General features: G+C 59.4%; 59 protein-coding genes. 52 read left to right on the top strand and 7 right to left on the bottom strand.

Annotated elements, in window-relative coordinates; translation table 11 throughout:
• Positions 1-893: AAA family ATPase (locus AWB77_RS33275; RefSeq protein WP_061138706.1), on the bottom strand; the 893-nt coding region annotated here is incomplete at its 3' end.
• A gap of 13 nt (positions 894-906) precedes the next feature.
• Positions 907-1,914: a PD-(D/E)XK nuclease-like domain-containing protein gene (locus AWB77_RS33270; RefSeq protein WP_061138705.1), complete on the bottom strand. Its 1,008-nt coding sequence runs from the start codon at positions 1,912-1,914 to the stop codon at positions 907-909.
• 173 nt (positions 1,915-2,087) lie between these two features.
• Between AWB77_RS33270 and AWB77_RS33265 the strand changes: the two genes are divergently transcribed.
• The 52 genes from AWB77_RS33265 (at position 2,088) to AWB77_RS33020 (ending at position 39,505) form a co-directional block, all read left to right on the top strand.
• On the top strand, positions 2,088-3,677 hold the full coding sequence (locus tag AWB77_RS33265; protein ID WP_167354200.1) for a DEAD/DEAH box helicase: 1,590 nt from the start codon (positions 2,088-2,090) through the stop codon (positions 3,675-3,677).
• Positions 3,678-3,733: 56 nt separating this feature from the next.
• Positions 3,734-3,925 (top strand): hypothetical protein, encoded by a 192-nt coding sequence (locus tag AWB77_RS33260; RefSeq protein WP_061138703.1) that lies wholly within the window; start codon positions 3,734-3,736, stop codon positions 3,923-3,925.
• A 303-nt stretch (positions 3,926-4,228) separates the two neighbouring features.
• Positions 4,229-5,197 (top strand): ParB/RepB/Spo0J family partition protein, encoded by a 969-nt coding sequence (locus tag AWB77_RS33255; RefSeq protein WP_061138702.1) that lies wholly within the window; start codon positions 4,229-4,231, stop codon positions 5,195-5,197.
• Positions 5,194-5,571 carry a VRR-NUC domain-containing protein gene (locus tag AWB77_RS33250; RefSeq protein WP_061138701.1) on the top strand — a complete coding sequence of 126 codons (378 nt, stop codon included), beginning with the start codon at positions 5,194-5,196 and terminating at the stop codon, positions 5,569-5,571. Before AWB77_RS33255 ends, AWB77_RS33250 begins: the two co-directional genes overlap by 4 nt.
• A 123-nt stretch (positions 5,572-5,694) precedes the next feature.
• Positions 5,695-6,231: a dUTP diphosphatase gene (gene dut, locus AWB77_RS33245; protein ID WP_244158737.1), complete on the top strand. Its 537-nt coding sequence runs from the start codon at positions 5,695-5,697 to the stop codon at positions 6,229-6,231.
• Positions 6,231-6,590 (top strand): hypothetical protein, encoded by a 360-nt coding sequence (locus AWB77_RS33240; protein ID WP_157694973.1) that lies wholly within the window; start codon positions 6,231-6,233, stop codon positions 6,588-6,590. Before dut ends, AWB77_RS33240 begins: the two co-directional genes overlap by 1 nt.
• A gap of 25 nt (positions 6,591-6,615) precedes the next feature.
• Positions 6,616-6,942: a hypothetical protein gene (locus tag AWB77_RS33235; protein WP_061138699.1), complete on the top strand. Its 327-nt coding sequence runs from the start codon at positions 6,616-6,618 to the stop codon at positions 6,940-6,942.
• 4 nt (positions 6,943-6,946) lie between these two features.
• Entirely contained in the window at positions 6,947-7,255 is a 309-nt protein-coding gene (locus tag AWB77_RS37580; protein ID WP_445343888.1) for an NrdR family transcriptional regulator, read from the top strand.
• A 72-nt stretch (positions 7,256-7,327) separates the two neighbouring features.
• A complete protein-coding gene (locus AWB77_RS36555) occupies positions 7,328-7,576 on the top strand; it encodes a hypothetical protein (RefSeq protein WP_167354199.1) in 249 nt (82 codons plus the stop codon).
• Positions 7,573-9,915, top strand: a complete 2,343-nt coding sequence (locus AWB77_RS33230; protein WP_082852807.1) for a VapE domain-containing protein — start codon at positions 7,573-7,575, stop codon at positions 9,913-9,915. Before AWB77_RS36555 ends, AWB77_RS33230 begins: the two co-directional genes overlap by 4 nt.
• 83 nt (positions 9,916-9,998) lie before the next feature.
• Entirely contained in the window at positions 9,999-10,202 is a 204-nt protein-coding gene (locus tag AWB77_RS36260) for a hypothetical protein (protein WP_157694972.1), read from the top strand.
• A 67-nt stretch (positions 10,203-10,269) separates the two neighbouring features.
• Entirely contained in the window at positions 10,270-10,479 is a 210-nt protein-coding gene (locus tag AWB77_RS33225; RefSeq protein WP_061138697.1) for a hypothetical protein, read from the top strand.
• Positions 10,480-10,544: 65 nt separating this feature from the next.
• Positions 10,545-10,691 carry a hypothetical protein gene (locus AWB77_RS36255; RefSeq protein ID WP_157694971.1) on the top strand — a complete coding sequence of 49 codons (147 nt, stop codon included), beginning with the start codon at positions 10,545-10,547 and terminating at the stop codon, positions 10,689-10,691.
• 82 nt (positions 10,692-10,773) lie between these two features.
• Positions 10,774-11,058 carry a CCDC90 family protein gene (locus AWB77_RS33220; RefSeq protein WP_157694970.1) on the top strand — a complete coding sequence of 95 codons (285 nt, stop codon included), beginning with the start codon at positions 10,774-10,776 and terminating at the stop codon, positions 11,056-11,058.
• A 366-nt stretch (positions 11,059-11,424) separates the two neighbouring features.
• Complete coding sequence (locus AWB77_RS33215) at positions 11,425-11,688, top strand: hypothetical protein (protein WP_061138695.1); 264 nt, start codon at positions 11,425-11,427, stop codon at positions 11,686-11,688.
• Positions 11,689-12,639: 951 nt separating this feature from the next.
• Complete coding sequence (locus AWB77_RS36250) at positions 12,640-13,047, top strand: hypothetical protein (RefSeq protein WP_157694969.1); 408 nt, start codon at positions 12,640-12,642, stop codon at positions 13,045-13,047.
• Positions 13,048-13,120: 73 nt separating this feature from the next.
• The gene (locus AWB77_RS33200) at positions 13,121-13,465 is read left to right on the top strand and encodes a hypothetical protein (RefSeq protein ID WP_061138692.1); all 345 of its coding nucleotides are present in this window, start codon (positions 13,121-13,123) and stop codon (positions 13,463-13,465) included.
• 69 nt (positions 13,466-13,534) lie between these two features.
• Positions 13,535-13,765: a hypothetical protein gene (locus AWB77_RS33195; RefSeq protein WP_061138691.1), complete on the top strand. Its 231-nt coding sequence runs from the start codon at positions 13,535-13,537 to the stop codon at positions 13,763-13,765.
• Positions 13,766-13,770: 5 nt separating this feature from the next.
• A complete protein-coding gene (locus AWB77_RS33190; RefSeq protein WP_061138690.1) occupies positions 13,771-14,460 on the top strand; it encodes a hypothetical protein in 690 nt (229 codons plus the stop codon).
• A 339-nt stretch (positions 14,461-14,799) separates the two neighbouring features.
• Positions 14,800-15,399: a hypothetical protein gene (locus tag AWB77_RS33185; protein ID WP_061138689.1), complete on the top strand. Its 600-nt coding sequence runs from the start codon at positions 14,800-14,802 to the stop codon at positions 15,397-15,399.
• 209 nt (positions 15,400-15,608) lie between these two features.
• Positions 15,609-16,073, top strand: coding sequence for a hypothetical protein (locus tag AWB77_RS36245; RefSeq protein WP_157694968.1), 465 nt, complete (start codon positions 15,609-15,611; stop codon positions 16,071-16,073).
• Entirely contained in the window at positions 16,066-16,386 is a 321-nt protein-coding gene (locus AWB77_RS33175) for a hypothetical protein (RefSeq protein WP_061138687.1), read from the top strand. The genes AWB77_RS36245 and AWB77_RS33175 overlap by 8 nt, the downstream gene beginning before the upstream one ends.
• Entirely contained in the window at positions 16,383-16,640 is a 258-nt protein-coding gene (locus AWB77_RS33170) for a hypothetical protein (RefSeq protein ID WP_061138686.1), read from the top strand. The genes AWB77_RS33175 and AWB77_RS33170 overlap by 4 nt, the downstream gene beginning before the upstream one ends.
• Entirely contained in the window at positions 16,631-17,104 is a 474-nt protein-coding gene (locus AWB77_RS33165; RefSeq protein WP_208601596.1) for a lysozyme, read from the top strand. The genes AWB77_RS33170 and AWB77_RS33165 overlap by 10 nt, the downstream gene beginning before the upstream one ends.
• Positions 17,104-17,343 carry a hypothetical protein gene (locus AWB77_RS33160; protein ID WP_061138685.1) on the top strand — a complete coding sequence of 80 codons (240 nt, stop codon included), beginning with the start codon at positions 17,104-17,106 and terminating at the stop codon, positions 17,341-17,343. The genes AWB77_RS33165 and AWB77_RS33160 overlap by 1 nt, the downstream gene beginning before the upstream one ends.
• Before the next feature lie 32 nt (positions 17,344-17,375).
• A complete protein-coding gene (locus tag AWB77_RS33155; protein WP_061138684.1) occupies positions 17,376-17,561 on the top strand; it encodes a hypothetical protein in 186 nt (61 codons plus the stop codon).
• The gene (locus tag AWB77_RS33150) at positions 17,561-18,028 is read left to right on the top strand and encodes a hypothetical protein (protein ID WP_061138683.1); all 468 of its coding nucleotides are present in this window, start codon (positions 17,561-17,563) and stop codon (positions 18,026-18,028) included. The genes AWB77_RS33155 and AWB77_RS33150 overlap by 1 nt, the downstream gene beginning before the upstream one ends.
• Positions 18,029-18,610: 582 nt before the next feature.
• A complete protein-coding gene (locus tag AWB77_RS33145; RefSeq protein WP_061138682.1) occupies positions 18,611-19,129 on the top strand; it encodes a DUF1441 family protein in 519 nt (172 codons plus the stop codon).
• Positions 19,126-19,395 (top strand): hypothetical protein, encoded by a 270-nt coding sequence (locus tag AWB77_RS33140; RefSeq protein ID WP_061138681.1) that lies wholly within the window; start codon positions 19,126-19,128, stop codon positions 19,393-19,395. Before AWB77_RS33145 ends, AWB77_RS33140 begins: the two co-directional genes overlap by 4 nt.
• The gene (locus tag AWB77_RS33135) at positions 19,392-19,610 is read left to right on the top strand and encodes a hypothetical protein (RefSeq protein ID WP_061138680.1); all 219 of its coding nucleotides are present in this window, start codon (positions 19,392-19,394) and stop codon (positions 19,608-19,610) included. The genes AWB77_RS33140 and AWB77_RS33135 overlap by 4 nt, the downstream gene beginning before the upstream one ends.
• A 1-nt stretch (position 19,611) precedes the next feature.
• Positions 19,612-20,259 (top strand): hypothetical protein, encoded by a 648-nt coding sequence (locus AWB77_RS35255; protein ID WP_061138679.1) that lies wholly within the window; start codon positions 19,612-19,614, stop codon positions 20,257-20,259.
• Positions 20,260-20,272: 13 nt separating this feature from the next.
• Positions 20,273-22,327, top strand: a complete 2,055-nt coding sequence (locus AWB77_RS33125) for a phage terminase large subunit family protein (protein WP_061138678.1) — start codon at positions 20,273-20,275, stop codon at positions 22,325-22,327.
• A 2-nt stretch (positions 22,328-22,329) separates the two neighbouring features.
• A complete protein-coding gene (locus AWB77_RS33120) occupies positions 22,330-22,860 on the top strand; it encodes a hypothetical protein (protein ID WP_061138677.1) in 531 nt (176 codons plus the stop codon).
• Positions 22,861-24,420 (top strand): phage portal protein, encoded by a 1,560-nt coding sequence (locus AWB77_RS33115; protein ID WP_061138676.1) that lies wholly within the window; start codon positions 22,861-22,863, stop codon positions 24,418-24,420.
• Between the two features lie 6 nt (positions 24,421-24,426).
• On the top strand, positions 24,427-26,346 hold the full coding sequence (locus AWB77_RS33110) for a phage major capsid protein (RefSeq protein ID WP_061138675.1): 1,920 nt from the start codon (positions 24,427-24,429) through the stop codon (positions 26,344-26,346).
• Between the two features lie 83 nt (positions 26,347-26,429).
• The gene (locus tag AWB77_RS33105) at positions 26,430-26,615 is read left to right on the top strand and encodes a hypothetical protein (RefSeq protein WP_157694967.1); all 186 of its coding nucleotides are present in this window, start codon (positions 26,430-26,432) and stop codon (positions 26,613-26,615) included.
• Complete coding sequence (locus tag AWB77_RS33100; protein ID WP_061138673.1) at positions 26,615-26,947, top strand: head-tail joining protein; 333 nt, start codon at positions 26,615-26,617, stop codon at positions 26,945-26,947. The genes AWB77_RS33105 and AWB77_RS33100 overlap by 1 nt, the downstream gene beginning before the upstream one ends.
• The gene (locus AWB77_RS33095) at positions 26,928-27,494 is read left to right on the top strand and encodes a hypothetical protein (protein ID WP_061138672.1); all 567 of its coding nucleotides are present in this window, start codon (positions 26,928-26,930) and stop codon (positions 27,492-27,494) included. Before AWB77_RS33100 ends, AWB77_RS33095 begins: the two co-directional genes overlap by 20 nt.
• Positions 27,476-28,024: a hypothetical protein gene (locus AWB77_RS33090; protein WP_061138671.1), complete on the top strand. Its 549-nt coding sequence runs from the start codon at positions 27,476-27,478 to the stop codon at positions 28,022-28,024. Before AWB77_RS33095 ends, AWB77_RS33090 begins: the two co-directional genes overlap by 19 nt.
• Positions 28,025-28,029: 5 nt before the next feature.
• Complete coding sequence (locus AWB77_RS33085) at positions 28,030-28,707, top strand: phage baseplate assembly protein V (RefSeq protein ID WP_061138670.1); 678 nt, start codon at positions 28,030-28,032, stop codon at positions 28,705-28,707.
• 44 nt (positions 28,708-28,751) lie between these two features.
• Positions 28,752-29,090: a GPW/gp25 family protein gene (locus tag AWB77_RS33080; RefSeq protein WP_061138669.1), complete on the top strand. Its 339-nt coding sequence runs from the start codon at positions 28,752-28,754 to the stop codon at positions 29,088-29,090.
• Positions 29,090-29,992, top strand: coding sequence for a baseplate assembly protein (locus AWB77_RS33075; RefSeq protein ID WP_061138668.1), 903 nt, complete (start codon positions 29,090-29,092; stop codon positions 29,990-29,992). The genes AWB77_RS33080 and AWB77_RS33075 overlap by 1 nt, the downstream gene beginning before the upstream one ends.
• Positions 29,993-30,568 carry a phage tail protein I gene (locus AWB77_RS33070; RefSeq protein ID WP_061138667.1) on the top strand — a complete coding sequence of 192 codons (576 nt, stop codon included), beginning with the start codon at positions 29,993-29,995 and terminating at the stop codon, positions 30,566-30,568.
• Positions 30,569-31,873: a gp53-like domain-containing protein gene (locus AWB77_RS33065; RefSeq protein ID WP_061138666.1), complete on the top strand. Its 1,305-nt coding sequence runs from the start codon at positions 30,569-30,571 to the stop codon at positions 31,871-31,873.
• Between the two features lie 4 nt (positions 31,874-31,877).
• On the top strand, positions 31,878-32,450 hold the full coding sequence (locus AWB77_RS33060) for a DUF4376 domain-containing protein (protein WP_244158736.1): 573 nt from the start codon (positions 31,878-31,880) through the stop codon (positions 32,448-32,450).
• 355 nt (positions 32,451-32,805) lie between these two features.
• Entirely contained in the window at positions 32,806-34,257 is a 1,452-nt protein-coding gene (locus AWB77_RS33050; protein ID WP_061138664.1) for a phage tail sheath subtilisin-like domain-containing protein, read from the top strand.
• 3 nt (positions 34,258-34,260) lie between these two features.
• On the top strand, positions 34,261-34,767 hold the full coding sequence (locus AWB77_RS33045) for a phage major tail tube protein (RefSeq protein ID WP_061138663.1): 507 nt from the start codon (positions 34,261-34,263) through the stop codon (positions 34,765-34,767).
• Positions 34,768-34,836: 69 nt separating this feature from the next.
• A complete protein-coding gene (locus AWB77_RS33040) occupies positions 34,837-35,139 on the top strand; it encodes a phage tail assembly protein (protein WP_061138662.1) in 303 nt (100 codons plus the stop codon).
• 130 nt (positions 35,140-35,269) lie between these two features.
• The gene (locus AWB77_RS33035) at positions 35,270-37,288 is read left to right on the top strand and encodes a phage tail tape measure protein (protein ID WP_061138661.1); all 2,019 of its coding nucleotides are present in this window, start codon (positions 35,270-35,272) and stop codon (positions 37,286-37,288) included.
• A gap of 2 nt (positions 37,289-37,290) precedes the next feature.
• Positions 37,291-38,238 (top strand): phage tail protein, encoded by a 948-nt coding sequence (locus tag AWB77_RS33030; RefSeq protein WP_061138660.1) that lies wholly within the window; start codon positions 37,291-37,293, stop codon positions 38,236-38,238.
• A complete protein-coding gene (locus AWB77_RS33025; protein ID WP_061138659.1) occupies positions 38,235-38,456 on the top strand; it encodes a tail protein X in 222 nt (73 codons plus the stop codon). Before AWB77_RS33030 ends, AWB77_RS33025 begins: the two co-directional genes overlap by 4 nt.
• Positions 38,447-39,505, top strand: coding sequence for a contractile injection system protein, VgrG/Pvc8 family (locus AWB77_RS33020; RefSeq protein ID WP_244158735.1), 1,059 nt, complete (start codon positions 38,447-38,449; stop codon positions 39,503-39,505). Before AWB77_RS33025 ends, AWB77_RS33020 begins: the two co-directional genes overlap by 10 nt.
• A 330-nt stretch (positions 39,506-39,835) precedes the next feature.
• On the opposite strand, the gene AWB77_RS33015 is transcribed toward AWB77_RS33020, so the two are convergent.
• From AWB77_RS33015 to AWB77_RS32995, 5 genes are all read right to left on the bottom strand, one after another.
• Positions 39,836-40,507 carry a SprT family zinc-dependent metalloprotease gene (locus AWB77_RS33015; RefSeq protein ID WP_061138658.1) on the bottom strand — a complete coding sequence of 224 codons (672 nt, stop codon included), beginning with the start codon at positions 40,505-40,507 and terminating at the stop codon, positions 39,836-39,838.
• Between the two features lie 132 nt (positions 40,508-40,639).
• The gene (gene ssb, locus AWB77_RS33010) at positions 40,640-41,101 is read right to left on the bottom strand and encodes a single-stranded DNA-binding protein (protein ID WP_061138657.1); all 462 of its coding nucleotides are present in this window, start codon (positions 41,099-41,101) and stop codon (positions 40,640-40,642) included.
• Between the two features lie 31 nt (positions 41,102-41,132).
• Positions 41,133-41,411, bottom strand: a complete 279-nt coding sequence (locus AWB77_RS33005; protein WP_061138656.1) for an Acb2/Tad1 domain-containing protein — start codon at positions 41,409-41,411, stop codon at positions 41,133-41,135.
• Between the two features lie 60 nt (positions 41,412-41,471).
• A complete protein-coding gene (locus AWB77_RS33000; protein WP_061138655.1) occupies positions 41,472-41,684 on the bottom strand; it encodes a hypothetical protein in 213 nt (70 codons plus the stop codon).
• The gene (locus AWB77_RS32995) at positions 41,677-42,261 is read right to left on the bottom strand and encodes a hypothetical protein (RefSeq protein ID WP_061138654.1); all 585 of its coding nucleotides are present in this window, start codon (positions 42,259-42,261) and stop codon (positions 41,677-41,679) included. The genes AWB77_RS33000 and AWB77_RS32995 overlap by 8 nt, the downstream gene beginning before the upstream one ends.
• Positions 42,262-42,413 lie beyond the last annotated feature (152 nt).

Raw genomic sequence — 42,413 nt, 5'->3', positions numbered from 1 at the left:
GCCGCGCTATTCTTCAGACTTTCGGGACATTTGCCGTCCGCATTGATGGCCTTGCGGATTTTCGCGGGGAGCGCCAGCCATGCTTTCTGAAGTTCGGCCAGCCCTTTTTCCGTGACCATTTGCAGGCTGTCGCGGGCGCGCTGCGCTTCTGCATCCACCTGGCTGCCGCCGTCGATCCATTCGCGGATAGCCGCGCCGTGTTCATAGCCCAGGAAGCCTTTGTGCCAGCCGACCGTGCCCACGATGGCTTCCAGATCAGGATGGCTTTTCAGCACTTCGCGCTGCTTGCCGCCGTCGTGCATCATGATGGAAACCGTCAGTTCGAACGGGAAGTTCTTTTCGCAAATCGGCTGGATGCCTTGCGGCACGTATTCCGTTTTCCCGTTGACGCGCTCCATCTTCGTTTTCTCGCGAGCACGCATGCAGGCGATGATGTGCATGGGCGACGAAAGCAGGGCGTTCATGAACCGCTTATGTTCGGCCTTCGCGTCGTTCCACTTCGAAATCTTCAGGTTCGAACCGGGCGGGTTCGCGATTTCTTCGCATCCGCCCGTGCCTTCCCATTCGTGCGAAATGCTGTCGATAATCAGCACTTCGAACCCGGCATTGGCCGCGCCTTCGATCACGTCGATATATCGCTGCGGCGAGAACGGCGCATATAAATCGTGAATGAAAAACTTTTTCACGTTGCCGTCCGCATCTTTCAGCACGCGGGCGAACAGGCGGCCACGGCGGTTTTCCGTGCAGACGAAGCCGATTTTCGACGTGTCGCCACGGACCAGCCCGTGGCCGAGTTCCAGGCCCGTGCGCGTTTTCCCGCTGCCACTCACGCCAGCCAGGCCGATGACGATGCGCGCGCCTTCGCGTTCCGCCAGTTCAAATTTGATAGCCACTTTTTAGGAGTCCTTATGCTGCAAGCTGTTGTGCGCGGCTGTTCAGATACCAGCCAGGCAATGCCAAATGTTCGATGCGTTCGCTATAGGCGGGATACTGTCCCGATGCCAAGCATTCCGCATATACCGCCAAATCCCTGCTGTACTGCATCCGTCCGAGTTCCACCGCCGCCGCATCGAGCACGTACACGCCGACCGCATATGGCGCTTTCTTTTCGCATGCGATGAACACAAACGCGCGGGGCTTCCTGCCTACTGCCGTCAAGCCATCCCAATAAAACGGATGCTGGACGTGATAGCGATAGTTCGCCACTGACTTCGCAAATTCTTCCGGGCTGGCGTCTTCCGTTGACTTCAGATCGATTAAGTAATCGTCATCGGTCAAGTAGTCCGGCCTGCATCGGCACAGCACGCCAGTAACGGCATCGTGCCAGTACACAGATTGTTCCGCCTTGCCTGGCTTCGAAAGCAGCGCCGCCGCCTTCGGGTGAGCCATCACCGCATCACGCATCGCGTGGAGTTGGTCCCATTCTTCCGCGCTCAACACGGTGCGGTGGCCATTGTTGCGTTCCCATTCGGCCTTCAAATCGCGCCACAGCGTAACGGGCTTACCGTTCGCGCGGAGCGTTTCCGCAAGCTGTTCCGTGCTGCCGCTGACTGATAGGAGTCCTGTACGTTCCTTGTTCAGCGTTTCAATCAAATTCTTTAGTTCCGCGCCCTTCATTTCGTCCAGGTTTTCCGGATTCGCCCAGTTTGCCGCCGCCCGAATTCGTTCAATCTGTTCCTGCTTGCTGCCCGTGGTGGCCAGCTTCGGCTGCCGCGTGGCGTTCAGTGCGGCGACCATGCCCACCAGAACTTCCTTATCGTCCACCGCTTCGGGATAGTCCGACCGCCGCAGGCCCAGGGTGTATTCCTTCGCGAACACGCCAGGTTCCAAAACCAGCGCATGGAAGGCCGTTCCTATGGCCTGCGCTGCCGTTGGCGTTCGTTCTTCGGGCGGGCGATCCAGCGCGGCTTTCATGTGGGCGGGGCTTCGCGCGATCAAATCCAGCAGGGATTTGGAAACGCCAGGGCCGCCATGATATTCCGCGTTTGTCAAGCCATCTTTGATTCCAGGCCGCATTTTGATGTTTCACCAGAATGTGGCGCCCGGTAAAAAATTCTGTGTGAATCGTTTAGCGGATGCCTAATTGTGTGATTTATGTTTCCATAGGTCAACACCCGCAAAACATTTTTTTACAAGTTGCGACTTTACAACGAGCATTCCTGACCTATTCGGTAATTATGACCGAACTTGTGGAAATCGGTCATAATTACTTCAGTTCGTTGTTTAGGGGCAACACGGTGGCGGTTCAGCTTCGCGATTATCAGGAAGTGCTAGTGCAGCGCGCGCGTGATGCGCTGCGCACGCATCGGCGCGTGCTGATCCAATCGGCCACGGGTTCCGGTAAGACGGCGTTAGCCACTTTCATCGCGGACGCCACGCAGCAGCGCGGCGGAACGGTCAATTTCATATGCCACCGCGCGGAACTGGTGGAAGGCACGTCGAAGACGTTTCATAAGTTCGGCGTACATCACGGGTTCGTGGCCAGCGGCATGCCGATGAACGGCAATGCGCTGGTGAATGTGTGCAGCATCGACACATTGAAGACGCGCCTAATGGTCGTGAAAGAACCGAAAGTGGCTATCTGGGATGAATGCCACCACATGGGCGCGAAGGGCTGGCAGCTTGTGCAGGCCGCCTGGCCGAACGCCAAGCATATTGGCCTAAGCGCGACGCCCTGGCGCCTGGACGGCACCGGCCTGGGCGATTTCTTCGATGTGATGGTAATGGGGCCATCTGTCGCCTGGCTGATCGAAAACGGCTTTCTGTCGCAGTACCGCGTTTATGCGCCGCATGCGCCCGATATGAAGGGCGCGAAAAAATCGATGGGCGATTTCGCCAAGGGCGATGCCGAAGCCCGTATGGATAAGCCTAAGCTGACTGGCGACGCCATCGCGCACTGGCGCAGGCACGCGAACGGCATGCGGACGGTGGTTTTTGCCGTGACCATCGCGCACAGCAAACACATCGCGGACCAGTTCAACCTGGCGGGCATCGCGGCGGCGCACCTGGACGGAGGCACGCCGAAGGGCGAGCGGAAAAGAATCATCCAGGACTATGCAGCGGGGCGAATCCTGGTCCTGTGCAATGTGGACCTGTTTGGGGAAGGTTTCGACCTGGCATCCATCGCGGGCTGCGATGTGACGATTGATTGCGTGATGCTGATGCGACCCACGCAAAGCCTTTCCCTGTTCCTGCAAATGGTGGGCCGCGCCCTGCGCCCTGCGCTGGCGAAAATCGCCATCATCCTAGACCACGCGGGCAACACGTCGCGCCACGGCTTCCCTGATGACGAGCGGGAATGGAGCCTGGAAGGCCGCGAGAAAGGCAAGGGCGGGAAGAAACCGGAAGGCCCGCCACCGCCCATTACGTGCGACCACTGTTTCATGCAAATCCGCCGCCCGCTTCCAGAACAATGCCCGTCCTGCGGTAAGCGCCTGTTCGCTGAAGCGCGCTTACCCGATGCCGACGATGGCGAATTGCAGGAAGTCACGGAAGCCGATAAGCGCCGCATCCGCGCCGAACTGAAGCGCGAGGAAGCCGAAGCGAAAGACCTGGGCGCACTTATCGCGCTGGGTTCAAAGCGCGGCTATAAAAACCCGGTCGGCTGGGCGCACAAAAAATTCTCAAATAGCCCGTGGCGTAAGGCTTTGGGTGGGAAACAACAGGCTGCTACATAAACTGCTTGTGTTTGCTTTTGGAAACAGTTAATATAACGAATGGCTAGGGGGATTTCATGATTTTCCACGTGCTGCTGGGCTGTTTACTTGCCGCGCTGGCGTGCTTCGCCCTGGCCATCTTCGAACCGCAAACGCATCGGGGGATGCTAAAAATGTTTAAGAAAGTGGCTTTCGAATGGATTGGCGGCTGCGTGCTGGGGTTGATTCTGTGCAGTGGCCCCATTCTGGATTTCGTGCTTCACCGCTAATATGGCGCGCTTCCATGTCCGATGCAGGCATTGCGAAAAACGGCGGGTTTTACGCAAGCGCCCTGGGGAGTATGAAACCCAGCCCGCCTGCGAATCCTGCGGAACACGCAATTACCGCATCGATGCGTGGATGCAAAAACGGAACACGCGCGCGATGGCCTGCACTTGTTCCGGTTACCACTTTTGGCATCGCCAGGGCAGTTACTACTGTTGGAAGCGTCCAGACGGTTCCGGCAGATACCCAGGCGATGCAGATTTTCGCGACCGATGGGCCGAAGCGGCCTAACACTAGGAGAACTAACGATGGCAACGAAGCAAAAAAGTTACCGTGATTTGCTCGCTGAAGGCACGGCGGCACGCGTCAACGCATACCGCATCAAGCTGGACGAAATTCACGAACAGCCTGGTTTCAACCTGCGCGACGAAAACGCCATCGATGAAAACGGTGAGACTTTCCAGGAAGGCATCGAGCGCCTGGCGTCATACATTGCCAGCGGCGGCATGTATCCGCCCATCGAAGTTCGCATCCGCGACGAAGGCGGGGTGTGGATCGTAGACGGCCACCGCCGCACGCGTGCGGTAAAGCGCGCCGTGGAAATGGGTGCGCCGCTGCAAGACAAGGAAGGCGAAGTGTGGGTGGACGTTATCACCTTCACCGGAAACGATGTGGACCGCTTGACGCGCATCATGACTTCGAACGAGTCGCGCAAGCTGACCGATTTGGAGCGCGCGGAAGGCTATAAGCGCCTGGCTGCCTTCGGCCTGAAGCCCGCCGAAATCGCGGAAAAAATCGGCCGCAGCCGTCCGCACGTGGAACAAATGCTGATTCTGGCGAACGCGAATCACGACGTTCAACAGATGGTCCGTGAAGGCAAGGTGAGCGCCACGGCAGCCATCGAAATTGTCCGCAAGCACGGCGAGAAAGCAGGCGCCGAAATCGCGGGCAAGGTGAAGGCCGCAGGCGGTGGCCGCGTGAAAGAAGGCGACCTGAAGCCCAAAGCGCTGCCGCGCACGGTCGTGGACGAAGTGGAACAGTGCGTTTCGTTCGTTTCCAGTTCGCTGACGAAGGCCCAGCGCGCCGTCCTGGCCCGCGCAGAGAAAGACCCAGCCCAGCACGCTGGCGACAAAATCGAAATCGACGCGGGCACGATGCTGGAAGTGTTGAAGGCCGCCGAACTGATCCGCAACGAGCGCGCCCGCCAGGCCGAAAAGGCCGCAGCGAAAGCCCAGGCAGCCAGCCAGGGCGAACTTAGCGAGGAAAGCGCAGCGTGACTGAGCACGGCATCCAGAACAGCATCCGCAACGAACTGGCAGGCCATTGCCTGCTGTTCCGCGCGAACGTTGGTCGCGGCTGGACTGGTGATATCCACCGCCTGCCCGATGGTTCGATTCTGATTCGCAACCCGCGCCCGTTCGATACGGGCCTTCCGCCTGGGTTCTCCGACCTGTTCGGCGGCGAGTTCGTGACCATCACGCCCGAAATGGTGGGCCAGCAGTTCCTGCGCTTCCTGGCTGGCGAGTGCAAGACGAAAGACGGGCGGGTTTCGAAGCAGCAGCGGGCCTTTCTGGATGCCATCAACCGCCACGGCGGAAAAGCCGATGTGTGGCGCAGCGTAGCAGATGCGAAGCGGACGTTAGGGCTATGAAACGCAATCGCGCGCAGCGACCCGCTGCCGACTTCGGGCCGACGCCCACCAGGCTGGTAAGCGGTAACGTGCAGCGCGATGCGGAATATGTCCTGGCGCTGCCGACGAAGCCACGGCGCCACCATGAACTATGGCGCCTGGGGCATATACACGGGTTCGAACATAAAAGCGCCGTTGAAAAACGGGTTCTGGAAATTTGGGATAGCAAACGAAATGATGCGAGTGAAAATCAAAAAGCTGCATGATGCAGCGGTGGTTCCGAAGCTGGCCAGCGCAGGCGCTGCGTGCTTTGATTTGTGCGCTGTCGATGCCGACAAATTCAAACCGCATCCGACAGACAGGCACGCCGCTATTTTTCGAACCGGCCTGGCGTTCGAAGTTCCGGAAGGCTTCGCGCTGATGGTGTACAGCCGAAGCGGGCATGGGTTTAAAGACGCCATCCGTCTATCGAATTGTGTTGGCATCATCGATAGTGACTATCGGGGAGAACTAATGGTGAGCCTGCGGGCTGACGGCGAGCCGCGCGCGAACTACATTCGAACCGGCGACCGCATCGCCCAGGCCATGATTCTGCCCGTGCCTGCCGTCCAATTCGTCCTGGCTGACGAACTGACGGAAACGGCACGCGGGGCTGGTGGCTTCGGTTCCACGGGGGCGTGATGCAATCCACGCGCGACTACCTTATGGAATTGCTGCGCTGCGGCGACAGCACGGCGGGCGATATGGCCGATGAACAGCGCATGCACCGCAACACGGTGGACTATCACCTGAAGCGCGCCCATAAGGAAGGCCGCGCGCATATCGCTGGCTGGAAGCGCCATTTCGAAATCAAGGGCAAGTGGGCGCCCGTGTTCCGCTTCGGTCCTGGCGAGGATAAGCCAGAACCGAAGCGCACGAAGGCGGACAAATCGAAGGACAGCAAACGCTATTACGCGCGGAATCGCCTGCTGGTGCGGGCACGGCATAACGCGAAGAATGGCAAGCCAGTCAATCCGTATTACCAATTAATGCAGCACTGAAAACCACTTTCATAAGGCGGCCATAATGAATGCGGCGCAATTCTCAAGGGCAAGGCAGCGCATCGAGCGCGAAGCGAAGGACCGCAAGGGCTTTGGCCCGAAGGCGATGCGCAAGCTGATCCGCGAATCGCGTGCCGTGACCGTCATATGGGGCCAGCGCATCGTGGGCTGGCGCATGCGCGATGGTTCGATGGTTTGCAAGAAAGACCGCTATGCGACGCGAGAACAGGCGGTGGCCGTGATGCTGGGCATTCAGGCCGAATATGGGAAGCAGGGCAAGCCGCGCCGTGCCTACCAGTGCGAGTTCTGCGGCGGCCACCATCTAACCAGCAAGATACCCGTAAGCGAGTGAAAAAATGCTTTGTCCGAAATGTGGGATTAAAACGCGAGTGCTGGACAGTCGAGACTATGGCCAGCGGCGCCGCCGCCAGTGCATGAACAGCGCCTGCGGCCATCGATTTGCCACCACTGAAATTGTGGTTTCTGAGAAGGCGGAAGGGAAAGCCCATTACGTCTGCGCCGTCAAACGCGATCCGCCGCCGCCAGCGAGCGCGCCAGAACCAGACAAAAGTGCGACTGTTCCGACCAAACAGAAAACCACTTTCCCCGCGTTTTCGTTCGCACTTACAATGCCACCTGGCGCAGCCGTCAGACTAAACAGGTAAAAACTGTTTCCTTTTGCAAACACTAGCTGTTAGAATTGCGGCTAGTGTTTTTCCTATTTGGCCACTATAAAAATGATCCGCAAAGATAGCGCAAGACCAGTTCCACCAAAACACGAACGCACTGTTCGGCTTCTGGAAATCATGCGGACGCGCCGACTTAAAAGCCCTGATGTGGCCAAGATGCTGGACCGTTCCAGCCAAACAATCCGCATGTGGCGCTGCGAATCTAAAATAATCCCTGACCACGCGCTAACAGCTTTGGAAGTAGCGGTGGCCGAACTTGACAAGCGACGCGCTGACGAAGCGAAAAAACGCGCATGATTGATTTCCGAAAAGTTAATGCGGCGCTGAGTGCGGAGCTTGTTGTTCCGGACTGGCTGCCAAACGGAACCAGGCGTGGCGCTGAGTGGGTAACGACGAACCCAACGCGCAACGACAAGAACGCGGGTTCATTTAGCGTGAAACTCACCACGGGCCAGTGGTGCGATTTCGTGACTAAGGAAAGCGGCGGCGACCTGGTGGGCCTTTACGCATACATCAAGGGACTAACGCAAGTCGAAGCAGCCCGCGCGCTGATCCAGCAGCACGCCATAACGGACTACCAGCAAGGCACTGGACAGCAGCCCGCCGAACAGGCGCAAAGCAAAAACGTGCTGCCGATTGACGAGAACAAACCGCAGCCCGTTTTCCCCGTTCCTGACGATGCACCACCGCTTGAGAACTTCAAGCACTGGAAATTTGGCGAAGCGTCCCGCGTGTGGCAATACTTCACGAAGGAAGGGAAGCTGCTGTGCCATATCGCGCGCTATGACGTGCAGCCGCGCAAGCAGATTGTTCCCTGGTCCTGGGCGTTCGATCCGAAGCAGAAGAAACATCGCTGGGCCAATGTCGGCTTTTCTGGTTCGAAGCCGCGTCCGCTTTATGGCCTGCAAAAGCTGAACGATTTTCCAGATCACGACATTCTGATTGTGGAAGGCGAAAAGGCCGCCGATGCCGCCCAAGAAATCATGGGCGATTCGTGCCTGGTGCTGTCCTGGATGGGCGGCACGGCTGCCGCCGATAAAGTGAAGCTGGACGCGCTGAAGGGCCGCCGCCGCGTGTTCCTGTGGCCTGACTTCGATTCGCAGCGCGAGAAAACCGCCGAAGGCGAAGGCCCGCTGCTGCCGATCCACAAGCAGCCTGGCGCCGCCGCCATGCTCGCCATTTCCGCACGCCTGCGCGGCCTGGTAGACGATGCGGGCATTCGCGTGGTGAATTACCGCCTGGGCGAAAAACAGGATGGCTGGGATTTGGCGGATGGCCAGGCCGAAGGCATCACGCGGAATGAAGTGCTGGAAATGCTTGCGCAGCGCTCGCAAGACCCGCGCGCCTTCGCGATGGGCGAAGCGCCTGCGCAGGACGAAGGCCAGGAGGATGGCAGCCAGGAAAGTGATGCCGTTCCGCTGAACGTGGCGGTTAATCCGTTCGGCTTCCCTGACCGTGGCGAGAAGGGGCCGCAGGATACCATCGAGAACATGGCCTATATGCTGAGTGAATACGGCATTCAGGCACGATACAACGTGATTGCGAAGGATATCGAAATATCGATTCCTGGCAAGCGGTTCAGTCAAGACAACCACACGGAAAACTGCTTTTCTACTATCGAAAGCCTGTGCGCCCGTAACAGCATGTCACGCGCGAACGTGCGCGGCTATATCATCGCCCTGGCTGACGATAACTCATACAACCCGGCAGCCGAATGGATCGATTCGAAGCCCTGGGATGGCGTGGACCGCATCACGGCGCTGGCCGCGAGCACGGACGCGCGCCATCCTGAACTGGCGCTGTCGCTGCTGCGCAAATGGATGGTGGGCGCGGTGGCCTGCGTGTATGAACACGAAGGGTTTGCGATGCAGGGCGCCATCGTGCTGCAAGGCGCGCAAGGGCTGGGCAAGACCACGTGGATTATGAGCCTTGCTAACGATAACCGCGCGCTGATTAAGGAAGGCGCGGAAATCAACACGGACAAACAGGACACCATCAAACAGGCCGTTTCTTACTGGCTGGTGGAACTTGGCGAACTGGAAGCCACTTTCTCGAAATCGGATATCGGCACGCTGCGGAACTTCATCACGCGCAAGGTGGACGAAATGCGCCTTCCGTATGCCAAGGCCGCCAGCAAGTTCCCACGGCGCACAGCGTTCGCGGCGAGCGTGAATGACAAGGCGTATCTGCGCGACGAACAGGGAAACCGCCGATACTGGACGATTGAATGCGGCGATGGCTTCCAGGCGTTCCACGGCGTCGATATGCAGCAAGCCTGGGCGCAGGCGAAGCAGCTTTACCTGGCGGGCGAACAGCACTCGCTGACGCGCGAGGAAAACGCGGCGCTGGCGGAACACAATCTGGCCTTTACGGAACAGAACCCGATTGATGAACTGATCGGCGGCCATTTCGATTGGGCGGCGCCTGGCCAGTATCGCCACACGGCCACGGAAGTGGCGGTGATGATTGGTTATACGAAACCCACGCAGAAGGAAACGAAGGCGGCGGCGGCATCGCTGCGCAAGTACACGGGGAAAGACCCCTACAAGTACGGCGGGCGCCTTGTGTTTGAAGTGCCACCGACCAGTCACAAATCGACACAAAATTACAACGATAACGACGACCGCCCGATTTGATTTTCGCTTATACTCGCAGACAAGAGCCAGCGTTTTGGCTTTTGTCAACGTGTGGGTTTAAGAAAATTATATCAGGGGTAGCCATGAAATCGGTAAACGTTACAAAAACGCAACCACCTGCGCTTACTGGTTTCGGGGCGCCTGTCGAAGACGTGCGCGAAGCGGAACTGCGCGGAATGCAGCGGATGCTGTCGCTGGTGGCAAACAGCGATAGAAAGGACTTTCCGACTATCATCGGACGGATGCGCCGCGTCTTGGAAGCCGCTCAGGAAGAAGTGGCGCACTGACGCGAAGGATTTACGGGGATTGGAAAGCCACCGCAGGGTGGCTTTTTTTATGCGCGGAGGGGTTCACATGCCATTACTCGGGCTTTCCGAAATCGAGCGCCTTTACGTTACCAGGGCGAACACAGCGCCAAGCGGCGCGATCACTCCGAAGGGCAGCCACCAGATTAGCGTTTGCGAACGCCTGGTGGAAAAGGGTGAATTTGTGAGGCTTGCTGACGGCGCGTACACCACGCCATCTGTGGCGCAGGAGCTTGGTTTGCGTTCAGCAGACAAATAATGCTTGTGTTTGCTTTTGGAAATGGTCAATAATTCGGCCTGTAGCAATTCACTACGGGGTGAGTGATGGAAATAATTATCGTGCTTCTGCTGTTCTTTCTGATGCTGGCCGTCTTCTTCGGTGCCGTGTGGTTCCTGGTTATGTCCGTGGGCCTGCTGCGCGCCGCTAACCAGCTTGAACGCCAGGTTAAGGCTTCGCGGGGTGGGCGATGACTTTTGCTTGTGTGGGCGCTGGCATCGCGCTGCTGGCGGTGGTGGGTCTGATCCGCAACACGGCAAACGATTGGAGGGAAGCGTGACAACAGCGGCATTTGATAGCCACGCGCACTATAAGCGCATGACAGACGGCGGCATACCGCCCGACCAGGCGGAAGCCACGCTGGCCGTCATCCAGGACGCCATCGCATCGCAGGACGCGCGCCTAGCCACGAAATCGGACGTGGACCTGGCGAAAGAATCGATGCTGCGCGCAGTGTCGGACCTGAAGGCGCATATCGTCTGGTACATGCTCGCGTTCAGTTTGGGCCAGGTGGCGCTTATCGTCGGGCTGGTGAAGGCGTTCGGGAGGGTGGGCGCGTGAGTGCAGAAACGTATCCGTGGACGCTGGTTTGCAGGACGTGCGGCGGGCCAGCCATCCACATGAAGCGCATTCCGCTGCCGTGCGATCCGGTAAGCCCGGTAATCGCTGAACACATCGACGGAAGGCCAGTGCAGCCCAGCGATCCGATGGTTTGCGATTCGTGCGGCCATTCTCTTCATGAGTACGGGCCTGGCGGTTTCGCCTGGATGACGAACCCAGCGCACTGGCGAAGGCGGGAAGCCTGAAAGCCACTATCGAGTAAGCCACCTTCGTGTGGCTTTTTTTGCGTTTAAACGCAGTTAGTGCTTGTGTTTGCTTTTGGAGACACTTATAGTTACTCCATCGACAACGCAACGGGGTAACGAAATGGAATTCATCAAGGGCGCACGTTACAAAGTTATCGGCACTTCGGACTATCCGGTCTGCGACTGCTGCGGCAAAACGAACCTGACGCGCGCTATTCGCCTGGCCAGTGACCACGGCGATGATTTCAATGTGGGCGTTATCTGCGCTTCGAAGCTGCTGCGCCAGAACTACATGGGCAAGACCTACCCGGCATCGTCGGCGGCCATCATTTCGATGGGCAAGCACGCAAAGCAGGGCGAAACGATTTACCTTACCGCGAAGTAATCACCGCGCCCGCTTCGGCGGGCATCGGTAGGGCAGACCGTTCGTTGCGTTTTTAAACGCATCTAACCGTCTGCCGTTCTCACATCCACGAATAGGAGTGCTAAGAGTGCAGCAGGAAATCATTTCGCGGGCAGATTCGATTGCGCGGGGGTTGAAACGGTATTTCACGGGGAAGCCGTGTAAGCGCGGGCATGTTTCGGAAAGAAACGTGGCCGCGCTTACATGCATTCAATGCTCAAACGAAAAAAGCGCCGCACGCTACCAATCGGACCCGGACCGCTTCCGATCTGAAGCGCGCGAAAGGATGGCAAAGAAAAGACCGGAGCCGATCAAACGGGCTAAAGCTGCTGTGCCAGCAGAACAGTTATGCATTTTGTTGCATGTATTGGACCGTAGAACGGCACTTGATCGCGGGCTTAGGCATTACTTCACTGGCTGCCAATGCGTGAATGGCCATCTTTGCGAACGAATCACTTCTGATCGACAGTGCATCCAGTGCAAAAGGGCGAGGACGCGGAAATGGGTGGTCGATAACCGAGAGTCCGTGAATGCTAGGCAGAGGGATAAACAATTGAGTCGATACAGAAGCAGAAGCGCAGAGGAAAAGAAGGCAGACCGCGCGAAACGAAGGACATGGATTTCCTCCTACATGGCGCAATACATGCGCGACAACAAAGAAAGGTACGTTCATTACGCTACAAGGAGACGCGCAGCAAAGCTCAGGGCCATCCCGGCCTGGTATGGCGAGTTAGACGAATTCGTGATGGAAGAGGCCGCGCTGCTTTGTAGGATTAGACGCGAGCTAACAGGGGTAATCTGGCATGTAGACCATATGATCCCGCTGCGGGCGAAGGATGCGTGCGGGCTGCACTGGTCGGCAAACGTACAATTGTTGCCTGGCGCCATAAATGCGAGCAAGTCTAACCGAATGATACTGACTGAGCCGCGCGAATGGATACTCCATCTATAGACGCCATGCCTGGATGCCACCACGAAAGCCGCTTTCAGTTCGAAGCGGCTTTTTTAATAAAGTGCTTGTGTTTGCAAAAGGAAACACTTTATAATCGAGCCATCGATAACGAACAAGCGAGGCAGACCATGAAGACCCTTCACGCAGTCATCCACAACGGAGCCCACGTCGCAAACCAATTGGCTGGCACGGAAGAACGCGCTGGTTTCCTGGCATGCAAAAAACTTGGCCTTACGTACAGCCGTGAAAATACGCGCGCCGTGAATTACTCAGCTTGCGCGGATTGGAAACGCGCCATTGATGTGGCGTGCATGGAAACGGTGCGCGGCGAAGACTTCGAGCCGTGCGAGGAAACCCCGCTGGCTGATTTATTGATCCGCAAGAACTGAACGAACGAAGCCCGCCGCGTGCGGGCTTAAGCACTGAAATGGTAGGACTACTTAAAACGCTATCGGGGGATAGATGAAAACACTAACGAAGGCCAGTTTGATCGCGGACACGAAAACCATTATCGAGCGGAGCCAGGCCGCGCTGGCGTCGCTGGGCGATGTGGGCCGTGAATCGCATGTGGTCGCGATGGGCGGCATGTTCATGGCGTACAGCGTGGACGGCACGGGGCGCTATATCGACCCGCGCCCGGTGGCCGTGGCGAACGCCACGCGCATGCCTCAGGCCGTGGCCATCGGCATGGCTAACTGCACGAAAAACGGCGCAGGCCAGCGTGGTGAAGCCCTGCACGTGCGCGATGCGATGCGGAGGAACCTGGACAACCTGCTGGGCGTGCTGGCGGATTTGCGGGGCGTTTGACATAAACGTTTTAATCGAAGTTTGTTTGGCAGCCAGGCAGGTGCTTGGCTGAATTCATCGGGGGATGATATGCAGGTGTTTAAACGAAGTTCGGCTGGACGTATCGGCAAACCGCAGCCCGTGGCCGTGGTTATCATGGGCGTTTCGTCGTTCGATGGGTCCGTTATGATCCAGGCGGGCAATACCATGATGCGCGTGGAGCGCGGCGAGATTCAGCGGATTGCGGGCGCGGCTGGGATGGTGGACAGCTACACGATTTTGACGAACCTTCGCAGCCTGGCTGCGAGTTTGGCGGGGTGATTAAGATGACGGAAGAACAGAAAACCGCAGTGGAAGGCGCGCTGCGCGAACTGCACACGGCGCTGTGTGGCGTGCGCCAGGTGGGCGATATCGACGGCCACGGCGTTATCCGCCGCGAATCGGTCCTGGACCTGGTGAGCCAGCGGATTTTCAGCGTGACGAATGCGCAGGCGTCGGCAGACACAGAGTACGCGCTACGCGAGAGAATCAGATATCTGGAAAAGCGCATCAACGATTACCAGTCCCCAGCGTGCGCCCCGGCCATCGCCGACACAGCGAAGCCGTCGCTGAAGGATCACGCGCGCCGCTTCGTTACCGACTTCTCGCGCGATGTGGGTTTCGTGATGAGCGACGCGCAACAAGAGATCATGCTCAACCTATTCCTGAAGCACGCTGCAAGTGCGCAAGGCATCGCCGACACAGCGGGGGCGAAGCCGGTGGCGGTCATAACAGAATCTCACTTCGTGAGCGGGGGCATTGCCGTCAAGCTCTTGAAGCAAGACCTTCCTGTCGGAACAGAACTCTACGCTTCCGGTGCTATCGACGCAGCGGGGGCGAGTTCGGATGATGTGCTGGTGGACGAAAACGAACAGTTCGAAGCCGCGTACATAGAAGCGAACGGGTTTCTGTCATTCGATAACAAGCAGAACGTGGCCTGGCAGATTTGGCAGGCTGCGCGCAAGGCTGGCAAATGAGCCGCCAGCGCCTTGAACAATTCGCAGCGGTGGCCGCCCTGCTTTGCCTGGCTGCCGCGATTTCGTGGGTTCAATACAGATGATCTAGCCACCCACTACCACCCTCACATACACAGCCACCCATTGGGTGGCTTTTTTGTTGCTTGAAAACAACGCTAGAACATTGGGCATGCCCATATTGCGCTACCCGTATGGGAGCCAACGGGAAGAAACAAACCGCGAAAAACAGGTTCCTTTAGTGCCATTGCTTCCCATATGTGTATCCGCTATTATCTACATACCCTCTGATACTCAACGTTCTAGGGCGGATTGTTCATCAACAAATCACGTACACAACACATGCGCACAATCGAAGACCTGATTATTGAAGCCAACAGCCTGCTATATCGCGATGACGTGATGGTGGGCGCCGTTACGGCGGATGGCATCCTGGCTGCCTTGGCCATTCTGGAAGCCGCCAAGCGCGCACCGCAGCCCACCGCGCGCCGTTCGCGTGAGCCATACCAGCCCGTCAATCCTGATCGCGTCCTGGAGCATTTCACGACCGAAGGCAGCCAGGTGGAGCTAACCACGGCGCCAGAGGCTTACGCGGCCATCTACGGGCGCGACGCCAACACCGCCGAACTGCGCACGATGGCGGCGGCGCTGCGGGCTGCTGGCTGGGTTGCTTACCGCTCCAATGGCCGCACCATGTTCCGGCGCCGCAACCCCGCCACGGACGGTTACCTGGGCCTGGAAAACAGCGCGGAAATCTACAACCGCGTGCGGGCGTGGGCGGCGGACCAGGAAAAAGTCTTCGCCACCGCATCCGAAGTGTTCCGCCACATTTTCGAGCGCGAACCCAGCGGGACCGAGGCGCGCGCGGTGGGCACGGTGCTGCGTGAAGCGGGGTTCGTTTCGAAGAAATACGGCGGGCGATTGATTTTCACGGTTCGCTGATTTGGGTAGGGTTTGGAACGACTTGGCAGCACTAAAAAACGACGCTCCCCAACTCCAAACCCTTATCCTATATAGGTTCTCTACTACTCTGGAAGGATGTGGAGGATTAATAGGAAAGTAGATAGAAAATAGGATGACTAGGGTATAAGTAGATTATCGATAATAACCACTATATCCACTAAAACAAAAGTCTAGGTTTGGCGCTCCCCGTGCCACCCAAAACGGTAATTTCGACCGAAGCGGGCGTACAATACCCACACGCGGAAAAAATTACCGAATTGGGGTACGGCATGAATCTACCGGGGACGCTGCGGGACGTGGCGGACGTGATTGGCGAGGAACGAGCCTTGTATTTGGTTCGTAACTGGCCTACCGCTTATCGGGCTGGGAAGCCTGGCCGCCAATCCATCCGCATTTCGGTCTATGTGCCTAAGCGGTTCCGTGGCGGCCATGCGCTTATCGACGTGCTGGGCCAGGAAGAAGCCCAGCGGATGGTGGATGCGTTCGGCGGCGAATGCCTGCATCTGCCGAACTGCACGGGAAACCGTGGTGGGCGTCCGCCGAGAAACCCACACGGGGAATCTATCGCGGAACACGCCGACAATCTGGCCACCATTCCACATGGGGCCATGAGCATGCCTAACAAATCGCGCGGGGCTGCCGCGTATGTATGACTTCCTGCACAAGCACTTCCCTGGGTTCGAGTGGGCCGCTGCTGCCCTTGTCGGCGCCCTGGTCGCTGTGCCATTCCACGACGAACTGAAGACGCGACGCGGTTTCGCTGTGTTCGTGCTTACGGGCGTGGCCTGCGGTTACTTCCTTACGGGAATGGCAGCGCGCTATTTCCACATCGAGCCGGAATCAGCCGGTGGCGTGGGCTTCCTGCTTGGCGCGTTCGGCGGTTCGATGCTGTCGGCAATCCAGCGGGCTATCCGCGATGCCGATTTGTGGAGCCTGGTGAAAGCCCGTTTCGGGGGTGACAAGTGACCACAGCCGCAATCAACGTGTGCGCCGCATCCATCCTGATCGTGTGGGCCGTGTGGTGCGGTATGTCCCGAAGTGTAAATGACGGCGTGATCGGCAAAGCCATTTATGCCGTCATCGCGATGGCCAGTTTTTCCGTGGCGAAACAGCCCAGCGATAACCAGGCGGCCTTTACGGTCCTGCTGGTGACGTTCGCAATGCTGGGGATTCGCCATTACTTCCTGCGTAAGTTCAAGGGGAAATTCAAGTGGCTGTAAATAACCTGATCGCAAGCCAATCCTGCGTGGACCGCATCAAGGCCACGGAAGAACTGCGTTTGGTGGGCTATCTGTGCCCTGCTGGCGTTCCTACCGATGGCTGGGGCCATACGGGTCCGGAAGTTCGTGTGGGCCGCCAAATCACGCTGGCGACAGCGCAGGCGAACTTCGATGGCGACCTGTACCGAAAGGCCGAACAGCCGATTCTTAACAGCGTGAAAGTCCCGCTGAACCAGAACCAGTTCGATGCGCTGGTTTCCCTGGTCTTCAATATCGGCGCTGGCAATTTCGCTTCCAGCACTCTGCTGCAAAAGCTGAATAACCGCGACTATGCGGGCGCTGCTGGCCAGTTCCTTGTCTGGAACAAGGTGCGCGATCCGCATACGAAACAGCTTGTGGTTTCCAATGGCCTGTCTGCGCGACGTGCTGCTGAGAAAGCCACTTTCGAAACGGCGGTGGCGTGATGCGCTTATTCATTTCGAAGGAAGCCGCGAAGCTGACCGGCGCAACCCATGAAGGCACGATTTGCGGCGTGCCTGTTTGGATGGGTGTTCAGGACGATGAAACGGTTTTCGCGTGCGCGAAGTTCGTTCCGTTCGAACTGTGGCTGGGCTTCTGCTGCTGGGCGTTCGATGCGCTTCTGGCGTTCGTGCCGGAAGACCAGGTGGTGGAGTTTCCGATTGTTCAGGGTGAGGCTATCTAGCCTGCCCATTTTCATAACCATAAAGGCTGACTGTGAAAAAACTTCTGAAGACGCTTCTTGATATCGCCGCCCTTCCCGTCGTTTATTTCGGCGGGTTTTCGGACGCAACCAATCACCGAAGCCCCTACCTGTTTCCGTGCCTTTACGTGGGCGTGGCTATTGTCGTTGCGGCTGTCCTGGCAGTGAAGGAAGCGCGCAAGGCTAAGGCGGCAGCGTAATGAGCATTTACGCGAAGGGCGTGGCGGTCCTGCTGGCCATCCTGGCGCTGGTGGCGTTCGGATGGCGCGAGCATCACCAGGGCTATGTGGCGGGCCAGGCTGAAGTCCAGGCGAGATGGGATAAGCAGACGGCGGCCATCGATACGGCGGCCACGGCTGCCATTCAACAGGCGGCAAGCGATGCGCTGGCCAATACGCGGGCTGCATCGGTGGCAGCGGATACGGCAGCACAACACCAGGCCGAACAGGCCGATTTCAAGAAAGCCATTATCAAACGGGTGAGCGAGTATGCGGAACGACAAACTACCGAAGGCAGCGCGGCTGCTGGGGCTGCTGGCGCTTCTGGCGTTTGCCAGCTTGACGCTGATGGGCTGCGCATCTGGAACGATGCAAACGCAGGCCGTGCAGGTGGTGCAGCCGCAGGCGCATCCGACGATTCGGGCAAGTCTGCTGGTGCCGTGCAGTGATGCTGGCCCCGCTACTTCTGGCCGCCTGGCTGATCTGCTTTCCAATCACGTGGACGTGGCGCTGGCATTGGCGGATTGCAGGCAGCGCCAGGCTGATTTGTCCGCAGCGGTGCGTGGGCAGAAAGGTATTGACGTGCTGCCGTAGCCTGCCATCCCGGTATGCGTACTGGCATGGCTATGCGGCAGGCATGACGGACGCAGCGCCGACCATTCCATACAGGCGCAGCAGGATGCTGGGCCATACGTGGGAAGCGTGGACGGCTGGCTGGTGGGCGGGCAGCGAAGGATTGACATTGCGCGGGGTGGCGTGGTATGCGCGGATGTGTTATCCACAGCCTTCGCACGATGGTGGTGCAGATGCGTGAGTTATCCACAGCCTCGTTTCGCATCGTGAGATATCCACAGATTGTCCACAGCCTTGTAAAATTTACGGGTCCTTCCTGGGGCCAGTGCCCTGCGGGGGCCAAGCACTCGCGTTTTAAAAAATCTGCGTGGCTTTTTGAAACTCAAACTATGACTATTGGCCGCTTGTCAAGTGTTTGAGCGTTAACGATAAAAAGAATTTACAGAAATAGTTTACGTATGCAAACACCAGCGAAAGGAACCACGGTAAATCGCGCTGGCCTGGCCGATGTTTTCGGCGTGGCGCTGACCACGATTGACACCTGGGTCCGCTCTGGCTGCCCGGTTGTTCAGAAGGGCGGGCGCGGCCAGGAATGGAAATTCAATACCGCCGCCGTCGCGCGCTGGCGTGAAGAAACCGCCGCCGCAGCCGCTGCGGGCGACGCGCCCGACGATATCGAAAAGCTGGACCTGCGAAAAGCCGCCGCCGAAACCCAAATGGCGGAACTGAAGCTGGCCCAGGCCCGCGCAGAGGTGGCGCCCGTGGCTGAGTTTGAGAAGGCCACCGCACGGTTAATGGCGACCATCCGCGCGAACATAACCAACGTGCCCGCACGCGCCGTGCTGCGCCTGCTTGGCGAAAAGGATTCCGCAACGTTTAAACGCATTCTGAAAGAAGAATTGACGCTTGCGCTTGAGCAGTCCGCCGAAGCGGACTTGGCGCTGGACGATGACGAAGACGGGGAAAACGACGAATGAGCGACAAGGAAATGCGCGCCGAGTATGACGCGCAGCATAACGAATGGCCTGGCCTGGATTGGTTCACTTGGCAATTAGCGTGGCATGCAGCGCGCCCTTCGGCGGCGCCCGCCATCCCTGAAGGCTTCGCCCTGGTCCCGATTCGTCCAAATCAAGACATGTGCTACGCGGGGCAGATTAAGGCCCGCGAGTGGCCGAAATTCCCGCTGCGCATCGCGCCGATTTACCAGGCCATGCTGGCCGCCGCGCCGAAGGCGGGCGAATGACCGCCAAATTCGATCGCCACCGCGCTGCGCGCCTTGCCGATGAACTGGCCGCCGAACTGGCGAAGCTGCAACCCATGCCCATGAGTTTGCAGAAGGCTGGCGACGTTATGACAACGGTCAAATTCTGCATGGAACCGCTGGCGCGTAACCTTCGCGGCGGCCTTTATGAATGCCTGGAACCCGGCCAGGAAATCCCTGCATGGATGAAGGACTGACATGGATAAGCCGGTAGGCATTCTCACGCGCGACGAAGCGAAGGCGCTGGGGCTTCAGCGCTATTTCACGGGAAGGCCGTGCAAGCATGGCCACATCGCATGGCGTGCGGTTTCTAACCATACGTGCTGGGGTTGCATTTCAATCGCAAAGCGCGATGAATACGCAGCAAACCCAGATAAGTCGAAGCAGCGCCGCGCCCGCTATTACTCGAAAAATCGCGAAGCGGAGATTGCATCGATGCGCGCTTATAACGAGAAAAACAAAGAATCGGCAGCCGCAAAAAGCAAAATCCGATATACGGAAAACAGAGATACGAAGCGGGCGAAGGCGCGCGAATGGGCGAAGCTGAATCCAGGGAAGCGCCGCGCGCAGCATATCGAGCGGAAGGCGCGGAAAAAATCCGCTACTCCACCGTGGTATGGGGAGTGGGACATTTTTGTTATGCAGGAAGCGGGCGATTTGTGCGTAAGGCGCGGCGAAGTAACGGGGCGCGAATGGCATATTGACCACATGATTCCGCTTCGCGCCAGGAACGCCAGCGGCCTTCATTGCGCGTCGAATGTCCAGGTTATCCCCGCCGCTTTGAACATGGCGAAGAAAAACAAGATGATTCTTACGCAGCCGCTTGAATGGCTGAAGCACATTTAAGAAAGCCACTTTCATGAATCACCCATTCAGCAACCTGGCTGCCGTCCAAGAAGCGGCGACGCGCGCCGTGCAAAATCTTATCCCGCCTGCGGATATGCTGCCCAGCGAGTGGGCCAGCAAAAATATCCAAATTCCAATCGGTAATGCCGTGCCTGGGCCAATTAATTTCGACAATGCCCCATATCAGCGCGGCATGGTTAATTCTGTGGTTGAGCCAGGAATAAAGCGCGTTACGTTTATGACGGGCGCCCAATTGGGAAAGACCACGACGCAACAGGTTATCACTGGATTTTTCGTGGATCACGACCCGCGATCACAGATTTTTGTGATGCCGACGCAAAATGACGTCCACACTTTTCAGGAAACGAAACTAAAGCCAATGCTCGAAGCCAATCCGCGAATCACGCGGAAAATGGCGAAATCGCGCGGGCGCGATGGCGTGAATAACAGCAGAATGATTTCGTTTGTCGGCGGATTTTTGCTTTTTAGTTGGGCGGGCAGCCCGCGCACTCTGCGAGGACGTTCTGCGCCAATCACCCAGGCCGATGAAATAGACGGCATGGAAATGCTTGAAGGTGAAGGCGACCCGCTTGAACTGCTTGACCAGCGGGCATCGACTTTCGGAGACCTGGCGGTAAATACCGCATCGAGCACGCCGACTGTTAAGGGCCACTCGCGCATCGAAAAGCGGTTCGAAGACGGCGACCAGCGGCGCTATTACGTGCCCTGCCCTGACTGCGGCGAAGGCCAGTATCTGAAATGGTCGCAGGTTTCCTGGGAAGGCCGCGACAACCCGGAAGGCGAGCAAGACCCGGATAGCGCGCGGTATATCTGCGAGCACTGCGGCAGCGCTTGGTCTGACGGCGACAGAATCGCGGCAATCCGTGGCGCCGAAGCAAAGGGATTCGGCTGGAAGGCCGCCAAGCCGTTCAAAGGCCACGCCAGCTTCCATGCGCCAGAAATGCTTTCGACGTTCAGGCGCCTGCGGGATATCGTGCAAAGTTATTTAAACAAGCTTTCCGCAGGTGACTTGCAATCGTTCGTTAATGTCTCGCTTGGCGAAACCTTTGAGGAGACGGCAGAGAAAGCCGACCCTGACAGCCTGTACGCTCGCCGCGAGGAATATACGCATCCCGTGCCGATGCGTGGCCTGTACCTTACCGCTGGCGTGGATATGCAGCCCGACCGCCTGGAAGTCGAAATCGTGGCCTGGGGGTTGTTCGAAGAATCGTTCAGCGTGGCTTATCGCGTGCTGTATGGCGACCCTGATGGCTCGGACGTGTGGAACGACCTGGACGACCTGCTGGCCGAAGAATTCGACCACGAAAGCGGCGCCGCGCTGTCCATTCAGGCCACCTGCCTGGACACTGGCGGCACGGGTGGAAACACGCAGAGCGCCTATGAATACATTCGCGCCCGCCGTGGCCGCAAAATCTTCGCCATCAAGGGCGTGGGCGGATGGGGGCGGCAGATTGTGGAAAAGCCGCAGCGCAAGCAGTCCGGCAAGCACAGCCGGAAAGTGGACCTGTACCTAGTCGGATCGGACGAAGCCAAGCTGGTGGTGATGCGCCGCCTGGCGCTGCAAAAAGTCGGGCCTGGCTACTGCCACTTCCCCGCCGACGACGAGCACGGCCAGGAATACTTCAAGCAGATAACCGCTGAAAAGCTGGTAACGCGCTATGTGAAGGGCTTCCCCGTGCGCGAGTGGCACAAGCCCGAAAAGGCGCGGAATGAAGCCCTGGATTGCCGCGTTTATGCGCTGGCAGCCCTAAAAATCATGAATCCATCGTTTAAACAGCTTGCAAAACGGCTGATTTTGGACGAAAAAACGCCGGAAATCGCCCGAAAACAGCCCGAATCACGCGAGGAATGGGCCGAAAAAACGGCGGAAAGGGCGCTGCTCATAAAGGATGCGCTGGAGAAAGTCCGCGCCGCAACAGCCGAAAAACGGCCAGAAACTAACCCACACGTGGAACCTGAAGCCCCAAAAACAGAGACTAGGCCCATTAAGCGGGCGAAATCTCTAAGTGGCGGGCGCCGTCGCGGAGGATTCGCCACCAACTGGTGACGATGAAAGGCCAATTTCCTGCCAGCCTTCGCGCTGGCGTGACGTTCGATTGCACGCTGAAGCTGAACCGATACCAGGCGCCCGATTGGGCGCTTTCGGTGCTTCTGCGCGGGCCTGCCGCCATCGATATTTCGAGTCAGGCCGATGGCCAGGACCACCATCTGGTGGCCGATGCCGCGACCACCGCCGAATGGATCGCGGGCGATTACGTTTATGCGATTCACGCCATCAATGGCGGCACTGTCCTGGAAATCGAAGGCGGCCAAATCGCCATCCTTCCCAGCCTGGCTGCCATCGCGCCTGGCACTGACGTGCGGACGCATGCGCAGATTGCGCTGGCGAACATCGAAGCCGTTCTGGCTAAGCGTTCCACGCAGGACCAGGAACGCTACACCATCAATAACCGCGAATTGTGGCGCACGCCGCTGGGCGACCTGCTGAAGCTGCGCGATTACTACCGCGCCGAAGTTCGCCGCGAAAAGCAAGCACAGCGCGGCGCCCTGTTCGGTCGGCAAGTAAAGGCGGTTTTCTAAATGGCACTTTTCGATTTCATCCGCTCGCGCGCTGGCCTGCCCGTGGCCGCTCGCGCGCCTGCGCCCGATGCGCGCCCTGCCCGCGCCATGCGCGCCGCAGCCCGCGCCATCCGTTCCGCGTTCTCTTTCAATGCCGCATCCAGCGACCGCCTGAACGGCACGATTCCGGCCGCCCTGCCCGCCGATTGGGTTATCACGCGCAACTACCGCCCGCTGGTGGCACGTTCGCGCGAACAGGCGATGAACAACGACTATGCGAAGGCGTTTCTGCGCATGTGTCGCCAAAACATCGTCGGGCCTAACGGCATCGTGATGAAAGCCGCTTTCAAAAAGGCGGACAACACGCTGGACGCCGACGTTAATGCGGCGCTGAAAGACGCGTTCGAAGAATGGGGCCACAAGCTGAACGCGGACGTTTCGGGCGGCCAGTCCTGGCGTTCGATGCAGGGCGCGGCAGCCGTTAGCGCGGGCCAGGACGGTGAATTTTTCTTCCGCATCGTGACCGGAAAGGATGCTGGCCCGTGGGGTTTCGCGCTGCAAGTCATCGACCCGCTGCGGGTTCCGATTGACTACAACGTGGACAACTACAACCAGAAAAACTTCATTCGCCACGGAATCGAGTTCAACCGCTACGGGCGCCCGCTGAATTACCACCTGACCACGGTGGACGATGGCGAAGCCGAGTATCAGTATGCGGGCGTCGGCTATATCACGGTCCCGGCCAGCGAAATGATTCACGGCTTTCGCCGCGACCTGGTGGGCCAAAAGCGCGGCCTGCCGTGGATGGCCACCGCCCTATTCCGCCTGCGCCACATCATCGGATTCGAAGACGCGGCCATTGTAAATGCGCGTGTTGGCGCATCGAAAATGGGCTTCATCCAGTGGAAGGAAGGCCAGGGGCCGCAAGATGACGAGGCAGACCCGGATATGGAAATCGACGCAGAGCCGGGCGCGTTTCCTGTCCTGCCTGACGGCGCCGAAGTTTCCCCGTGGCTGCCGCAGTATCCCAGCGGCGAATTCCTGCCCGTGTTCAAAACGCTTCTGCGCGGTGCCACCGCTGGCATGGGCGTGGCCTACAACAACTTGGCGAACGACCTGGAAGGCGTGAACTTCAGTTCGATTCGCCAGGGCACGCTGGACGAGCGCGAGCACTGGAAAGAGCTTCAGGAATGGCTAACGGAAGACCTGGTGCAGCCAGTCTTCGAAGCATGGCTGAAATACAGCCTGCTGGCTGGCCGAATCAAGGTAAAGGGAAAGCCGCTTTCACCTGTCCTGTTTGCCGATCTCAAAAAGGCGGTTTCGTGGCAGCCGCGCCGCTGGCAGTGGATCGATCCTAGCGCCGACGTTGCGGCAGCCGTTGATTCGAAAAACAACCTGCTGACAACGCCGAGCCGAATCATCCGCGAGTGGGGCGGCGACCCTAACGAAGTGTTCGCGGAATACGCGGCGGATATCAAGGCGATGGAAGCCGCAGGCATCGACGAAAAATATATTTTGGCCGCCATGAACCAAAAGCTTGTTCAGCCAGTGAATAGCCAAGGTTCCCACCCTAACAGCTAAACGATTATGCCGACGACAAACAAACAACCCGTTTCGCTGCGGGACATTCAGGCCCGTGACAAGGGCATCACCTGGCGCCAGGCCGAGGTGGGCGCCATCGACGCCGAAGCCCGCACGGTGGAACTGGCGTTCAGTTCGGAAGCCGAAGTGGCGCGCTGGTGGGGCATCGAAGTGCTGTCGCACGAACCCGATGCGGTGGACCTGTCGCGCATGAACGATGGCGGCGCCCTGCTGATGGACCACAACCCGCGCGACCAGGTGGGCGTGGTGGAAACGGCCAGCATCGACGCCGACAAACGCGGGCGCGCGAAGGTTCGTTTTGGCCGCAGCGTGCGTGCCAGCGAAGTGTTCCAGGACGTTATCGACGGCATCCGCAAACACATTTCCGTGGGCTATGCCATCAACGCGATGCAGCTTACGGAAGAACGCGAAAACGGCGACCTGGTTTATACGATCACGTCCTGGCTGCCCTGCGAAATTTCGTTCGTGAGCATTCCTGCGGATACGTCCGTGGGCGTGGGCCGCGCACTGGAAAACCCACACGTGGAACCGGAACGCGCTGCGCCCGAAAATTCCAACGTGCATCAAAACATCCCCGTTTCCACACAGGAAAACCGAAGCATGACCGACAAAACGCAGGAAGCGCCGACCATCGACGCCAACGCAGAGCGCCGCGCAGGTGGCGATGCCGAACGCGCCCGCGTTCGGGACATCATCGAAATGGGCGACCAGTACGGCGCAGCCGACCTGGCGCGCGAGTTCGTGAAAGACGGCAAGACCGCTGGCGAGTTCCAGCGCGCCCTGCTTCAGCACGTCGAGCAGCGCCAATCGCGCCCGCTGTCCGAGCAAACGGCGGACGCCGCCGTGGGCCTGACGGACAAGGAAATCGCAGGCTATCGCTTCATGAACGTGGTTCGCGCACTCGCGAATCCGACCGACAAGAAAGCGCAGAACGCCGCCGCATTCGAAATCGAAGCGGGCCGCGCAGCAGCCGACAAGGCAGGCAAGGAAGCCCAGGGCATCATGGTCCCGGCTGAAGTCCTGTCGCGCAACGTGTTCGGCCAGCGTTCGTTCAACGCGGGCACGAACGGCCAAACCGGCGCAGGCAGCACGGGCGGCGCATCGATCGCCACGGAACTGATGGCGTCCGCGTTCGTGGACATGCTGCGCAACAGCACGACCATCATGCAGCTTGGCCGCACGCTTGGCGGCCTGGTCGGCAACGTCGATATCCCGAAGAAAACGGCGCGTTCGCAAGGCTACTGGCTGGGCGAAGGCGACGACGCGACCGAAGGCGAAATCGACCTGGGCCAAATCGCCCTGTCGCCCAAGACGGTGGCCGCGTATTCCGATATCACGCGCAAACTGATGATGCAGTCCAGCCTGGACGTGGAAGCCCTGGTGCGCGCCGACTTGGCCGAAGCCCTGGGTCTGGCCATCGACTACGCGGGCTACTACGGCAGCGGTTCGGCGCACCAGCCGAAGGGGCTTTCGAACTACAACGGCGTGAATGCTGTTGCGTTCGCGGCGGCGAATCCGACCTATGCGGAAATCGTGGCGATGGAAACGGCCATCGCAGCGAAAAACGCGGCGGTTTCGAACATGGCCTATGTGGTCAACGCGACCACGAAGGGCGCAGCGAAGACCACGCAGAAATTCCCGGCAACGCCGACCGGCGCAACGCTGTGGGCCGACGACAACACCATGAACGGCTACCAGACGCGCGTTACGAACCAGCTTGCTGGTGACGACGTGTTTTTCGGCAACTTCGCGGATTTGATTATCGCGCTGTGGGGCGGGCTTGACCTGACGGTGGACACGTCCAGCCTGTCGAAGTCGGGCGGAACGCGCATCGTAGTGTTCCAGGATTGCGATTTCGCAGCCCGCCGCGTTGAGTCGTTTTGCGTGGGCCGCCACACGTCCTAATCGACGGCGGAACAGCGAAGCAGTGAAGTAAGAACGGGCCGCGAAAGCGGCCTGTTTCACACTCAAACATGGGAGTTCTGAAAGTGGCTTTCGAACGCGGTGAAATTCTCGAAGTTATCAGCCCGTTCATGGTGGACGGCGAAATGGTCCTGGCGGGCGACCTGATCGAAGTTCCGACCCGCGACGCGGCGGACCTGAAGGCGCGGAAGAAGGCGCGCACGCCGCAGGACAAGGGCGCGAAGGCAGCCAGTAAAGCGAAGGCCGCCTGATGCCGACGAAGCCCGCCTGGGACGAATTAGACACGTTCCTGGACCCTGACGATTTCGGCAGCGTGGCCACCATCACGCTGAAGGATGGCACGGTGCTAACGGCTGTCGGGCTGCTGGATGAACCTGGCCTGGCTGCCGCATTGGGCACGTTCCAGCAGGACACGACGCGCCCTGTTTTCACCTGCAAATACGCGGACGTTTCCCGCGTGCGCCGTGGCGATTTGTTCCTGATCGAAGGCAAGGAATACGACGCCCATAAATCGCCGCACCAAGACGGCCACGGTTTAGCCGCCATCGAACTGGAGCCGCATCTTGCCATTCCTGGAAATTGACGAGCGCGGCAGCCTAGAGCAAGTTGCGCACGATCTGGCCGCCACGCAGAAGGAAATCGACAAGGCGCTGGCGTCCACGCTATCGAAAATGGCGACCTGGCTTCGCGCCAAGTCTGTGCGCGAACTTGCCAAGCATCTGAAACTTCCGCCGAAGGAAGTAAAGCGCCGTCTGAAGACTTTCCGTCTGCGCCGGAACGCGCGCGGTAAGTCCGTGACCGTCTGGTATGGCCTGGACCCGATGGGCGTTATTCACCTGGGCGCCTGGGAAGAAAGGGCGATGGCGGGCGGGGTTCATGCGTTTGGCGAGCGGTTTTACCAGGGCGCGTTCATCGCGAACGGGCGCGCGGGGAATGGCGGCGCAGCCGCTTCGAACAAGCAGGTATTCCAGCGCGTCGGAAAGTCGCGCCTGAAAATCAAAAAGGTAACCGCGGACCTGGGCGACGAAGCGCAGAAATATATCGAAGACCACCTGCTGGGCGGGTTTGCCTTCGAACAGCGGTTTTACATGGTGTTTGAACGGGAATTGAAATGGCGCCAATCGAAGTAACCATAGCGGGCTACCAGGGCGCCATCTGCGCGCAGCTTCAGGCCGCCTTCCCTGACTTCAAGCTGGTGGAATTCGACCGCGAGGAAGACGACCGCGACGAACTGGAAGCGGAAGACTTGCCCGCCCTGCTGCTGGATTTCACCGAGTTCGAAACGGCGGAAGAACACGAAGACAGGGGAACGGGCCAGCTTCCCATCCGCTGCCGCCTGGAAGCGCGCCTGGTGCTGCCGTACAGGGCCGCCAGGGCGAAGACCTACGCGCGAACGATGGCCGCTGCTATCGCCGCCTGGCTGCGAGCGAAACGCTTTACCGCCGATGGCGTCCGCACGGAACCCGCCCACCCTATCGGCGCCTGGCGCGACGATTTCGCGGGCCAGGATCGTTACGTGGTTTGGCGCATCGAGTGGACGCAGGTTATTCAAATCGGCACGAACATTTATGCGGATGAAGTCCTGCCCGTGCCATGCGTGCGCTTCAGCTTCGCGCCGGATATCGGCATCGAGAACAAACAAAAATACCGGCCCGTTTAAACGCTATGAGCGCACAAGACATAGGCGAATTGCAGCGCCAGATTTCCCAGCTTCTGCGCATCGGCACGGTGGTGCAGGTGGTGGCTGGAACCGATACGGCCATTGTTGAAATCGGCGGGGTTCAGTCCGATCCGATGCAATGGGCTGTCCAGCGCGCTGGGCCGGATGCGTCTTGGTGGGCGCCGGAACCTGGGGAACAGGTGGTGATTTTCGCGCCATACGGCGACCCGGCGCAGGCCATCATCCTGTTTTCGCTCTATCAGGATTTGTATGCGGCGCCGTCCACGAATCCGAACGTGCGGCGCACGACCTATAAGGACGGCGCGGTGGAGCAGTACGACCGCAGCGCGCATGCCTATCTGTTGTCGATTCCCAGCGGCGGCAGCTTCACGGTGCAGGTGGGCGGTTCCTCTATGGTGCTGACGGACGGAAAGCTAACGCTGAATGTCTCGCAGCTTGAGCATGTGGGCGACGCGGCCACATTCGACGGAACGGCCACCATCAAAAAGCTGCTGTCGTGGCTGTCTGGTGTGGCTGGCAACGCGGGCGGAAGCGGCGGGAATAACGCCATCGTGGGCGGGGTGAATGTCACGGGCGGAGATGTGGTTGTGGACGGCATCGGCACGAAATCCCACCACCATAACGAGCACGACGGACCGCCGACAAGCGCAGCCCAGGCATAACCCACACGTGGAACCGGGGGCTGGCAAACGCCAGAATCCCTGGCATGAACGGGACAAGTGCCACCACTGGAAAGCCACTTTCAGGAATCGACCACCTGCGGCAATCCATCGCTGACATTCTCACGACGCCGATAGGCAGCCGTGTGATGCGCCGCGACTACGGCAGCGACTTGCCCAAGCTGATTGACGCGCCCATGAACCTGTCCACGCTGTCGCGCATCTATGCCGCGACCGCCAGGGCACTTGCGAAGTGGGAACCGCGCTTCAAGACCACAAAAATTTCCGTTTCGAGCGCCGCGCCTGGCCAAATCGTCTTCGATCTTACGGGCATTTACCTGCCTGATGGCCAGCGCGTGACCATCGACGGCATACGGGTTTCCTAATGGCGAATGCTTATGTAACGGTGGACCTATCCACCCTGGCGGCGCCGGAAATCATCGAATCGCTGGATTACGAAACCATCCTGGCTGACATGCTGGTGGACCTGATCGCACGAGATTCGACATATACCGCGCTGGTGGAATCCGACCCGGTTTATAAGGCGCTGGAAGTCGCTGCGTATCGTGAATACATGCTGCGCCAGCGCGTGAATGAAGCGGCTAAGGCGCTGCTGCTGGCGTTCGCCCAGGACACTGACTTGGACCAAATCGGCGCGGGCATGGATATGCAGCGCCTGACGCTGACGCCCGCCGACGATACGACCGTTCCGCCCACGGCTGCCGTGATGGAGTCGGACGACGACTATCGCGCCCGTATTCAAATGTCGCCAGAAGGCTACACGAACGCGGGCAGCATCGGCGCCTATACGTTTTTCGCGCTGTCCGCTGACGGCATGGTGCTGGACGTAAGCGTGACCGTTCCGCAGCCTGGCACGGTGATGGTTTCTGTGCTGTCGCGCGATGGCGATGGCACGGCTGCGCAGCCGCTGATCGACACGGTAACGGCTGCGCTGAACGATGAAAAGGTTCGCCCGCTGTGCGATACGGTACTGGTCCAGTCTGCCGCCATTCTGAACTACAGCATCAACGCCACGCTTGAAATCTACGCGAGCGTGGACAAAGACGCGGTGCTGGCCATCGCGCAGGCGAATGCGCAGGACTACGCGAATTCCGTCCACAAGTGCGGCCAGGCGCCGACCCTGGCAGGCGTCTATGCGGCGCTGTTCGTGACTGGCGTTCAAAACGTGACTCTGAACGCGCCAGGCATCCAGGCGGATATGGTGGCGGGCGACACGCAGGCATCGTACTGCACGGGCATTTTGCTTGCCACGCAGGTGGTTTCGTAAGTGGCTGATATCACCCTTCTGCCGCCGAACGCCACAGCGCAGGAAGTCGCGCTGGAAGGCGCTATGGCGCGAATCAGCGATGTGCCAGTCCCGCTGCGCACGCTGAACAACGAAAACACGCTTGCGCTGAATCTGCTTCCCTGGCTGGCATGGGCGCGCGCCGTTAATGAGTGGGATTCGAAATGGTCCGAATCGACTAAGCGGGCGGTGATTGCAGCAAGCATCCCGCTGCATCGTCTGAAAGGCACTATCTATTCCATCAAATTGGCGCTGTCTTCGGCTGGCTATCCGGACGCGCAAATCATCGAAGGCACATCGCGAAACACCTATAACGGCGCGATTCAGCACGATGGAACGACCACATACGGCCAGCCCAGCACGACAAGCTGGGCATATTACCGCGTCATTTTGGGCCATCCAATTTCGAACGCGCAGGCCGCCCAGGTGCAGCGAATTCTGCGCAACACGGCGCCCGCGCGCTGCGTTCTCGCGTCCCTGGAATTCAGCAAGGTGGCGGCGACCTATGACGGAACGCTGACTTACAACGGCGCATTTAATTACGGGATTGTTTCCTAAATGGCAAATCAACCAGAAGCAGACCAGTACGATGCTGGCGTTTATCAGCTTGAGCAGACAGACCCTGTTCTGGCTGGCCTGGGCGGGATCACGAATAAGCCGCTGCTGAACCTGGCGAACCGCACGAAATACCTTTATCAGCGCATCCAGGAAATTCTGGGCGTGAATAAAGGCTATTCGGTCGCGGGCGGCACGGCTAACGCCATCACTGCGATTTACACGCCCGCCATCACCACGGTGGTGGACGGCATGGTGTTGCGCTTCAAGGGCACGGCGGCAAATACTGGCCCTGCCACCTTCACGCCGAACAGCGCGACAATCGCAGCACAAGCGATTTACGGCATGGACCATGCGCCGCTGCTGGGCGGCGAAATCGTGGTGAATGGCGAATGTGAAGTGCAGTTCGATGCAGCACTGAACAGCGGCGCTGGCGCCTGGGTTCTGGTTCGCAACAGCGGCGGCAGCCGGAACGGCATCACGGCGGCAATCAGCGACTACACGAACCGTTACGCCACCACTAAGTTTGTGCTGAATCAGGCTTCGTCAAACCTGCCGCAGAGCATGACGGCTGCGGGCGCTGTTGGTACGTCCGCGAGTTTCTCGCGCGAGGATCACGTCCACCCGCAAGTGGGCGTTACGCCCGCGCTGGGCGACAACAGCTTGAGCCTGGCAACCACAGAATTTGTGCAGCGCCTGGCGGGGAATTTTCAGGCGTGCCAAAGCATCACGGGCAGCATAACGCTGGCGCTCGCGCAGTCCGGAATGTTCTTCGAACTTGCGGCGGGCACATACACGGTGACGCTTCCCGCGCCGACAACGAAAAACCTTCGTTACACCCTGTACGGCGCTGCTTCGGGCGTGGCCGCCACTTTGGCGACGCCTTCGGGCAGCATCTACTGCGCAGGCGTGGCGCGTTCCTCAATGGCGCTGGGCGGGTTCGTGGTGCTTGACCTGATTTCCGATGGCGGCAATTGGGTGGCGTTCAACGCTGGCCCGACTGTATCGCTATCCAATTCTGGTTATCAAAAGCTGCCATCGGGGCTGATTATCCAGTGGGCGCAGGCTGCCTGCGCTGCTGGCGCGACCACCACCACAGCATTTCCCATCGCCTTCCCAACAGCGTGCCTGAACGTCGCGGGGAGTGGTTACCAGGCGGCTGGCAATCAGCAGGCGTATGCCGTTGTCAACGGGAAGACGGCGGCCAATTTCACCTGGAACGCGTTTCTTGCGGCCGGAGGATCGGCGCCGACACTGGCCGCCACTGGTGGCGCCGTTCAAATGTGGTATATCGCAATCGGGTATTGATATCATGCGCCAAAAACAAGCAGCATACGACAGCAGCGGCGCGATTTTCGCGTTCTACGACACCATCGACAGCCCTGCGCCGGAAGGCGTGGACACTATCGATATTTCGGAAGCCGAATGGCAGGCCGCCATCGAGTCGCAGCGTTACACGGTGGTTAATGGCGTGTTGACGCCGCCCGCCGCGCCCACCGCCGCAGAACTTCTGGCCGCCGCGCAAAGCGCCAAGGTGGCAGAACTGTCCGCCGCCTGCAAGGCCGCCATCTATGCGGGCTTCACGTCCAAGGCGCTGGGCGCGTCCTACAGCTACCCGGCGAAGGACACGGACCAGCAGAACCTGGCTTCGAGCGTTATCGATTCGCTGCTGAACGCATCAAACGCAGAATGGGCCACGCCGTTCTGGTGCGCGGATGCATCGGGCGCCTGGGCATTCCGCATGCACACGGCTGCGCAAATCCAGCAGGTTGGCAAGGAAGGGAAGGCCGCCATTCTGTCCGCGATGGCCCGCAATCAGTCCCTGGCTGCCGCTGTTATGGCTGCCGCCACGGTGGATGAAGTAGACGCCATCGCCTGGGCCTAACCGATGCTGTCTAGATGGTTCTGGAACGTCCTTATCGCCATCGACCAACTAGGCAACGCGCTAACCCTTGGCGACCCTGACGAAACCATTTCGAGCAGGGCAGCCAAGGCCCAGGCAAAAGGCCGCCGATGGGGTTGCATCCTATGCCGCGCGCTGAACCTGATTCAGCGCGACCACTGCCAAAGATCACTGGAACCAGACGAAGGCGCCCGCGCCATCATTCCAGACTGAAAGCCACTTTCAGCAGCGCCAGTTTGGCCACCTTCGGGTGGCCTTTTTTGTTGAAACCCACACGTGGAACCAAGGGCCGCGCAAACGGATGATTACGGCAATATCCCGGAGGCTTTAGCCAATAATGAGCACAGACTTTTTGCATGGCGTCGAGTACCAGGACATTGACGACGGTTCGCGCACTATCAGCATCGCGTCGAGTTCTGTTATCGGCATCATCGGCACGGCGCCGAATGCCGATCCGGCGGCATTCCCGCTGAACACGCCCGTACTTATCGCGGGTTCGCGCGTGGATGCTGCCAAGCTGGTGGCCCTGACCACTTCCGTGGACAACGGAACGTTGCCTGACGCCATCGATACGATTCTGGACCAGTCCAGCGCCGTTATTATCGTGGTGCGCGTGGACGTGGCCCAGGACGCAGCGGCGCAGCGTGCGCTGGTTATCGGCGGCACGGACGCAAACGGCAATTACCTTGGCATCCAGGCGTTTCTGGCCGCCGAGCATTTGACCGGTTCGAAGCCGCGCATTCTGCTGGCGCCTGGCTTCACGCATCAACGCATCGCCAATGGCGTTTCCACGCTGACCGTGGGCAACCAGGGCGCAGGCTACACGGACGGCAGCTATCCGGTGACGTTCTCGGGTGGCGGTGGCGGCACGGGCGCGGCGGCCACGGCGACCGTGAGCGGCGGCAAGGTGGCGAGCGTTCAAGTTACCAAGGGCGGCAGCGGCTATACCGCCGCGCCCACGGCAGCGCTTCCCGCTGGCGCAGGCACGCCGACCACCGCCGCGACGCTTACCGCCACGGTGGGCATCGTCGCCAATGCTGTGGTGGCCGAAATGATCGGACCGGCAACGATGCTGCGCGCCGTCATCATCGCGGACGGTCCGAGCACGACCGATGCGGACGCCATCGCCTATGCGGGCGACTTCGGCAGCGAGCGCATTTACCTGGTTGACCCGACCGTAACGAAGACGGACGACAGCGGCAACAACGTTATCGCCTATTCCAGCCCGGTGGCCGCTGGCCTGCTGGCGCAATCGGACAACGCGCGGGGCTTCTGGTGGTCGCCTTCGAACCTGGCCATTAACGGCATCACGGGCACGGGCCGCGCCATCGATTTCCGCATGGGTGACACCACCTGTCGCGCAAACCTGCTGAACGCCGCGAACGTTGCGACGATCATTCGCCAGGACGGTTTCCGCCTGTGGGGCAATCGCACGCTGGCCAGCGATCAAAAATGGCAGTTCCTGTGCGTGGTCCGCACTCGCGACATTATCGCGGATTCGCTGATGGCGGCGCATCTGTGGGCGGTGGACCGTGGCATCACGAAAAACTACATCAATGATGTGGTGGAAGGCGTGAATGCGTTCCTGCGCAACCTGACGGCGCGCGGCGCAATCCTGGGCGGTAACTGCTGGGTGGACGCATCGCTGAACACGCCCGACCAAATCGCGGATGGCCACGTGTATTTCGATTTCGATTTCACGCCCACCTATCCGTCCGAGCGCGTAACGTTCCGTGGCCATATGACGAACGGCTACATCACCAGCATCTTTTCGACTTCGGGAAACTAAGCCGTGGCCATCCAAGACATTCGCAAGTATTTCAATGCCTTCGTGGACGGTCGCGGATACGCGGGCAAGTTCGAAGAAGTCAACCCGCCGAAAATCACGGCAAAGATGGACGAATTCACGGGCGGCGGCATGTTCGCGCCTGCGGAAATCATCATGGGCATGGAAAAGCTGGAAGCAGACGTGACCAGCCGCGCCTATGACAAAAACCTGTTGGGTTCGTTCGGCGTGACCGAAGGATCGGAAATCACGATTTCCCTTCGCGAAGCCCTGGAAGACCAGGACGGCACGGAAACGGGCGTGGTGCATACGATGCGCGGCAAGGTTAAGGAACTGGACCAGGGCACGGTCCAGCCTGGCCAGGCCGCCAAACTGAAGGTTTCGTTTGCGCTGACCTATTACAAGCTGGTCCACGGCGGCACCACGGTGCTGGAAATCGACACCATTAACATGGTGTTTAAGCAGAACGGCACGGACAAGCTGGCGAACATTCGCAACCTGCTGGGCATCTAAGAACCGCGAACGGCCAGGGCTTCGGTCCTGGCTGAAAGTGGCTTTCAAAAATACAAAGGAATTCGAATCATGGCTGGCAGCCGCAAAAACACGGAACAGAAACCGGAAGACTTCGTGCAGCATCACGATGGCCACGCATCCATCACGCTGTCGCGCCCTATGAACGTCGGCGGCGCACCTGTCACGGCGCTGAAAATGCGGGAACCGCTGCTGCGCGACCAGGTGGCGATGCAGGAACAGAAGGGCACGGACCTGGAACGCGAAATTTTCCTGTTCGCGAATCTCTGCGAAATCACGCCCGACCAATTGAAGGCGCTGCCGGTGCGCGACTATAACCGCATCGTGGCGGCCTACGTGGGTTTTCCTTCCTAGCGCCCGAATTCATCCGACGCGGAGCGCTTACCCTGGCCAGCCATACCGGCTGGGGTGAATCGGAAATCATGGCCATGCCGTCTTCGCGGTTCGTGTGGTGGCTGGACGGGCTAAAGGAACTGCAAGGGTAATGTCTAACAAGCGGCTGAACGCTTCAATCATCATAGGCGGTTCGATCACCAGCGGCCTGAAAGGCGCTTTCGGTTCGACCACGACCGCCCTTCGCGAAATCGGAAAGGAAATTCGCGAAGTAGCAGCCCGCCAGCGCCTGCTGGGAAAGTCCATTTCTACCCTGCGCGACGCAGGCAAAGACGTGGACAGCCTGCGTTCCAAATACGCGCAGACCGTTACCACCATCGACCGCCTGCGCGCGGCGCAGGACAAGTTAAACCGCTCGCAGGAACGCTATGAAAAAATGCGTTCCGTGGGCGGCAAACTCGCTGGTGCGGGCGTGGCTGCTGGCGCCACTGGCCTGGCGATGGGCGGGGCGCTGTCGAAGGGCATCCATGCCGCCATCGAGCGCGAAAACGTGGTGGCTGTTATCCGCAATTCGGGCGTTTCTAAGCATGATGCTGATGAAATGATCGGCGCTGCGGAGCGTTCCAAACAGTTTGGCGTTTCTGTCACGAAGGCCACGGATACCGTTAGCGAACTGCGCACGGCGCTTGGCGATGCCCACCACGCCATCGAAGCGCTGCCGACCGCGCTAAAGGCCATTTCAGGGCTGAAGCTATACGACCGCTTGCACCACACGGACCTGGCTTCCGGTGATTCGGCCTACCAAATGGCGAAGGTGGCGGAAGAACGCGGCGGCGCTGCCGACCCTGCGGCCATGCGTGAAAAATACAATTGGGGCTTTAAGGCGCTGACCGGTTCCAATGGCAAGGTGACAGTTAGCGACCTGCTGACCGCATCGCGAACAGGTAAGGCCGCAGCGCAGGCCATGAGCGACGAAGCATTCTATGGCGATACGTTCCTTCAGCAGATGATGGGCGCCGACCGTTACGGCACGTCAGGCAGCACGCTGGTTAATTCATGGATCGGCGGCCACCAGACGCATGGCGCCTTCGATCACATGATGCAGCTTGGTCTGTTGAATCGGTCGGGCGTGAAGTTCGACAAAACCGGCAAGGTGAAAACCGTTTCGCCTGACGCGCTGATCGATGCGCAGACGTTCCTAAAAGACCCACAAACCTGGGTTGACCGGCATTTGATTCCGCTGGCGAAAAAGCGTGGCGTGGATACAAGCGACCCGGCGCAGGTGTTGGCTTTCGTTAATGCCATCGCGTCGAATACTAACGCCGCCAGCATGCTGGTTAATCGCGTGCTTTTCAGTTCGAACATTTGGAAGGACCGTCGAAACGTCCTGCAAGCCGCAGGCTATGAAGAATCCGACCAGGCTAACCAGAAGTCCACGGCGGGCAAAATCGATAACGCGCATGCACGCCTGGACGATGCCCAGGAACGTGTGGGGCGCGTGCTGACGCCTGCACTTGCCAGCGCAATGGAGCGCGTAGCATCGGCGCTCGAGTCCGTGAATCACTTCGCGGACGAAAACCCGCGATTCATGAAGGCTGTTGTTATCGGCATCGGCGGGCTTACGGTGGGCGCCATTGCGGCGGCGCCCGTGCTGACGGCAGCGGGCGGGGCGCTTACGCTGATGGCGGGCATCAAACTGGCGCGCACCGTCGCATCCCTTAAGGAACTGGAAGGTGCGGCCAATGGCGTAAGCGGCGCGGCTGGCGGTGCGGCTAAGGGCGTGCTGGGCTTCGTCGGCAAGCTGGGCCTGGCTGCCGGTCTTGCTGGCATTGCGCTGGAAGCCGCGAAGGCTGCGGGCCTGCCCGATGTGGACGAAGACCAGGGCAAAAAAGATATGGCGAAGGGCGACTGGCTGGCCGCATCGTTCCACATGCCCGCTGGCCAGTTCCTTAAGGCGCGTTTCAGGAACCTGATGGGCTGGGATAAGGACGAAATGCCCGCGCCCGCAGCGAAGACGGCAGGCGGCACAACGCAGGATAACCGCCAATACAACATCAATTTCCACCAGCAGCCTGGCCAGTCCGGTAAGGACGCGGCGCTGGAAGTTAGCAGGATGCTAGGCGTTCCGCAGCCGCGCCTGGGTTCTGGCCTTTACGACAGCGGATTCTAAGCATGGCGAACGATAGCGGTAACAGCCCCGTTTTGATGGTGCTGGATGACTTCCAGTTTTCGCTAAACACCATTGTGTTTCAGGAATGGCAGCGCACCACGGGCTGGAAGTGGCCAGCGCAAGAACGCTTCGGCCAAATGGACGCGCTGCAATTCACGGGACCGGAAAACGACACGCTGGTTTTGCCTGGCGTGCTGTATCCGAACTGGAAGGGCGATATCGAAAGCCTGGACGCGCTGCGGCAAATGGCCGACCAGGGCAGCCCTTACCAGCTTGTCGATAGCATGGGCTTTGTGCAGGGCCGCTGGGTTATCGAAAAGCTGGACGAAAAGCAGGCGGCGCACGACACCAGCGGCACGCCGCGCAAAGTGGAGTTCTCGCTGTCACTGAAGAAATTCGATGATGGCGAAACCGCCAGCGATGCCAGCGATATCCTGGATAACGCATCGAGCGCGGCGGGCGCGGTGACCGGCGCCACATCATCGACCGCCAGCGCGCTGTCTGGTTTTTCCGGCATGGTGAAGTCCGTTCAATCGACGGCGGCCACGGCGCTGGGCAGCCTGAAAAGCGCGGCGGCGCAGGTAACGGCTGCCGTGGCGCCGGTGATGGCCGAAGCGGCCAGCGCAGTGGGCGCGCTGAACCGATCCATCGATGTGGTGAATGACCTACGCGCGACCGCCGCAGACGTGGCCGCACAAGTTAAATCCATCGGCACGGTGGCGGGCGCATTGAGCGGCACGAAAACGCTGATGGATAAAGTTGGTGCGCTGGGTTCTCACGCGGCATCGGCCACGCGCGTGGTGGATAACATCAAGCTGATGGCGAGCGGGATTCCGGCGAGCGCCACCAGCGCGCTTGACGCGGCATCGACGGCAACCACGGGCGTTTCTTCTCTGCTGGCGAGCACGGAAAGCGCCGCAAACTCGCTGCTTAAAAAGCTGACTTCATGAGCCTGACTTACATTACCCGCGATGGCGACACGCTGGACTATATCGCCTGGAAGCAATACGGCGCGGCCACCACCGCAATCGTGAATGCCCTGCTGGCCGCTAATTTCGGCCTGGCTGACCTGGGGCCGGTTCTGTCGGCTGGCGTTTCCGTGGTGCTGCCGACCATCGACGCCGACACGAAGAAAGCGACCACGCAGGAGGTAACGCTGTGGACGTGAATGTGCTTCCCGCTTATACCGTGACCGCGAACGATTCGGACATTACGGCCATCATCGCGGAACGGTTCGTTTCGCTGGACCTGGTGGACGAATCGGGCGAGAACGCCGACAAGCTGGAAATCGTCCTGGCGGACAGCGACCCGCAAAAGCCCATCGCGCTGCCGCCCACGGGCGCCGAACTGGCGCTATCGCTGGGATACGCGGGCGCCCTGCAAGCGAAAGGCATTTTCGTCTGTGACGATGTGAGCATTCAAGGCTGGCCGCAGCAGCTTGTTATTGGCGCGAACGCTGCGCCGTGGGATCAAACGCCGAAAGGCAAAGTGGATTTTCAGAGCCATAAGACGCGCGCCTGGAAGGTGGGAACCACCATTGGCGCGATGGTCCAAAAGATGGCCAGCGAACACGGCATGGATGCGCTGGTTTCCGGCGACCTGGCCAGCGTGAATCTGCCGCATATTGACCAGTCCGAAGAATCGGATATGAATTTGCTGCTGCGAGTGGCGAAGAAATACGACGCCATAGCGAAGCCTGCGGGCGGCAAGCTGATTTTCACGAAGCGGGGCGCGGCCACGACCGCGAGCGGCGCAGCGCTGCCCACAATCTCCATCACGGCGGATATGTGCGGGGCGTTCAGCATGCGACGATCAACGCGCGAATCGGCTGGTACGGTGGTGGCGTATTACCACGCCAAGCGAGCGGCAAGGCGCCACGAAGTAACGGCTGGCACTGGCGAACCAGTTAAGCGCTTGAAGCAGTATTTTCCCACGCAGGAAATGGCGCTGGCCGCCGCCAAGGCCGAACTGGCGCGGCGGGCGCGCGGAGCGTTCAGCCTGTCCATCAACACGCCAGGCGATCCGCGCATCACGGCGGAATGTCTGCTGGAACTGTCCGGATTCCGAAAGGACGTGAATGGCACCTGGCTGGTGAAGCGCGTTCGCCACTCGCTTTCGAAGGCTGGCTATCGATGCGTTATCGATTGTGAACTGCCGAACAGTGATGGCGAAGTGGAAGACGTGATGAACGGGACCGTTTCGGACAACGCAGAATAATAAGCACTTGCGCAGCCCAATTTCCGCAGGTAAAATTTACTTTCTTGCTGTGAATCCTTCCCGGTGTAGCAGCTTGCTGGCGCATCCCCCGGTGTAGCCAATCAGCCGATACAGTGGAAACCGCTGTGGCTGCGGAGCGCGCAGAAACTGCCGTTCAAGTCTCCGACGAAAAACCCGCCGCGTGCGGGTTTTTTCACGTCTGCGCTATCCAGAAGAACGAAACACCATCGCGCGACCGCGCCACGCGCCCGTGGCGCCGCTGGCGGGCTGTCGCTGGCGCCAGACTATCCAGAAGGACAAAGCAGGCCGCTGGCGCGGCCTGCTGGTGGCTTACTCTGTTTCTTCCGGTTCATCCGCCGCATCGGTTTCCATCGCGCCGTGGTCGGGGCAGTGGGGCGGGCCGACTTCGAGCCAGCGCGCGGTAACGCGCACGGTGTAGCCACATTCGGCGCAGCAGGCTTTAATCAGCCGCGTTTTCTGCTTTTTCTTCTGGTTAGAACTGGCCTTCCCGGCATCCAGGCCAGAACCTTCGCCGCCTTCTTCGCCGCCGTCGCCACTGCCGCCCGCCGTGGGCCACGACAGCTTCGCATGCGGGATCGGGCCAAGTTCAGAGATGAACGGCGCGACCCAGGCGGAAAACACGGGGCTGGGCATGCTGTGCGTAACGGGGCGTTCCAGGCCGATGGCCAGCGCCATTTTCAGGAAATCGCCCTTGTGGCCGCACTCGAACCCCACCGCCGCGTGGATCAATTCGTGTGCGAGCGTGGCCGCGATACGGTCGGATTCTTCGCTGCCACGGATGGGCGAAATCAGGATTTCGAAACGGTTATCTGCGCTGGTGCTGCTGTGCCAGCATTCGCCGCTTACCTGCATCGACTTGCCCGAAGACGTGAAACCCACCGCGACGCGGAAGGGCGGCACCTTCATGCCCAATTCTTCGAAGCGCGGCAGCATTTTTGCGGCCATCGCGTTAAGCCAGGTTTCCCGGTTCATGGTCTGCATGTGAAAGCCCCTTTCTTTTGTTTGTGATAGCGTTTAAACGCAGTGAGCACAGTATATGTGTTTGCTTTTGGAAACACAAGTGGGCGCAAAAAAGCCCGCGCTGGGCGGGCTTCTGCCGGGCTGGGTAACCGCTCAAAACGGGATATCATCGTCCATTTCATCGAACCCGCCGCCGCTGGGCTTCGATGCGGGCGGGCGCTGCTGGCCGCTGGATGCGGGGCGCGCGCTTCGCTCGCCACCTTCCTGGCTGCCGCCTTCACGGCGACCGCCAAGCATCAGCATTTTGTCCGCGCGAATTTCGGTGCTGTACCGTTCCACGCCTTGCTGGTCCGTCCACTTGCGGGTTTGCAGGCTGCCTTCGATGTACACCTGCGCGCCCTTGCGCAGATATTCATTCATGATTTCGGCCAGCTTGCCGAACGCACTAACGCGATGCCATTCCGTGCGTTCCTTCCGTTCGCCGCTTTCTTTGTCCTTCCAGCTTTCTGAAGTCGCGATGCGAAGCGACGTTACTGCATCGCCGCTGGGCAGATATCGGCTTTCAGGATCGGCGCCAAGGTGGCCGATCAATTCGACTTTATTAAGGGATGCCATGTAGTTTTCGATTCTGTGGGGCGTGCTGCGGTTAGGCGAACGTGGACGGCTGCGCTACAGCGCGCGTCAATTGCATGAAGCCCAGGCGCAGGAATCGAATGCCTTCCTCTTCCCAGCCCATCGCTTCGATGGCGACCGCCTGCAATTCTTCGTCGCCCTTCGCTGCGGTGTACTGCTTCGCTGTGCGGCGCTGAACTTCATCCACCAGCTTTTTCGTTTCTTCCCCGTGCGCCTTGATTCGGTTAATCAAGTCGATATCGGCCTGGTCAAGTTCGCGATACCCGCTGATTTGTTTGTGCTGATTATCCATTTTTATGCCTGTTTTCCCGGTGTAAAAACCGCCAGAAGGCCATCTGGCGGTAAGCCTAAATTATCGCTTAAATCTGTCGAATTCGCGAGCACAATTAGGACCACAAAACAGTCTTTCATTGTCGCCCGCAAACTCTTCCCCGCACTTCGGGTTATGACAAAAACCCGAAGGTACAACCAGCGCCGATGCCTTGGCGCGTTCCCTTTGAACCTGCATGGCCTGGGCCAGATCGATTTCGATTCTGTCCTGCGCCGCGTCGAGCAAATCAGGCATGGTGAGCGCGTTCCATTGCGATGACTGCGCCAGCCAGGTACACGATGGAACCAAGCAATTCGCGGATCGCAGCATCATGCTGAAGGCGCTGCGATTCTTCGGATTTCTTGAACGCCTGAAACAGCAGGGCGCCGACGCCGAACCGCTTTGCGCCTTCCTGCATAACCTGCGAATCGAACGGTTCGCCATCCTGCGCGTGGCGTTCCTTTCCCTTTCCGTGCGCGGCCTGCGCGAACGCGCGCGCCAGCACTCGGGCCAGGCTTTGATAGCCAGGCGCGTCCAGAATCACGGCATCGTCCCGAATGTCAAAAACCTTCGCCATATCCTGCTGGACCGCTTCGCGCGTGATGCCCAGGGCGGTGGCCGTCGCATCGAATTCGTCGGGCAGCTTCACGGCTTCCACCATCACCACCAGATCAATGTCCGATTCGTGCAAATGCCACGTGCGCGACATTTCGGATTCGTTGCCGTCCAGCATCACTACGATGGACGATCCTTTGACGTTCAGGACCGTGCCTTGGCGGCCTGCAACGGGGCTAACTTTCGCGACTACGCGATCACCTTGTTCGAACTTCATGCGCCCACCTGTGCATTCAAATCTGCCAGTTCCTTCCCACCAGCTTGCGCTGCCGTGCGCTGCCGATCGAATTCAGCCGCGCTATTCTTCAGACTTTCGGGACATTTGCCGTCCGCATTGATGGCCTTGCGGATTTTCGCGGGGAGCGCCAG

This window comes from Caballeronia fortuita, assembly GCF_001544835.2.
GTDB lineage: Bacteria > Pseudomonadota > Gammaproteobacteria > Burkholderiales > Burkholderiaceae > Caballeronia > Caballeronia fortuita.
The sequence above is the reverse complement of the archived record's forward strand: the minus strand, read 5'-3'. Positions and strand labels throughout refer to the sequence as shown.

Coding starts and splice junctions, on each gene's coding strand:
- AWB77_RS33035 (WP_061138661.1), top strand. CDS start 35,270: ATGTCTAACAAGCGGCTGAACGCTTCAATCATCATAGGCGGTTCGATC.
- AWB77_RS33230 (WP_082852807.1), top strand. CDS start 7,573: ATGATTGATTTCCGAAAAGTTAATGCGGCGCTGAGTGCGGAGCTTGTT.
- AWB77_RS33235 (WP_061138699.1), top strand. CDS start 6,616: ATGAATGCGGCGCAATTCTCAAGGGCAAGGCAGCGCATCGAGCGCGAA.
- AWB77_RS37580 (WP_445343888.1), top strand. CDS start 6,947: ATGCTTTGTCCGAAATGTGGGATTAAAACGCGAGTGCTGGACAGTCGA.
- AWB77_RS33050 (WP_061138664.1), top strand. CDS start 32,806: ATGAGCACAGACTTTTTGCATGGCGTCGAGTACCAGGACATTGACGAC.
- AWB77_RS35255 (WP_061138679.1), top strand. CDS start 19,612: ATGGATAAGCCGGTAGGCATTCTCACGCGCGACGAAGCGAAGGCGCTG.
- AWB77_RS33100 (WP_061138673.1), top strand. CDS start 26,615: ATGCCGACGAAGCCCGCCTGGGACGAATTAGACACGTTCCTGGACCCT.
- AWB77_RS33030 (WP_061138660.1), top strand. CDS start 37,291: ATGGCGAACGATAGCGGTAACAGCCCCGTTTTGATGGTGCTGGATGAC.
- AWB77_RS33200 (WP_061138692.1), top strand. CDS start 13,121: ATGAAAACACTAACGAAGGCCAGTTTGATCGCGGACACGAAAACCATT.
- AWB77_RS36250 (WP_157694969.1), top strand. CDS start 12,640: ATGGATACTCCATCTATAGACGCCATGCCTGGATGCCACCACGAAAGC.
- AWB77_RS33115 (WP_061138676.1), top strand. CDS start 22,861: ATGGCACTTTTCGATTTCATCCGCTCGCGCGCTGGCCTGCCCGTGGCC.
- AWB77_RS33225 (WP_061138697.1), top strand. CDS start 10,270: ATGCCATTACTCGGGCTTTCCGAAATCGAGCGCCTTTACGTTACCAGG.
- AWB77_RS36260 (WP_157694972.1), top strand. CDS start 9,999: ATGAAATCGGTAAACGTTACAAAAACGCAACCACCTGCGCTTACTGGT.
- AWB77_RS33150 (WP_061138683.1), top strand. CDS start 17,561: ATGAGCATTTACGCGAAGGGCGTGGCGGTCCTGCTGGCCATCCTGGCG.
- AWB77_RS33260 (WP_061138703.1), top strand. CDS start 3,734: ATGATTTTCCACGTGCTGCTGGGCTGTTTACTTGCCGCGCTGGCGTGC.
- AWB77_RS33195 (WP_061138691.1), top strand. CDS start 13,535: ATGCAGGTGTTTAAACGAAGTTCGGCTGGACGTATCGGCAAACCGCAG.
- AWB77_RS33025 (WP_061138659.1), top strand. CDS start 38,235: ATGAGCCTGACTTACATTACCCGCGATGGCGACACGCTGGACTATATC.
- AWB77_RS33215 (WP_061138695.1), top strand. CDS start 11,425: ATGGAATTCATCAAGGGCGCACGTTACAAAGTTATCGGCACTTCGGAC.
- AWB77_RS33125 (WP_061138678.1), top strand. CDS start 20,273: ATGAATCACCCATTCAGCAACCTGGCTGCCGTCCAAGAAGCGGCGACG.
- AWB77_RS33005 (WP_061138656.1), bottom strand. CDS start 41,411: ATGGATAATCAGCACAAACAAATCAGCGGGTATCGCGAACTTGACCAG.
- AWB77_RS33090 (WP_061138671.1), top strand. CDS start 27,476: ATGGCGCCAATCGAAGTAACCATAGCGGGCTACCAGGGCGCCATCTGC.
- AWB77_RS33065 (WP_061138666.1), top strand. CDS start 30,569: ATGGCAAATCAACCAGAAGCAGACCAGTACGATGCTGGCGTTTATCAG.
- AWB77_RS33255 (WP_061138702.1), top strand. CDS start 4,229: ATGGCAACGAAGCAAAAAAGTTACCGTGATTTGCTCGCTGAAGGCACG.
- AWB77_RS33140 (WP_061138681.1), top strand. CDS start 19,126: ATGAGCGACAAGGAAATGCGCGCCGAGTATGACGCGCAGCATAACGAA.
- AWB77_RS33135 (WP_061138680.1), top strand. CDS start 19,392: ATGACCGCCAAATTCGATCGCCACCGCGCTGCGCGCCTTGCCGATGAA.
- AWB77_RS33060 (WP_244158736.1), top strand. CDS start 31,878: ATGCGCCAAAAACAAGCAGCATACGACAGCAGCGGCGCGATTTTCGCG.
- AWB77_RS33240 (WP_157694973.1), top strand. CDS start 6,231: ATGCAATCCACGCGCGACTACCTTATGGAATTGCTGCGCTGCGGCGAC.
- AWB77_RS33120 (WP_061138677.1), top strand. CDS start 22,330: ATGAAAGGCCAATTTCCTGCCAGCCTTCGCGCTGGCGTGACGTTCGAT.
- AWB77_RS33160 (WP_061138685.1), top strand. CDS start 17,104: ATGCGCTTATTCATTTCGAAGGAAGCCGCGAAGCTGACCGGCGCAACC.
- AWB77_RS32995 (WP_061138654.1), bottom strand. CDS start 42,261: ATGAAGTTCGAACAAGGTGATCGCGTAGTCGCGAAAGTTAGCCCCGTT.
- AWB77_RS33085 (WP_061138670.1), top strand. CDS start 28,030: ATGAGCGCACAAGACATAGGCGAATTGCAGCGCCAGATTTCCCAGCTT.
- AWB77_RS33000 (WP_061138655.1), bottom strand. CDS start 41,684: ATGCCTGATTTGCTCGACGCGGCGCAGGACAGAATCGAAATCGATCTG.
- AWB77_RS33015 (WP_061138658.1), bottom strand. CDS start 40,507: ATGCAGACCATGAACCGGGAAACCTGGCTTAACGCGATGGCCGCAAAA.
- AWB77_RS33110 (WP_061138675.1), top strand. CDS start 24,427: ATGCCGACGACAAACAAACAACCCGTTTCGCTGCGGGACATTCAGGCC.
- AWB77_RS33145 (WP_061138682.1), top strand. CDS start 18,611: ATGCAAACACCAGCGAAAGGAACCACGGTAAATCGCGCTGGCCTGGCC.
- AWB77_RS33185 (WP_061138689.1), top strand. CDS start 14,800: ATGCGCACAATCGAAGACCTGATTATTGAAGCCAACAGCCTGCTATAT.
- AWB77_RS33190 (WP_061138690.1), top strand. CDS start 13,771: ATGACGGAAGAACAGAAAACCGCAGTGGAAGGCGCGCTGCGCGAACTG.
- AWB77_RS33175 (WP_061138687.1), top strand. CDS start 16,066: ATGTATGACTTCCTGCACAAGCACTTCCCTGGGTTCGAGTGGGCCGCT.
- AWB77_RS33075 (WP_061138668.1), top strand. CDS start 29,090: ATGGCGAATGCTTATGTAACGGTGGACCTATCCACCCTGGCGGCGCCG.
- dut (WP_244158737.1), top strand. CDS start 5,695: ATGAACTATGGCGCCTGGGGCATATACACGGGTTCGAACATAAAAGCG.
- ssb (WP_061138657.1), bottom strand. CDS start 41,101: ATGGCATCCCTTAATAAAGTCGAATTGATCGGCCACCTTGGCGCCGAT.
- AWB77_RS36255 (WP_157694971.1), top strand. CDS start 10,545: ATGGAAATAATTATCGTGCTTCTGCTGTTCTTTCTGATGCTGGCCGTC.
- AWB77_RS36555 (WP_167354199.1), top strand. CDS start 7,328: ATGATCCGCAAAGATAGCGCAAGACCAGTTCCACCAAAACACGAACGC.
- AWB77_RS33080 (WP_061138669.1), top strand. CDS start 28,752: ATGAACGGGACAAGTGCCACCACTGGAAAGCCACTTTCAGGAATCGAC.
- AWB77_RS33040 (WP_061138662.1), top strand. CDS start 34,837: ATGGCTGGCAGCCGCAAAAACACGGAACAGAAACCGGAAGACTTCGTG.
- AWB77_RS33270 (WP_061138705.1), bottom strand. CDS start 1,914: ATGAAAGCCGCGCTGGATCGCCCGCCCGAAGAACGAACGCCAACGGCA.